The 43,782-nt window shown below is 40.6% G+C and carries 37 protein-coding genes (1 of these 37 only partly in view); 8 read left to right on the forward strand and 29 right to left on the reverse strand.

Features of this window, described 5'->3' with window-relative positions; genetic code table 11:
• The 13 genes from smc to rimO all read right to left on the reverse strand — a co-directional run.
• Nucleotides 1–3,087, reverse strand: the 5' portion of a protein-coding gene (gene smc, locus BUF11_RS05940; RefSeq protein ID WP_073587799.1) for a chromosome segregation protein SMC. 480 nt of this gene lie to the left of the window's left edge; 3,087 of the gene's 3,567 nt are visible here — the first part of the coding sequence; it begins with the start codon at nt 3,085–3,087; its stop codon lies beyond the left edge, outside the window.
• An 18-nt stretch (nt 3,088–3,105) separates the two neighbouring features.
• On the reverse strand, nt 3,106–3,837 hold the full coding sequence (gene rnc / locus BUF11_RS05945; RefSeq protein ID WP_242952321.1) for a ribonuclease III: 732 nt from the start codon (nt 3,835–3,837) through the stop codon (nt 3,106–3,108).
• Nucleotides 3,838–3,975: 138 nt separating this feature from the next.
• Entirely contained in the window at nt 3,976–4,209 is a 234-nt protein-coding gene (gene acpP, locus BUF11_RS05950) for an acyl carrier protein (protein ID WP_073587800.1), read from the reverse strand.
• Nucleotides 4,210–4,227: 18 nt separating this feature from the next.
• A complete protein-coding gene (gene plsX / locus BUF11_RS05955; RefSeq protein ID WP_073587801.1) occupies nt 4,228–5,235 on the reverse strand; it encodes a phosphate acyltransferase PlsX in 1,008 nt (335 codons plus the stop codon).
• A gap of 334 nt (nt 5,236–5,569) precedes the next feature.
• On the reverse strand, nt 5,570–6,349 hold the full coding sequence (locus tag BUF11_RS05960; protein ID WP_073587802.1) for a CheR family methyltransferase: 780 nt from the start codon (nt 6,347–6,349) through the stop codon (nt 5,570–5,572).
• A 38-nt stretch (nt 6,350–6,387) separates the two neighbouring features.
• The gene (gene rpsA, locus BUF11_RS05965; RefSeq protein ID WP_073587803.1) at nt 6,388–7,476 is read right to left on the reverse strand and encodes a 30S ribosomal protein S1; all 1,089 of its coding nucleotides are present in this window, start codon (nt 7,474–7,476) and stop codon (nt 6,388–6,390) included.
• Nucleotides 7,464–8,309, reverse strand: a complete 846-nt coding sequence (gene ispH / locus BUF11_RS05970) for a 4-hydroxy-3-methylbut-2-enyl diphosphate reductase (protein ID WP_073587804.1) — start codon at nt 8,307–8,309, stop codon at nt 7,464–7,466. Before ispH ends, rpsA begins: the two co-directional genes overlap by 13 nt.
• Nucleotides 8,310–8,339: 30 nt before the next feature.
• Nucleotides 8,340–9,023: a (d)CMP kinase gene (cmk, locus tag BUF11_RS05975; protein ID WP_242952322.1), complete on the reverse strand. Its 684-nt coding sequence runs from the start codon at nt 9,021–9,023 to the stop codon at nt 8,340–8,342.
• Between the two features lie 72 nt (nt 9,024–9,095).
• The gene (locus BUF11_RS05980; RefSeq protein WP_073587973.1) at nt 9,096–10,340 is read right to left on the reverse strand and encodes a BaiN/RdsA family NAD(P)/FAD-dependent oxidoreductase; all 1,245 of its coding nucleotides are present in this window, start codon (nt 10,338–10,340) and stop codon (nt 9,096–9,098) included.
• Between the two features lie 193 nt (nt 10,341–10,533).
• Complete coding sequence (locus BUF11_RS05985; RefSeq protein WP_073587805.1) at nt 10,534–11,097, reverse strand: GerMN domain-containing protein; 564 nt, start codon at nt 11,095–11,097, stop codon at nt 10,534–10,536.
• 175 nt (nt 11,098–11,272) lie between these two features.
• Nucleotides 11,273–12,532, reverse strand: coding sequence for a competence/damage-inducible protein A (locus BUF11_RS05990; RefSeq protein WP_073587806.1), 1,260 nt, complete (start codon nt 12,530–12,532; stop codon nt 11,273–11,275).
• 82 nt (nt 12,533–12,614) lie between these two features.
• Entirely contained in the window at nt 12,615–13,157 is a 543-nt protein-coding gene (gene pgsA, locus BUF11_RS05995) for a CDP-diacylglycerol--glycerol-3-phosphate 3-phosphatidyltransferase (RefSeq protein WP_073587807.1), read from the reverse strand.
• Between the two features lie 38 nt (nt 13,158–13,195).
• Nucleotides 13,196–14,554 carry a 30S ribosomal protein S12 methylthiotransferase RimO gene (rimO, locus tag BUF11_RS06000; RefSeq protein WP_073587808.1) on the reverse strand — a complete coding sequence of 453 codons (1,359 nt, stop codon included), beginning with the start codon at nt 14,552–14,554 and terminating at the stop codon, nt 13,196–13,198.
• A gap of 262 nt (nt 14,555–14,816) precedes the next feature.
• On the opposite strand from rimO, the gene BUF11_RS06005 reads away from it, so the two are divergent.
• Nucleotides 14,817–16,430 carry a hypothetical protein gene (locus BUF11_RS06005; protein WP_073587809.1) on the forward strand — a complete coding sequence of 538 codons (1,614 nt, stop codon included), beginning with the start codon at nt 14,817–14,819 and terminating at the stop codon, nt 16,428–16,430.
• A gap of 70 nt (nt 16,431–16,500) precedes the next feature.
• On the opposite strand, the gene BUF11_RS06010 is transcribed toward BUF11_RS06005, so the two are convergent.
• The 7 genes from BUF11_RS06010 to BUF11_RS06040 form a co-directional block, all read right to left on the reverse strand.
• The gene (locus BUF11_RS06010) at nt 16,501–17,670 is read right to left on the reverse strand and encodes a GTP-binding protein (RefSeq protein ID WP_073587810.1); all 1,170 of its coding nucleotides are present in this window, start codon (nt 17,668–17,670) and stop codon (nt 16,501–16,503) included.
• A gap of 50 nt (nt 17,671–17,720) precedes the next feature.
• Nucleotides 17,721–18,515 (reverse strand): tetratricopeptide repeat protein, encoded by a 795-nt coding sequence (locus BUF11_RS06015; RefSeq protein ID WP_139243286.1) that lies wholly within the window; start codon nt 18,513–18,515, stop codon nt 17,721–17,723.
• Nucleotides 18,487–19,650, reverse strand: a complete 1,164-nt coding sequence (locus tag BUF11_RS06020; protein ID WP_073587812.1) for a CobW family GTP-binding protein — start codon at nt 19,648–19,650, stop codon at nt 18,487–18,489. The genes BUF11_RS06015 and BUF11_RS06020 overlap by 29 nt, the downstream gene beginning before the upstream one ends.
• 168 nt (nt 19,651–19,818) lie before the next feature.
• Nucleotides 19,819–20,505 (reverse strand): hypothetical protein, encoded by a 687-nt coding sequence (locus tag BUF11_RS06025; RefSeq protein WP_139243288.1) that lies wholly within the window; start codon nt 20,503–20,505, stop codon nt 19,819–19,821.
• A complete protein-coding gene (gene folD, locus BUF11_RS06030) occupies nt 20,502–21,350 on the reverse strand; it encodes a bifunctional methylenetetrahydrofolate dehydrogenase/methenyltetrahydrofolate cyclohydrolase FolD (protein ID WP_073587814.1) in 849 nt (282 codons plus the stop codon). The genes BUF11_RS06025 and folD overlap by 4 nt, the downstream gene beginning before the upstream one ends.
• 62 nt (nt 21,351–21,412) lie before the next feature.
• Entirely contained in the window at nt 21,413–23,701 is a 2,289-nt protein-coding gene (locus BUF11_RS06035) for a hydratase (RefSeq protein ID WP_073587815.1), read from the reverse strand.
• Nucleotides 23,702–23,949: 248 nt separating this feature from the next.
• Nucleotides 23,950–24,972 (reverse strand): sugar kinase, encoded by a 1,023-nt coding sequence (locus tag BUF11_RS06040; RefSeq protein WP_073587816.1) that lies wholly within the window; start codon nt 24,970–24,972, stop codon nt 23,950–23,952.
• A gap of 396 nt (nt 24,973–25,368) precedes the next feature.
• Between BUF11_RS06040 and BUF11_RS06045 the strand changes: the two genes are divergently transcribed.
• From BUF11_RS06045 to BUF11_RS06060, 4 genes are all read left to right on the forward strand, one after another.
• Nucleotides 25,369–26,409 carry a LacI family DNA-binding transcriptional regulator gene (locus BUF11_RS06045; RefSeq protein ID WP_073587817.1) on the forward strand — a complete coding sequence of 347 codons (1,041 nt, stop codon included), beginning with the start codon at nt 25,369–25,371 and terminating at the stop codon, nt 26,407–26,409.
• Nucleotides 26,406–27,806, forward strand: coding sequence for a glucuronate isomerase (gene uxaC, locus BUF11_RS06050; protein WP_073587818.1), 1,401 nt, complete (start codon nt 26,406–26,408; stop codon nt 27,804–27,806). Before BUF11_RS06045 ends, uxaC begins: the two co-directional genes overlap by 4 nt.
• A 202-nt stretch (nt 27,807–28,008) precedes the next feature.
• Entirely contained in the window at nt 28,009–29,547 is a 1,539-nt protein-coding gene (locus BUF11_RS06055) for an alkaline phosphatase (protein ID WP_084558477.1), read from the forward strand.
• Between the two features lie 90 nt (nt 29,548–29,637).
• Complete coding sequence (locus BUF11_RS06060) at nt 29,638–30,789, forward strand: YibE/F family protein (RefSeq protein ID WP_073587819.1); 1,152 nt, start codon at nt 29,638–29,640, stop codon at nt 30,787–30,789.
• Nucleotides 30,790–30,884: 95 nt separating this feature from the next.
• Here the strand turns inward: BUF11_RS06060 and BUF11_RS06065 are convergent, their stop codons facing one another.
• From BUF11_RS06065 to BUF11_RS06075, 3 genes are all read right to left on the reverse strand, one after another.
• Nucleotides 30,885–31,085, reverse strand: coding sequence for a ferredoxin (locus BUF11_RS06065; RefSeq protein WP_330393855.1), 201 nt, complete (start codon nt 31,083–31,085; stop codon nt 30,885–30,887).
• Between the two features lie 127 nt (nt 31,086–31,212).
• Entirely contained in the window at nt 31,213–31,533 is a 321-nt protein-coding gene (locus BUF11_RS06070) for a DUF3892 domain-containing protein (RefSeq protein WP_073587820.1), read from the reverse strand.
• A gap of 78 nt (nt 31,534–31,611) precedes the next feature.
• Nucleotides 31,612–32,742, reverse strand: a complete 1,131-nt coding sequence (locus BUF11_RS06075) for a PQQ-dependent sugar dehydrogenase (protein WP_073587821.1) — start codon at nt 32,740–32,742, stop codon at nt 31,612–31,614.
• A 148-nt stretch (nt 32,743–32,890) separates the two neighbouring features.
• On the opposite strand from BUF11_RS06075, the gene pyrB reads away from it, so the two are divergent.
• Together pyrB and BUF11_RS06085 are read left to right on the forward strand one after the other, a co-directional pair.
• Entirely contained in the window at nt 32,891–33,805 is a 915-nt protein-coding gene (gene pyrB, locus BUF11_RS06080; RefSeq protein WP_073587822.1) for an aspartate carbamoyltransferase, read from the forward strand.
• On the forward strand, nt 33,805–34,230 hold the full coding sequence (locus BUF11_RS06085) for an aspartate carbamoyltransferase regulatory subunit (protein ID WP_073587823.1): 426 nt from the start codon (nt 33,805–33,807) through the stop codon (nt 34,228–34,230). The genes pyrB and BUF11_RS06085 overlap by 1 nt, the downstream gene beginning before the upstream one ends.
• Before the next feature lie 93 nt (nt 34,231–34,323).
• Here the strand turns inward: BUF11_RS06085 and recQ are convergent, their stop codons facing one another.
• The 5 genes from recQ to BUF11_RS06110 all read right to left on the reverse strand — a co-directional run bounded on the left by recQ (nt 34,324) and on the right by BUF11_RS06110 (nt 42,557).
• Nucleotides 34,324–36,636, reverse strand: coding sequence for a DNA helicase RecQ (gene recQ / locus BUF11_RS06090; RefSeq protein WP_242952323.1), 2,313 nt, complete (start codon nt 36,634–36,636; stop codon nt 34,324–34,326).
• Between the two features lie 86 nt (nt 36,637–36,722).
• Nucleotides 36,723–38,810, reverse strand: a complete 2,088-nt coding sequence (locus BUF11_RS06095; protein ID WP_073587824.1) for a class I SAM-dependent methyltransferase — start codon at nt 38,808–38,810, stop codon at nt 36,723–36,725.
• Between the two features lie 19 nt (nt 38,811–38,829).
• A complete protein-coding gene (locus tag BUF11_RS06100; RefSeq protein WP_073587825.1) occupies nt 38,830–39,741 on the reverse strand; it encodes an NUDIX hydrolase in 912 nt (303 codons plus the stop codon).
• 247 nt (nt 39,742–39,988) lie between these two features.
• Entirely contained in the window at nt 39,989–40,576 is a 588-nt protein-coding gene (locus BUF11_RS06105) for a superoxide dismutase (protein ID WP_073587826.1), read from the reverse strand.
• Between the two features lie 310 nt (nt 40,577–40,886).
• A complete protein-coding gene (locus tag BUF11_RS06110) occupies nt 40,887–42,557 on the reverse strand; it encodes a formate--tetrahydrofolate ligase (protein WP_073587827.1) in 1,671 nt (556 codons plus the stop codon).
• 161 nt (nt 42,558–42,718) lie between these two features.
• On the opposite strand from BUF11_RS06110, the gene BUF11_RS06115 reads away from it, so the two are divergent.
• Nucleotides 42,719–43,381: an HAD family hydrolase gene (locus BUF11_RS06115; protein ID WP_084558479.1), complete on the forward strand. Its 663-nt coding sequence runs from the start codon at nt 42,719–42,721 to the stop codon at nt 43,379–43,381.
• Between the two features lie 106 nt (nt 43,382–43,487).
• Here BUF11_RS06115 and BUF11_RS06120 read toward each other — a convergent pair.
• Nucleotides 43,488–43,782 (reverse strand): IS3 family transposase (locus BUF11_RS06120; RefSeq protein ID WP_139243290.1); only part of this gene is annotated, 295 nt, incomplete at its 5' end.

A 43,782-nucleotide genomic window follows, 5' to 3' on the forward strand; every position in this document is an offset into this window, starting at 1 on the left:
ATCCAGCTCCTGTATGATATGAACCAGTGTCCCTTCTGCTTTTTCAATGTCCTCTTTTTGTCCCTTTAAGAAAAGAAAACGTTCCGAAAGGTTCTTGTAATCCTCAATTGCATTGATATTTACATCTCCAAGGCCCTTCATACCAGCCTTGACTTCACCGATTCGCTTTTTCAGGCGGGAAGAATCAACCTCTTTTAATATTTGTGCATCCACAGTCTCTATAGCGGTATGTAAGGTGAGCTCGTATTCCTCCCACATATAATCCTTCTTCTCATTTAACTGTTCTTCCAGCCTCTCAAGCTGGCCATTTAAACGGTAAATTTCTTTATCCAGATTAATAATTTCCTTTGAAAGTTCTTCCCTGCGTTCAAAAAAGGATTTGTGGGTTATGGATACTTCTTCTTTTTTCTTTTGCAATTCCTTTATCTGTTCTTCTAGACTTTGTATTTCAGAGATGAAACTCCTGCACTTTTCTTCATCCGAAAGAATTGCATCCTGTTTTTCTTTGCATACCGTCAGAGATTCTTCCCTGCCTTTTCTTATGGTACTTTCTTCTTCGTAGAGCTTTTCAAGGTCACGTTTTACCCTTTTGATATTCTCAAGGAGATGCTGGTTGTTCTGTTCAAAAGCGGACATTTCCGCCTTTAACGAGGAAACCCTCTCACTTACCTCTTGCTCGGCAGCTTTTATTTCTTCCAGCTTCCTGCCCATCTCATCGATTTTCTGTTCATTCTCCCTGCTCCTGTTTTCATTTAGAACAAGGCTTCCCTTTAAGGTCTTTATATTCTTATTTAATTCTATACTTTGACTTTCAATTTGATTTATCTCATTTGTAATTTCTTCGTAAAGCTGGCCTAATTCCTGCTTCTTCTTTTCATTCTGTGATAAATGAAGCTTTGATGTATTTTCCTCCAGATAAATTCCCTGCAGTGCCTGCTTTTTCTCTTCCAGCTCCTTTAGGATTACCTGGACTTCCTGGTTTAGTGCCTCCCGTTCTTTGGTCAGCTCCATCCCTTCCTTCTTTAACCGGACTATCCTTTCCTCCAGGTCTTCTATCTCACGCCTTCTGCTTAGCAGATTGCTGGAATTCTTATAGGCTCCTCCGGAAAGGGAACCGCCGGGGCTTAATAATTCCCCGTCCAGTGTAATAATACGAAGGGTATGGTTATATTTTTTCGCAATAGCCAATGCGTTATCAATATGGTCAACCACCAGGCTTTTACCAAGAAGGAACTGCATCAGGCCTTTAAAGCGCTCCTCTGCTTTTACCAGTGTATGAGCCAAGCCTATTACCCCCTTCTCCTCTAAGTATTTTTGCTGGCCATAGCTTTCCTTGGCCGAAATACTTGTCAGAGGAAGAAAGGTTGCCCTTCCGAATTTATTTTTCTTTAGATACTCAATCAGTTCCTTTGCAGTTGCTTCCGTATCGGTTACAATGTTTTGAATACTTCCGCCCAGTGCAATTTCCACGGCCGTTTCATACTTAGGCTCTGTCTTTATGATATCCGCTACTACACCGATAATTCCCGGCGTATCCTTCTTCTCCATGATTTTCCGGATACTGTTGCCATAGCCCTCATAACGCTCTGTCAGATTCTTAAGTGCCTCAAGCTGTGAATTGCTGGTGTGGTAAGCCTGCTGCTTTTTCTGAATCTCTTCCTCTATGCCCTTTAATTTTTCCCGGAATCCTAAGACCTTTTCCTGGGATAATTTTGTTTCACTAAGATTTTCCTCTATTTGTGCACAAAGGTTATTTAATCCTTCTCTGGCACTTTGGATATCCAAATCTATTACGGCTTCTTCACTTTTATTCCGAAGAAGTTTCTGGGTCAGCTCTGTTTTCTTAATATTATTTTGCTCTAAGATGGTCTCATAACGTTCCAGATTGGTTTTGATACCGGAATTCTCACTTAAGAAATCGAAAATTTCTCCATGCAGACTTTCTGTCTGTTTGGTATCATCCTTTATCTTACTCCGGATTTCCTCTAAAAGCAGAATGTCTTTTGCCTGCTTTTCATCCAGCTCATCCATCCTTTTATCCAGCTCATTCTTTTCCCTGACATAACCTTCCTGCTCCAGGGATTTTGCCTTAATCTCCTCTGCAATCGTCTGCAGCCTGGTTTCATAATGGGTATCATTTTGCTTAATAGAAATAAGCTGTTCTTTTAGAACCTTTATTTCACCTTCCGTCTTTTCCTGTCCTAACCGGTTATTACTCTGTTCAGCTTTTAATTCCTCCAGGGAATGGTTATAGCCTTCTATTTCATTTTCCAGAAGCTCGAACTCTTCTTTCATATGCTCTGATTTTTCATTGGCAGTCTGAAAGGCGCCCGTTGCAATGGCAAGTTTTTGATCCGTCTGGTCTTTTAACTCTTTAATTTTTTCATTTTCTGATAAAAACAGCTGTATGTCAAGTCCTTTTAACTCATCCCTTAATTTCAGATATTCCTTGGCTACTGCAGACTGCTTTTCTAACGGACCTGTCTGCTTCTCAATTTCAGATAGGATATCCTGAATTCTGCTTAAATTCAGGCGCTCTTCTTCCAGGTTATGCTGCGCTGCCGCTTTTCTCTTCTTAAATTTTACAATCCCTGCCGCCTCATCAAATAACTCTCTGCGGTCCTCTGGTTTTCCGCTTAATATCTTTTCAATCTGACCCTGCCCGATAATGGAATAGCCTTCTTTACCAATACCCGTATCCAGGAACAATTCCTGCACATCTTTTAATCTGCAGCCGCTCCCATTTAAAAGGTATTCACTTTCCCCCGAACGGTAAACTCTTCGTGCAACTGTTACCTCGTCATACTCAATAGGAAGCTTATGGTCTTCATTATTAATAGTGAGGGAAACATAGGCAAAGCCTAAAGGTTTTCTTGTTTCCGTCCCTGAGAAAATAACATCCTCCATTTTAGCTCCACGCAGCTGCTTTGCACTTTGCTCTCCTAATACCCAGCGCACCGCATCTGCTACATTGCTCTTACCACTTCCGTTCGGACCTACGATTCCGGTAATGCCGTCATGAAACTCAAAGATAATTTTATTGGCAAAGGATTTAAACCCATATACTTCAATACTTTTTAAATACATAGTTACTCCCGTTGATTTTTATTTTGGTTGGGGAATGAGATTTTTTTTACGGTTTATCTTTAAGATAGAAGAATAGGCAGCCTCCTGCTCCGCAGCTTTTTTCGTTTTTCCAACCCCTGTTCCCAGTTCGATATCCTTCACCATGGCAACAACGGTAAACTGCTTATTATGATCAGGGCCTTCTTCTTTGATTAATTCATATGATAGCTGTTCTTTATATTCGCTTTGAACAATTTCCTGTAAGATAGTCTTGCTATCGAAAAAGAGCTTTTTATTTTCCATGTCCGATAAGATAAAACGGTTAATAAACTCTTTTGCATTAGTAAAACCACCATCTATATAAATCCCCCCTATTATAGCCTCTACGGTATCAGAAAGTATTGAAAATCTCTCTCTTCCTCCTGTTGCAGCCTCCCCTTTGCCAAGAAGCAGGTAATTACCCACATTCATATCAATTGCACAATTTGCAAGTGTCTGTTCACACACCAATCTTGCCCTTAATTTCGTAAGCTCGCCTTCCGGCATTTTGGGATTGTTTCCATAGAGAAACTCACTTGTAATAAGTTCTAAAACCGCATCTCCCAAGAACTCCAGCCGTTCGTTATTCTCAAGTTTACTAAGTCTTTTCTCGTTCGCATAGGAACTGTGCGTCAATGCCCGTTTTAATATCATTCGGTCTCGAAAGCGGTATTCGATTGCCTCTTCAAACTTTCGCAGTTTCTCTAAAATTAATTCTTCCGATCGATTCATTTCTTCCTCCGTTTCTATCAATATTTATACGCTGTTTTTATAGTTCTTCATAAAAAACACCCTTTAAAAAGGCAAAGCCCTTCAAGAAGGGCAAAGCCCTTTTAGAAGGGCTTAATATCATTGCAAATATTAAACTTTCTATTGATTCAGTGCGTTTTTAATTTGCTCTACCGCATCACTTACGGTTACAATATTCTCTGCCTCTTCATTGGCAATCTCAATGTCAAATTCTTCTTCAATTCCCATAATAATTTGGAAGATATCAAGGGAATCGGCACCTAAATCATCTACGAAAGTAGTTTCCATTGTAATTTCATCCTCATCCACGTTTAAAACTTCACTGATAATTTTTTGTAATTTTTCAAATTCCATAATACTCACCTTTCTTTTCTATTCTTCTTCCAGATGCATTCTTATCTTATCATTAATATTCTGCTCTGTAAAAGTAATACACTGAATAATTGAATTCTTGATTTCATTACTGCTGGAATTCCCGTGGGATTTCACCACCAGTCCATTCAAACCAAGCATGGGTGCACCGCCATATCTGGATGCATCAAATGACTTTAATGTTTCCTTTAAAGCCGGCTTACATAACAGGGCACCTATTTTGCTCTTTGTTGTGCTCATTAAACCTGCCTTTATCTTACCGATTAAAGTACTTCCAAGCCCTTCGTATAATTTCAGGATAACATTACCTACAAATGCTTCACATACGATAACATCTGCTCCGCCTCCCGGTATTTCTCTAGCTTCGATACTGCCGATAAAATTTATGTCATTACAATTCTTAAGCAAAGGAAATGTTTCCTTTACCAGCATATTACCTTTTTCTTCTTCAGCACCTATGTTAACAATGGCAACCCTGGGATTCTTAATTCCTAACACATTCTCCATGTATACAGAACCCATTTTGGCGAATTGCACCAAATGTGAAGGTCTCGCGTCTACATTGGCTCCACAGTCAATTAGCAGTGATACGCCGTTTCCTGTTGGAATTAATGGGGCTAATGGCGGCCGGTCAATGCCCTTGATTCTTCCCACAATAAGTTGTCCGCCAACCAAAACCGCACCTGTACTGCCAGCAGAGACAAAAGCATCTGCTTCACCACTCTTCACAAGATTCATCGCAACAACAATAGAAGAATTCTTTTTTCTTCGTATAGCCATCACAGGTGCTTCATCGTTGGTTATCACATCTTCTGCATGGACAATTGCTAACCGGTCCTTATCATAGCCGATACCGTTTAGTTCCGCATTAATAGCCTTTTCCTGACCTACCAGGATAATCTTAATATCCTTTCTTTCTTCCAAGGCTTCTAAGGCGCCCTTAACAGTCTGAGCCGGAGCATAATCACCACCCATTGCATCGACTGCAACTTTCACAACCTTATCCATATATACCTCTTTCGCGGATATCCAGTCTTTGATCGGATATTCCTTAATTCTTAGTTGAAAAAAATTTTTTCAACTTAACCCTCATACATACCGCAGGCTGACCAGTAGACTGCTTGCAATCTACACGATACTTCTTAAATAGAACGTAAAAACTTACCCAGCCGGTATCTATACACAATATACTAGATATCATTCTAAAAATCAACTATAAAATATGAAAAAAAAGTGATATTCCTAAGTCAGTCAAAGGTTCTAACAGAAGCACTGAAATCATCAGCATGCATACTGCCATAAACCGTTGACACAACTTGAAATATCACATATGTGATAAGTACTATATCTTTTTATAGAAAAATGATTTATAAGTGGCAAACTGTAAATTTTGAGGCTGTATAATCTGTTCTGTACTGCCTACAAATAAGATAGCTTCTTTTTTTAAGGCTTTATTAAAACCTTTATAGATTGTATCCTTTGCCTCTTCTGTAAAGTATATAAGTACATTGCGGCAAACAATTAAATCGCAGTTAGAAGGATATTCATCTTTTAACAGATTGTGCTGTTTAAATTCCACACACGCCTTTATGCTGTCTGCTATCTGATACGTAGTACTGTTAATCTCCGTAAAATACTTCTTTTGAAATTCTTCCGGCAGTCCTTTCAGACTCTTAATATTATATAATCCTACTCTCGCCTTCTCCAGTATCTGTCTGTCAATATCTGTAGCCAGAATTTTGATTCGGGATAAAGGTATGAATTTCGATAAAAGCATTACCAGAGAATAGGGTTCATCTCCAGTCGAACATGCCGCACTCCATATTTTTAAGGAATTTCCGAACTTGCTGAAAAGATACGGCAGAACTTCCTTTTCTAACAGTGCCCACTGTTCCGGATTACGGTAAAATTCCGATACATTAATCGTAAGATAATTTACAAACTCTTCGAACATCACCGGATTTTTCTTGATAAAACCCACATAAGAATCATAGGAATCAACCTTATGCTTTGCAATCAGAGCATCAATTCTTCGTTTCATCTGACGCTCTTTGTATAAATTCAGGTCTATCTTTGTCAGCTGATAAATCTGTGCCTTAAAGGATTCATAGTTATCCGTCAAACAGATACACTCCTATCTTTTGTATTGATCCACTTTCATTATTTCTGGGGCTGTTCTTCTTCTGATTCCTCTACAACGTTATCCAATGCTTTGATGCTTAAGCTGATTTTTTTCTCGTCACTGTTAAAATCAACTACTCTTGCAGTAATTTCTTCACCGATTTTTAAAACATCGGAAGGTTTCTCAACATGTTCTTTGGAAATCTGGGATACATGAAGAAGTGCATCAACACCAGGTTCCAGCTCAACAAAAGCACCGAAATCTGTCATCCTTGCTACCTTGCCAAGAACTACATTACCAACAGCATATTTTTCAGGAGCTTTAATCCAGGGATTTTCATCTTCAAACTTCAGGCTAAGGGCAATCTTCTCTCCCGCAATATCCTTGATGAGAACCTTGATGCTGTCTCCAACCTTGAATACCTTCTTAGGATTCTCAACTCTTCCCCATGACATTTCAGAAATGTGAAGAAGTCCGTCTGCACCGCCTAAATCAATGAATGCACCAAAGTCTGTAACATTCTTGATTACACCTTCTACTGTCATTCCAGGTTTGATTCTTTCAAACAGCTCTTTCTGTAAAGAACGCTTCTTAGCAACAATAAGCTGCTTACGGTCACCGATAATTCTTCTCTTCTTGGGATTGAATTCAGAAATAACAAATTCGATTTCCTGACCTGCGTATTTCTCAAGATTTTTCTCATATCCGTCGGATACAAGGCTTGCAGGAATAAAGATTCTCGTTTCATCAACGATTACGCTAAGTCCGCCTTCTAAAACGGTAGTAACTTTTGCTGTTAAAACCTCTTTGTTATTAAAGGCCTCTTCTAACTTTTTGCTTCCCTTTTCGGCTGCCAATCTCTTATAGGTCAAAAGAACTTGTCCTTCACCGTCATTTACCTTTAATACTTTAGCCTGTAAAGGATCGCCTTCCTTTACAATGGTTGTCAGGTCAACACCAGGTGTGTTGGTGAATTCACTTCTGGTTATGATTCCGTCAGCTTTGTAACCTATATTCAAGACGATTTCGTCTTCTTTTACACGTATTACAGTGCCCTCTACAACCTCTCCGTTTTGTATTGTTTTTAATGATTCCTCCAATAATTGCTCAAAACTCATTTCTGACATGCAGTATGAACCTCCTTGATAATATTGTTTGGGGTTGAAGCCCCTGCTGTAATACCTACGCTACGAAAAGATTTGAGTCTGTCCAAATCCAGGTCTTTCAGTGTCTGTATATAGTAAGTATTTTCACATTCAGCTTTTGATATATCGTACAGTTTTTGGGTATTGGAACTGTGCATATCTCCAATCACAATCATAGCGTCAGAAGCCTTAGCAAGCTCTCTTGCCTCGGTTTGGCGCTCTTTTGTAGCATTGCAAATTGTATTTATAACAATTATATCATAACCCTTTTTAGATATAATTTCAACTATATCTTGAAAATTATTGTAGTTAATTGTCGTCTGTGCCACTATACATATGTGAGTTTCAAGAGGCAGGTCAAAGTTTTTGGCCTCTTCCTTTGTTTCAAGGACTGTATAATTATTCACACACCAGCCGGTTATGCCCTGCACTTCAGGATGTTTTTTACTTCCTACAATAATAATATGCCTTCCATTTTCTGTCTGTTCTTTTACCGTTTTATGAATTTTCAGGACAAAGGGACAAGTAGCATCAACAAGATGCAGATTATTATTTTTTATAATATCGTAAATCCTCTCGGAAACGCCATGGGATCGTATAATTATTGTACCCTCCCTTAGAGCTTTTAATTCCTCTTCCGACTCAATCAGGCGGACTCCCTTTTCCTTAAGGTCCTTTATCACTTCTTCATTATGTATGATAGGTCCATAGGTATAAACCTCATCACCCTTCTTTATTTCATCATAAACGGCATCCACCGCACGTTTTACCCCAAAGCAAAATCCGGCGCTCTTAGCTAAAACTACTTTTCTCAAAGGAAACCTCTTTCTGTCAAGGGATACTTCTTAGGAAACGGCTTTCTGAAACAGCTGGATAATGGATGCAGCCACTTCCTCTATCGTCATAGACGAACAGTCCAGGGCAACAGCATCCTCCGCCTTTTTCAGAGGAGAAACTGCTCTGTTCATATCCTGATAATCCCTTGCTATAATATCTTTTTCAATTTCTTCTATATTACAGGATATTCCCTTCTCCGTCAATTCCTTAAATCGTCTTTCTGCTCTCACTTTTGCATCAGCGGTCAGATAGACTTTTAAGTCAGCAAAGGGAAGTACTACTGTTCCGATATCTCTGCCATCCATAATGACATCGGAGGATTCTGCAATTCCCTTTTGAATGTCAACCATTTTTTCACGGACCGCCTTTGCTTTTGCAACAGCTGAAGCCATCTTTCCGGCTTCCTCTGTACGGATATCGTCTGTGACATTTTCTCCGTTTAGATAAATCTGCTGCCTGCTGTCCTCATATTTTAAGCTGATATCTGCTTTTTTTACGGCAGCGCCAAGAAGTTCTTCCTCGTTACTGTCAATACCTTCTTTTACAGCTAACAGGCCTATCGCCCGGTACATGGCTCCGGTATCGACATAAATAAATTGCAATTCCTTTGCCACAAGCTTTGCAATGGTACTCTTTCCGGCTCCAGCCGGACCATCTATTGCTATGCTGTAATGCTTTTGTTCTTTCATCATGTTTTTTAATACTTCCTGTTTTTATTTTATCTTAAAACTTCCTGCTAATGCCCATGCATACTAAACTTGCTTTCAGACAGAATTCCCGGCAAGATAAGCCGTTGACCAGGCTATCTGCAGATTGAAGCCGCCTGTTAAAGCATCCAGATCCACCACTTCCCCGATATAGTATACCCCGGATACAAGCTTTGATTCCATGGTGGAAGGATTGATTTCCTTAACTGCAATTCCACCCTTGGTTATTACTGCTTCATTATAGTCTCTTAGTCTGTCTATATGAAATGTCATAGCCTTTAGCACATTAACTAACTGCATTCTCTCTTCTTTTGTAATCAGATTAACTTTTTTTTCAGGGTCAATTTTGCTTAATGCTATTATAACTTGAATCATCTTTCGTGGCAAGAGCCGATCAAGAGCATTCTTATATTGTTTATTTTTAAATTCATCAAAATCCCTTAATATTCTTGCATCCAGCTGCTCTTTTGTAAGGGCAGGCTTCAAATCTATGGTAAGGGTGAGGTCTTTTTGTCCCATATGCGGCACTAAATAGCTGCTGGCGCTTAGGATAACAGGCCCGCTTACCCCAAAATGCGTAAAAAGCAATTCTCCAAAATCAGAGTAAAGAACCTTATTCTGGCTTGTTACGGTAATCTCAATATTCTTAAGTGACAGGCCCTGCAGTTCCTTTACAAACTCGATTTCCTTAATGTTTATTGGTACCAGGGATGGACTAAGCTTCGTAACGGAATGCCCCATAGCTTTGGCAAAACGGTATCCGTCACCGGTTGAACCGGTAGAGGGATAAGATAACCCGCCTGTTGCAACTATCACCTTATCGGCTGCAATCTTCTCTCCGGTTTTCTTAATCAAAACCCCTTTCACCGCAACTCCTTCTGTCAGGATTTCCGCAACTTCACATTGGTACCTGATATCTACCTGCAGCCTCTTTAATTCTTTCAGTAAGACTCCAATTACATCGGAGGATTTATCCGATTCCGGAAAAACTCTTCCTCCTCTTTCGATTTTGGTCTTTAATCCCAACTGCTCAAAGAAGTCAATCACATCATAATTATTGTATCCATAAAAAGCACCATACAGGAATTTCGGATTACTCATTACATTTTTAAATAAGTCTTCCATGTCACAGGCATTGGTAATGTTGCAGCGCCCTTTTCCCGTAATAAATAACTTTTTTCCGACTTTATCATTTTTCTCTAAAAGCAGAACCTCATGTGAGTTTCTGGCTGCATAAATAGCCGCCATCATCCCTGCTGCTCCGGCTCCCACTATAATTACCCTTTTTCTATCCTTATTCATTGTAATCCCTTTCATGCCCAAATAGAAGAACCCCAAAGTTTCCTGCAACACTGTCCGAAAGGCACATTGCCGGTTTTGTGTGTATTATACAAACACATTTGCATGATTACCGCATACAAAACCAGTAGTATATCCCAGGTCCGGTGTGTGAAGGAACACTATGGGGCTTCTTCTGTCATCTAAAATAGTTTTCTTATTTCGACTTATTACCATCCAGATAAATATCATTCAGACCAAAGGAAAGGTTGGCTGATTTATATGCTTTGCCTTCTACACGGAAGATGACTTTCGGGTATTCCGGAAGGTTATCTACCAGGCTCTGTGCAATTGCATCCAAAATAGTTGTCTCAACAGACAGGTCCACTTGAACAACAGGCGGGGTGTCGGATTTAAAACTCACGATAACCTCATCCTCTTCTGTTGTCACACTGTCAATTCCAACATCAATCAGACGCTCTCCCAAAGAATCTGTTACCTTATCAACGATAAGTTCCGGTGTTATCTTGGTATCTTCGTTCACTACTGCTGATACAGCTTCCACATCCTGGGTATTCTCGTTCATGGTATAAATGGAGATTTCTTTCGTGGCAGCAGGTGTTACTGTGGCTTTCACAGCTTCTTTGTCTTGTACCACAGAAGGCGTTACTATAGTAACAGAGGAATCCTTCTTTGTCTCATCCTTTTTTGTACATGCCGATACAAATACAATCAAAAATAAAACCAGGATTATACTAAGTTTCCTTGTTGTATTTTTCATCCTAATCACTCCTACTGATTTACCAAACATAGGCATTACATTTATACTCACTCCACTTATTATAATAGGTGGCAAGTATGTCATTTTTATGTTAAAACCTTGTCTTTTATCCAGCAAAACCCGTTAGGAAAGCAATTTCCATCATGGTAATATCTTACAGAATATGCGATATATCTTATGCTTCTTTTTCAAAAGTACTTAATATTGTTGTACGCAGAAAATCAAGAGCACTGATTACGGTATACTCCCTGACTTTTTGCCTGTTTCCCTTAAAATGATATTCTCTTGTCTCCGTCTTGCCGTCTAAAAAGCATCCGATATATACAAGCCCTACCGGCTTCTTATCCGTACCGCCTTCCGGCCCTGCAATCCCTGTTACAGAAAGAGCGGCCAAACTTTGAGAGGCTTTTGCTGCTCCTCTTGCCATCTCTTCTGCTGTTTCCTTACTGACAGCTCCAAACTCCTTTAGAGTATCCTCCGATACATTCAGATATTTCATCTTGGCAGTATTGGAATAGGTAATAAAGCCTTCTTCAAATACCGCCGAAGCACCGGAGACATTCACAAGCCTTCCCGACAATAGTCCTCCCGAACAGGATTCCGCAGTTGAAAGGGTCAGCCCGTATTCTGCCAACAGCTTTACTACAGCTTCTTCGATCGTTACCTTTTCTTCGGTGGTGTAGATATGAACGCCAAAGCGTTTTTTTAATTCCGTAACAACAGGAGCAGTAATACATTTTCCTTCTTCTTCCGTAGCGGCAAGAGCCGTCACCCGAAGATGAACCTCACCGTTTTTTGCATAAGGTGCAATCGTAGGATTTGTCTGGGAATCTATCATATCTTTTATCATAGTTTCCACTTTACTTTCTCCGATACCGCATATCTTAACCATCTCGGAATATAAGACATTCCCTGATAAGCCTTTCAGATATGGCACAATGGATTCTTCAAACATAGGAACCATCTCTCCCGGAGGGCCCGGTAACAAGATAACAGATTTCCCATCCTCTGTTTTAGCAATCAGTCCCGGGGCTGTTCCATTGTTATTATCTACTACAAGGCAATCCTCTATGACAAGTGTCTGTTTCCAGTTGTTTTCAGTAATATCTTTTTTATCTCTGCCTTTAAAATACTCATTAAGCCGGCTTTTTGTCTTTTCATCTTCCACCAGCCGGCGGTTTAATACTTTCGCTGTAACTTCTTTTGTCAGGTCATCCTCTGTAGGACCCAGTCCGCCCGTTAAGATCACAACCTCACTGCGTGAAAGAGCCGTTTTTAAGACCTCTGAAAGCCTTTCTTCATTATCCCCCACTGAAACCTGGTAATAATTCGACATCCCAAGGGCCGCACATTTTTCCGCCAAAAAACTCGCATTGGTATTTACGATGTTTCCAAGCAGAATCTCTGTCCCTACGCTGATTAATTCAACTGTCATACTAATCCTCCATGCATAAATCAAAGTGTGAATTATGCTTTTCAACAATTCACATTAACTGCCATACCTTCCTTGGTAAGGCTTAAGCCTTTTTATCAGATAATACCTTCCTGTTTTTATACATATAGTCAATAAGAGATACCACAGTTAATACCAGTGACAGGTAGATAAATACCTGTTCCAGGACATGGTATGCTGTATTGTCTACATGAAAAATCAGCAGTATTGCCATTACCATCTGTGCGGTGGTTTTAAACTTTGCCAGATAACTTGCTGCAATCACCACTCCATTATCCGATGCTACCAAACGGAAGCCGCTTATGATAAATTCCCTGGAAATTATGACAATGATAATCCAGGCCGGTACCAGTCCCAATTCCACAAAACAGATAAGTGCTGCAGAAACCAAAAGCTTGTCAGCAAGAGGATCAGCAAACTTGCCAAAGTTCGTAACCAGATTATTTTTTCTGGCCAGATATCCATCCAGTGCGTCGGAAAGGGAAGCAACGATAAAGATAATGCCGGCAATGTATTTGCCTCCTGCTATCCCAGGCACCAGAAAGAATACCAGAAATACCGGTATCATACAGGCTCTTGCTATGGTTATTTTGTTAGGAAGATTCATTGTATCCGTCCTTTCTCCCCTTAAGGGAACTTTTCTTTCTAATTTATAAGTTCAGCAACCAGATCATATCCCCTTGCTTCTGTAACAACAACATCTGCAAACTCGCCGGACATTAGCATGGCTCTGGTGGGAATAAATATATAGCCGTCCACATTGGGAGCATCCATATAAGTCCTTCCGATATAGATATTTCCGCTTTCTAAGCCGTATTCATCCAGGGATTCTTCCGGAAGTTTTCCTTCTATTAAAACCTTCAGCCTTTCACCGATTTTTTCTTCTGATTTTTCAAAAGCAACCTTTTGCTGTAATTCCATGATTTCCTTTTGACGTTTTACTTTAACCGGTTTTCTTATCTGGGAAGGCATCTTAGCTGCCGGGGTATCTTCCTCCTTGGAATAGGTAAATACACCTAATCGTTCAAAGCCCATCTCTTTTACAAATTCCGTTAATTCTTCGTGGTTTTCCTCTGTTTCACCAGGGAATCCCGTAATCAGGGTGGTACGGAGCGCAATATCCGGTATCTCCCTTCTAAGCTTATTAACCATTTCTATCAGCTCGGCTTTTGTTGTTCTTCTTCCCATCCTCTTTAGAATCTCATCACTGGCATGTTGGATGGGAATGTCCAGATAATGGCATATCTTCTTTTCTGACTTCATTACCTTAATTAAATCATCCGTGATTTCTTCCGGGTAACAGTAAAGAATCCGAATCCATTCTATTCCTTCTATTTTACAAAGTTCTCTTAAAAGCTTATGCAGAGATTTCTCCCCATAGATATCTTTTCCGTAAAGAGTAGTCTCCTGGGCAACCAGAATTAATTCCTTTACCCCGTTATCCGCTAACTCTTTTGCTTCCTCCAAAAGTTCTTCCATGGGTCTGCTCTGATAATTCCCTCTTATCTTGGGAATAATACAATAGGTGCAGTGCTTGTCGCAGCCTTCTGCAATCTTTAGATAGGAAAAATAACCTCCTGTGGTATTAATCCTCTTATGCTTATCCGTATGAGGACGGCTTTCAAACTCCTCTATCTTAACGGGTTTGCTTCCCTTTAATACCTCATCGATGACGGAAGCGATCTCTTCATACCTTTTTGTACCGACAACAGCGTCCACTTCCGGGATTTCCTTTAAAATGTCCTCCCTGTAACGCTGAGCAAGACATCCGGTTACAATTAATCCTTTCAATCTGCCGTCTTTCTTATATTGCCCCATTTCTAAAATGGTATTAATGCTTTCTTCCTTGGCATCATTAATAAAGCAGCAGGTATTAACGATAATAATATCCGCCTGCCTTTCGTCATCTGTTATAGTAAAACCGTATTCTTTTATGATACCAAGCATTATCTCACTGTCCACCAGGTTTTTATCACAACCCAGCGAAACAAAAAATATATTCATCCAAACCTCCAACTATTCCTACACTAGCTCCCATTGCATGCCGCATTTGCTTGCAGATGTGGCACTGCCACCAATCAGGATGCGAATTATGCTTTTCAATAATTCACACTAAACTGTTACCCTTGACATTTTAACAGTTTTCTTCTAAAAAAGAAACTGTTTATTTTTTATTTAATCTTTTGGAAATTCTAATGCAAATTTAATTGACTTTTATCCTTTATTTGTTAAGATAAAAGAAATCAAATGAAAGGTTACGGATACGATGAAAAAAACCAGAAATATTATTATCAGCTTATTAGTTTTCTTCACGATTATATTTATTTATTACTATATCACTCTGCCGGCTATCAATATCCATTCCCACGGCTTCTGGCTGTTTATTATTACAGCCCTGATTGTACTTACCCTTATTATAGGCTTTGCTTTTAACAGAAACGGAAAAATCATAACCAGTCCCAAAGATTTCATAAACGGCCCGCTTATGAAGGCCTCCGTTATAGTAACCGTTGCTGTTATCCTGTTTTACATTGGCGGTTCCCTTTTATCTTCCCCAATTATCAATTCCGGTAAATATCAAAAGATGCTGCCTGTAAAAGAAGGTGATTTTAAAACAGACATTCAGGAAATCTCCTATTCCGAGATTCCGGTTCTCGATAAAGATTCTGCTACTTTACTGGGTTCCAGAAAAATGGGAAGCATCACCGAATATGTATCACAGTTTGAGGTGTCGGACAACTATACCCAGATAAACTACAAGAGCGTTCCTACCAGAGTCACTCCTCTTGAATACGGCAATGCTATCAAGTGGCTTACCAATAACAGTAAGGGTATTCCGGCCTATATCCGAATTGATATGACAACAGAAAATGTTGAACTGGTGAAATTATCAAAAGGCATAAAGTATTCCCAGTCCGACCATTTTGGCAGATACTTAAACCGTTACCTGCGCTTTCACTATCCGACTTATGTTTTCTCTTCTTATAACTTTGAAATTGATGAAGCCGGTGTGCCTTACTGGATATGCCCTGTTAAGAGCTATACCATAGGGCTGTTCGGCGGTGAGACCGTCGGAAGGGTTGTTCTTGTAAATGCTATAACAGGAGATCTTAGCAATTACAAGGTATCCGAGGTTCCCGAATGGGTGGACCGTGTTTATTCAGCCGATTTATTGGTACAGCAATTTAATTATTATGGCACCTTAAAACACGGGTATTTAAATTCCATCTTCAGCCAGAAAGACTCCCTGCAGACTACAAAAGGATACAATTATATCGCCCTGGAGGATGATGTGTGGGTATATACAGGCATTACTTCCGTCGGTCAGGACGAATCCAATGTAGGCTTTGTTCTTATGAATCAGAGAACAGCCGAAACAAGATATTATCCGATTTCAGGAGCCGAAGAATACTCTGCTATGGCCTCTGCCGAAGGACAGGTACAGCATTTAGGATATACGGCAACTTTCCCGCTGCTCCTTAATATCGGAGGAGAACCCACTTATTTTATAGCCCTTAAGGATGCCGCCGGGCTTGTAAAAAGCTATGCTATGGTAAATATCTCAAGATATCAGATTGTGGCAACTGCAGAAACCATCAAGGAGTGCGAAAGACAGTATTTGCAAAAACTTCAGGATGATAATATCATACAGCAAGATACGGATACCCTTCAATCAGCATCCGGCAGTATTGCCAAGCTGGCAGATGTGGTTATTGACGGTAACTCCCACTATTATATACTGCTTCAGGGAAATGACGGAATCTTTGATATCAATGTTTCAAAATTCCCCGAAATCATCCGGTATAATGTCGGTGATTTTATTAAAATCACCTATACCCCCGGTACTTCCTACAACACAGTAGAAGAAATCCAAAAATAAATCACAGCAAAAAAGAAAGCGGTTTTTGACCTGTACCAATGTCTTAGACCGCTTTCTTTTTTATTCAAAATCAGTTATCAAGGCATGCATCCAATTCTTTGCGAATTTTCTCCTTATCTATGTTTTTTCCTATAAAAACAAGCTTTGTCATTCTATCACCATACTTTTTATCCCAATTTTCCTTTATGGGAGGATATTTCCTCATTGCCTCCTCAAGCTGTTCCTTTGAAGCAGCTGCTGCCCAAAGCCCTGCCGGCGTAAGACTCATCTGTTTTCCTGCCTGTTCAAATATATGGGCTGTATCTCTTTCGTCAGAAAACCACGCCATACCTTTACTTCGTATAATGTTTGAAGGCCATCTGCTATTCAGCCAGTCCTCAAATTTCTCGTAGTGGAAGGGCCTTCTTGTATAGTAAAGGAAAGTACCTATACCGTATTCGTCTGTTTCACCGTCATGATGGTGATGATGGTGCCGGTGTTCATGGGAGTGCTCATATTCCTTGTCATCTTCTTCTTTCAAGAACACCTTTTTCCAACCGGAGGAATTCTCAACTTCATTCAAATCAAAATTCCCCGTATCCAGTACATCAGATACCGCCACTTTTGCATAATCTGTTTCAATTATATCAGCCTCCGGCTGAAGTTGCCGGATCACCGAAAGAATCTCTGCCTTCTCACTCTCTTTTATATCTGATATCTTATTTAAAATAATAGTATTGCAGAACTCTATCTGCTGGATGATAAGACTCTCGATATCATCTTCCTCAATGTCTTCCTTTACAAGACTTTTTCCGCTAATGAATTCATCCACCAGACGTCTGGCATCCACTACCGTAACTACATTATCCAACCTGCATATATTGGGAAGGCGGTCATCCTCTACTGTTCCATCCAGCATGGCAATTGTCTGAACAATTGGCAAGGGTTCGCAGATTCCGCTGGCTTCAATCAGTATATAATCAAAACGTCCCTGCTTAACCAGGTGCACAATCTGCTTCATCAGATCCGTTTTCAGACTACAGCAGATACATCCGTTTGATAAAGCCACAAGGTTATCATCTGCCAGGGTTACTTCTCCGCCTCTTTCAATAAGTTCTGCATCGATATTGACTTCACCGATGTCATTTACGATAACCGCTACCTTATATCCTTCCTGATTTTCAAGCACATGGTTTAGCAGCGTGGTTTTACCAGAGCCCAAATAGCCCGTTATCAATGTAATTGGTATTCTTTTATCCATATATTACCTCATTTCTGCGCAATGTTTGCAGCTGCAGTGTTTGTGAAAAATCACAGATTGTTGAGTATCCGTTCTGTTTCTTCATCTCCTGTTAACTGATATAAAAATAAGAAGAGATACCTGGCGTAATCAAGGTTGTTTCTGTCAAGCTCCATTTTAGCGGCCTTATATAAAAGCCCTAAGGTCTCCTGTCTGGGAACGGATGGAATCCCCTTCTCCTCTAGTATTTCCTGTAACTTGGAGAATTCCCTGACCTGCCTTTTTCTCTTTAATGCCTTCTCAAAAAATTCCATCTCTTTTGATGCAGCTTCATTCGGATAATAATAATTACTGTACTCATAAACCGCCTCCGAGATATCCGGCTGATAAGTTTCCAGATAATACAGGCCAAGCAGCCGGTAATATTTACTCATATCACTCCTTGTATAACAATACGGATACATCCTTTCTGCTGTTTTATAAAGCATATCCCAGTTGCCGGTGTCCCGGTATAAGCGAGCCAGCCCATACAGTATCTCTACATCCAAAGGATTGCAGACAAGGGCCTTCTCATAAAAAGAAAGTGCTCTTTCCCCGTCATCTTTTTTTCTATATCTTTCTGCCAGCTCCCTGTATAAAAGGTGAAGCTTCCAGTCCAGGATATCATATTCCCTTCCTTTAAAATCATATTCATACAGATAAATCTCAAAGAAATGGTTGGGGCAGAAAAATACTGCCTTATCCCTCTGTTCCTCCTTCTCCCACAGGTTCAGGAAATCTTTCAATTCCTTAATCGTTATCTTCTCCAGGTTCTCATACAGGTAATGATATTGCTTCTCAATTTCTTCCATTTGCCGTACTTTCACCGCCTTTCTCCAGACAATCCGATAGCCTTTGAATAAATATTTCTCTGTTATAATCTTTTCCGATAAATACCAGTTGATTCATTCTGTCCCCATACACCATGTCCCAATCCAAAAGCACTTCGGGATATTGCTTAAAAATAATTTCCTGTTCTTCTTTTGGCAAGGCAGCCGTCCAGTTAGAGACCTCTGAAAGGGAAGAATTTCTTCCTGCCTGCTCAAATAACTGAACATGCATATCATCCTCCGAAAACCAGATATAGCCCTTTGCTCTTATGATTTCTTCCGGATAATCCTTTTCCAGAAAAGCAATAAACCTGTCATAATCAAAGGGATGCCTGTCCTCAAATACAAAGGAGGAGATACCAAACTCCTCATGTACCCCTCTTTTTTCTGCTCCATCCTGATGCAGTACCGACAAGGTATGCCCCAAAGGAGAGGACCTTTCCACTGCTTTATAGTCAAATTCCCTTTCTCTGAAAATATATTCTGAATCTATTCTGCCATATTCTGTTTCAATAATTTCAGCAAAGGGCTGGAATTTTCTTATAACAGCCTTAACTTCCTCAAGCTGTTTTCTGCTTAACAGGTCACATTTATTTAACAGAATTATATTACAGAATTCCACTTGCTCTATTATCAGATTAATAATATCGGGATCCTCCTCTGTCTTCTCTTCTGTGATATCTTCAAGCTCCTCTAAAAATTCCGCATAGATTCTATCTGCATCAACCACAGTGACAATGGTACTTAGATGCGCCTTTAATTCCCGGTTCTCCTCCTCATATAATAAAAAAACTTCTGCAATAGAAGCCGGATTACTGATACCGGAAGCTTCTACCAGTATGGTATCAATCTCCTCCATGTCCGCTATTCTTTCAATCTGTGCCATAAATTCATCACGCAAGGTGCAGCAGATGCAGCCATTCTTCAACTCGACCACACTGTAATCCAAAACAGTATTCTTATTTTCAAGCCTTATCAAAGAGGCATCTATATTCACAGCTCCCATATCATTAACAACAAGAGCCACTTTTCTCCCTGATGCATCCTTAAGCAGCCCGTTCATCAATGTTGTTTTACCCGATCCCAGATACCCTGTTATTAATATAACGTTTTTCTCTGTCTTTATATCCATGCTGATAGTCCTTCCTAAAGCAGTTGCTTGTTAATGCAAATCATTTGCATTAACAATTATACCTCTGATCCTTTGGCTTGTCAATCAAACTGCAACTGGTTTACACCATATGGAGCAAACGGGCTGCTGCCGGAAGATCTTCCCCCGGCAGCAGCCCGTTTTAAAATTCTATTCTGTAGTTTCTGAAATTTCTTTTTTTGAATTGCGCAGCTTTTTGATATAACTGTTAATGCGAAAGAGCTTCTTTTTCTTGTTCTTTCCCGGATGCTCATAATCTCCGATAAAGGAGGTCATGACAAAATGGCGGATACATTTTGCATCTCTTTCCTTTTCCAGGGAACGAAGTTCCAAATCCAGATTCTTTCGTATTCTCCGCATGGCCTTACTGTGGTCTATCTCCGTAACCAGGCGGCCATCCTGAAAAATCAGTTCCAAAAGGGTTTCATAGCAATACACCGGCTCATAATAACGTCCGGAGCAAATCATGCCTTTATCATACTCTTTCAGATATCCCTTCCCAACAATCATACCGCCTGTATAAATTAAGGATAAATGAATGTCCTCATAACAGGCATTCGTTATACCATAACTGATTTCAGAAATCTTAGGCTCCACATTCCCAATCTCCGGAAAACCGCGGTCAGAAAAGACAGACAAATCTTTCAGATAAAGCTTATAGTCCTCTATTTCCATATTTCCGTTATATTGGAACTGCTTATCTTTTTCCCATGTGGGATTAATGTTTAAATCGGCAGGTAAATATGGACTGTCCTCACATTTTAAAACCACATAGCTGATTCCATCTTTAATAATATGATTGCTGCCAGCCATTATCACTCTTACCTTTCTTTTCATTCGTTTTTCAACTTAGCACTTTCCACGCAGTTTTTCATTAACATGGCGATGGTCATAGGGCCAACACCTCCGGGAACCGGAGTGATTGCACTAACCAAATCAAAGACATCATCATAATCCACATCGCCGCAAAGCTTCTTTCCCTCCAGACGGTGGATGCCGACATCTATTACAACAGCTCCTTCTTTGATAAATTCACTGTTAATAAACTTAGGCTTTCCAATCGCAGCTACCAGAATATCTGCCCTTTTTGCGACCTTTTTTAAATCCACTGTCTTGGAATGGCAAATTGTTACCGTTGCGTCCTCCCTTATTAAAAGTGCCGCCATGGGTTTTCCAACGATATTACTTCTTCCGATAACAACACATTCCTTACCGCTGATGGTGATGCCCGAACGTTTCAAAAGCTCAATTACGCCTGCCGGAGTACAGGATACAAAACCTTTTTGTCCGGTGCTTAAAAGTCCTACATTTTCAGGATGGAAGCCGTCCACATCTTTCTCCGGTGAAATTGCTTTTATAATAACATCTTCCTTAATATGCTTTGGCAAAGGAAGCTGAACCAAAATACCGTTTACATCTTTTCTTTCATTGAGTTCCTTAATAAGAGAAAGCAGCTCTTCCTGCGTTGTCTCCTCTTTTAACTCATAGGACAGGGAGCCAATACCGATATATTCACAGGCCTTCTTTTTATTCCCGACATATACGGTGGAAGCAGAATCGTTTCCTACCTGTACCACTGCTAAAGTAACAGAAATTCCTTTTTCCGTTAACTGCCTTACTTCCTCTTTTAATTCCTCTTTAATATCAGAGGATATTTTCTTTCCGTCAATTATCTTGTCCATAAGAACCCTTCCTTTCGTCCAGGAAATATTTTACCATACACCCATGCATATCGCAAGTCTGCTTAATTTTCTTCACGATAATAATTGATCAGACAGCCTTTGTCTATAATATCTCTTTCGTCCTCTGTTAATTCTCCAAGCCTTAAGGTGAATTCCTTCATAGCTTTTCCAACTACATAGGCTTTTATTTCATTACTCTTTTCTGCTACGGCTCTTTTTACATCCTTAATAAAAAGATAATCTCCCTTTTCAAAAGGAATCTCTTCGCTTAATATAAAGGGAAGCATACCCCAGTTAATTAAATTGGAGCGGTATCTCTTGGTGGCATATTCTTTTGCAATATTGGCAAGACCACCAAGCACTTTCTGGCAGCTGGCAGCCTGTTCCCTCGCCGAACCGTCACCTGGTTTTACGGCATAGATTACACTTCCGATTTCCATATTTTTAGGATCTATTGTAAATACCTTTTGTATTTCTTCATAAACCTCTTTCAGCTCTTGGTTAGCGGCTAAAATATCCTCTCCGCTAATACGCGCTTTTTCTGCCTTATGCACCTCTTTGGCACGTCCTACATAAGCCGGGTCTTTTCTCGAAAGTGTAAATTCCGCAAGCCCTAAGGGATTGGAACGGTAAGAAGAAGTTTCACCGGAAGGAATAAGTTCATCTGTTGTGGTAACCGGATCTTTGATTACTGATACCACCTTTAATACCATATGGTCTGTAAGACCTGGCATAGCAGGCCAATCCACAATTCCCGGTCCGAATTTGATTTCCGTTTCAGGAAGCGGATTCGAGGTGCCATTATAAACGCGGTTGTCATAAATCTTACTGTCAAAGAAATATTTCGGCTTTAAGAAGTCCGTATCAATATTTTCGGCCGAAGTTAAGTAACCCTTGTTAGCCGCTGTAGCCGCAATGGATCTGGCATCCATTAATGCAACGGAAGCAACCTGTCCGCTTGTAATCTTGGAACCTTCTCTGTTGGGGAAGTTTCTGGTGGTATGCCTTATGCTGAAGCTATTATTAGAAGGAACATCTCCCGCTCCAAAGCAAGGACCGCAGAAGGCTGTTCTTATGGTAGCACCGGTTTCCATTAGGCTTGCTACAGAACCGTTCTTTACAAGCTCCATAAATATGGGCTGGCTTGCCGGATATACGCTTAAAGAAAAGTCGTCTGCTCCGATATACTTGCCCTTTAAAATATCCGCAGCATCACAGATATTCTCAAAACCGCCTCCGGCGCAGCCTGCAATAACGCCCTGGTCTACATAAAGCCTGTTATTCTTAACTTTATCCTGTAAACTGTACCTTATCTTATTATTGTCAAGGCTGATGGCAGCCTTCTTTTCCACTTCTGAAAGAATGTCATACAAATTCTTATTCAGTTCATCAATGGTATAGACATTGCTTGGATGAAAAGGCATGGCAATCATTGGCTTAATTTCTGATAAATCCACATGAATCAGCCCGTCATAATATACAACACTTTCTAATGTAAGTTCTTTATAATCTTCTGCCCTGTTATGTATTTCATAGAATTCCTTTACTTTGGAATCTGTAATCCAGATGGAGGATAAACAGGTGGTTTCTGTGGTCATAACGTCAATACCGATACGGTAGTCAACTGATAACTTACCGACACCATCTCCAAAGAACTCCATTACTTTATTATTTACATAGCCCTTTTCAAATACAGCACCGATAATGGCTAAGGCAATGTCCTGAGGCCCCACGCCTTTTCTTGGTTCTCCGGTTAAGTAAACACCGATTACCCCCGGCATATTGACATCATAGGTCTTGTTAAGAAGCTGCTTAACAAGTTCCGGTCCGCCTTCCCCCATTGCCATGGTACCAAGGGCACCATAACGGGTGTGGCTGTCAGAACCTAAAATCATCTTGCCGCCTCCGGCTAACATTTCTCTTGCAAATTGATGGATTACTGCCTGGTGAGGCGGTACATAAACACCGCCGTACTTTTTGGCACAGGATAGTCCGAACATATGATCATCTTCATTTATAGTACCTCCGACTGCACAAAGACTGTTATGGCAGTTCGTTAAGACATAGGGTACGGGGAACTTTTCAAGGCCGCTGGCCCTGGCAGTCTGGATGATTCCTACAAAGGTAATATCATGGGAAGCCAGCTTATCGAACTTAATCTTTAGCTTTTCCATATTCCCGGAGGTATTATGAGCCTTGAGAATACCGTATGCCAGTGTATTCTTAGCGGCCTCTTCCTTTGAACAGGCTCCCTTCGTTTTGCTTTGAAGCACTTCTGCTGTTGCTTCTCTTTCATCGATTACCTCTGTGCCGTTTAACACATAGGCACCCTTTTCATAAAGCTTAATCATAGTATCGTCTCCTTTATATGGCAGTACTTTTGTCTAACCGTACATTCTTACTGTACAGTACTTTTGATGTTGAATTTATACATTTTTATCTATAATTAATTCTATCTTTTTCTATAAAAAAATGAGGTACAAAAATAAGTACCTCATTATCATAATAGTTATAGCGAGAATAATCAAGATTAATTTTAAAGTTTTGTATTACTTTATTCAATAAATGTATATATATACAATACTGTTTTTGTAAATCATTACCTCTGCACCCTTCCGGAAGCATCTCCTCCCATCAATCCTTCGACTTCACTGCGGGATGCCAGATTTACATCTCCGGGAATCGTATGCTTTAGGGCAGAGGCCGCTACTGCAAATTCCAATGCTTCCTTTATACCTCTTTCTTCTATCAGTCCGCAGATAAGGCCTGCGGCAAAAGAGTCCCCTCCGCCTACACGGTCTACAATGCGCAATTCATATTTCCTGGAACGGTAAAATTCCTTTCCGTCATAAATGCAGGCGGACCAGCCATTATCAGAAGCAGAATAGCTTTCCCTCAAAGAGCTTGCAATACATTGAAAGCCAAATCTATCCATCATTCGCTGAAAGATGTCCTTATTTATATAATTTTCTGCTTCAATACCTGTCTTGTCCGTATCACTTAGATTCATCCCCAGAATATACTTTGCATCCTCCTTGCTGCCAATGCATACATCCACATACTGCAAAAGGTTTGTCATAACCTTCCCTGCCTTTTCATAGGACCAGAGTTTTTTGCGGTAATTAAAGTCCAGGGATACGGTAATTCCCTTTGCCCTGGCAGCCTTTAGGGCAAGCTCTGTTACAGCAGCAGCTCCGTCACTAATGGCCGGAGTAATTCCGCTGACATGAAACCAGTCTGCTCCTTCGAAAATGGCATCAAAATCAAAATCCTCTGCTGCGGCTTCTGCCATAGAGGAATGGGCTCTGTCATATACAACATTGGAGGCACGCATGGAAGCACCGGTTTCCAGATAGTAAATTCCCAGTCTTTCTCCTCCTCTGGCAATAAAATCGCAATTTACATTATATTTTCTTAAAGCAGCTACCGCACAGTCTCCGATTGGATTATCAGGAACCTTGGAAACAAAATGAGTTTTATGTCCAAAGTTGGCAAGGGATACTGCTACATTCGCTTCACCGCCTCCATAATTCACATCAAAATTATCTGCCTGGATAAATTTCTGATAGCCGGGTGGGGATAAGCGAAGCATAATCTCACCCATTGTAACTATTTTTGCCATTCTAACCTCTTTCCTTTCGTAAATATCCGGTTGTTTTCTATCTCTCAAACTCTGATTTTACCTTTTTTTTGCATACAAAGCAAGGAGAATACTGAATTATTTCTAGAATATATTGTCTTTTTTCTTTTGATAACCCCTACTGCTTTCTGACCAACCGCTTATTTTAAAATCTCCCGCCGCATCCTCCTGTAATTAAACCTTTCTTGTAAGTGCTTACATCTATGCAGCTTTATATTACTTGAATCTCCCATGGGAGAGTTCCTAAAAGCTTAGTTGGAAATAGAGCAATATAACTTATTCTTACGAAAGATTATACTTGTACTGTTTCTGATGCAATAGTATAATTAAGCTTAGATTCAGATTTACAATGTAAGCGCTTACATAGAAAGGGGATTTATGAATATATATGATATTTCCAAAAGGGCAGGTGTTTCTATTGCTACCGTTTCAAGGGTTCTTAACGGAAACTCTTTCGTAAGTGAAACGACCAGAGAAAAAGTCTTAAAGGTGATGGAAGAATCTGATTATATCCCCAATGCCTTTGCCAGAGGTCTTGGACTTGATACCATGAAGACTATCGGAATCATGTGCACTGACTCTTCTGACCTTTTTCATGCCAACGCTATCAATTATCTGGAAAGAGAACTTCGGAAAAACGGATATGATTCGCTTCTTTGCTGTACCGGTCATGAATCTGCGAATAAAAAGAATTATTTAAAACTCCTGCTGTCAAAAAGAGTGGATTCCATTATTGTAATTGGTTCCAATTTTCTGGAATGCGACAGCAAGTATAATGCTTATCTTAAAACAGCCGCCAGACAACTGCCGCTAATCATTATCAACGGTTATATTAACGCTCCAAATATCTATGGGATATTATGTGATGAGAAACAGGCTGTCTGTCAGGCAGCCACCCTGTTATTGGAACAGGGGAAAAAGGACATTCTCTTTCTTTATTCTAACAAAACTTTAAGCAGCTTAAATAAGATTCAGGGCTATGAGGAAGCATATAGGACCTTTGGACTTCCATTTAAAGAAGAACTGATTAATCAATGTCCCTTGACCATATCTGCTGCCAGAGATTTTCTGCTCTCTCTTAAAAGGGATGGAGCAGGCTTTCAGGCCGTCATGGCTGCAGAGGATATATTAGCCGTCGGAGCCCTTAAATATGCCAGAGCAGCCGGACTTTTGGTACCCGATGATTTATCCGTGATAGGTTACAACAATTCTCTTCTGACAGAGAGCTGTGACCCGGAGTTAACCTCCATTGATAACCATGTGGAATCCCTATGTCTTACAGCCGTAACAAATCTTATGAGAATTCTGAAAAAAGAAAGAGTCCCCGCAACCACCCTGCTTTCCTGTGAAATCATCCACCGGAAAACAACAATGACAGAATCAGTAATACACGAAAACAATACAGGAGGTAAACAATGAAAAATTTTATGGATCAGGATTTTCTTTTAACAACAGATACTGCAAGAACACTCTACCACGATTACGCAAAGGGACTTCCCATTATTGATTACCATTGCCATATAAACCCCAGAGAAATCGCAGAAGACAAGCTTTTTGACAACATTACACAGGTGTGGCTTGGCGGTGACCATTATAAATGGAGGCTGATGCGTGCCAACGGAATAGATGAAAAATACATAACCGGAGATGCTTCTGATTATGATAAATTCCTCCATTGGGCCAGGACCCTTCAAAAGGCTATCGGAAATCCCGTTTACCACTTCAGCCATCTGGAGCTGCAAAGGTACTTTGGCTATTACGGTGTGTTAAAGGAATCCACAGTGGATGAAGTATGGAAATTATGCAATAAGAAGCTCTCTTCCAATGAATTCAGTGCCAAAAATATCATGAAGCTTTCCCATGTGGAAACTATCTGTACTACAGATGACCCGGTGGATTCTCTTTGCTGGCATGAGCAGATACAAAAAGATTCCGGCTTCTCCGTAAAGGTTTATCCTGCCTTTCGTCCGGATAAGGCATTAAACATTGAAAAGCCCGATTTCTCCGGTTATCTGAAGACTCTTTCCGAAGTCAGCGGTGTTCTTATCACAAGCTTTGACTCTCTTTGCAGGGCACTAAAAAAACGCATAGCTTACTTTTCCTCAAAAGGCTGCCGTATCTCCGATCATTCTCTCTCCTACGTTATGTATTATCCGGCAGATGAAAAGGAAATTGAGGAAATCTTCTGCCGGAAGCTAAGAGGAGAAATACTGACCGAACAGGAAATCCTGAAATACAAGACTGCCTTTATGCTGTTTGCAGGCAAATGCTACAGTGAAGCCGGCTGGGTAATGCAATTGCATTACGGACCTAAAAGAGATAACAACCAGAAACTATATAAACTCCTTGGTCCCGATACCGGCTTTGATTGTATAAATAACTTAAGTTTCTCCTCCCAGCTGGCAGATTACCTGAATGCTTTAAATGAAACTGACAGTCTGCCAAAGACAGTTATATATTCCTTAAATCCCGTTGATAATGCTGCTATTGATTCCGTTATCGGCTGCTTTCAGGAAGGCAGTGTAAAGGGTAAGCTCCAGCATGGCAGTGCCTGGTGGCTTAATGACCATAAGCAGGGCATTACCGAGCAAATGACTTCCCTTGCCAATACAGGCCTATTGGCTAATTTTATTGGTATGTTAACCGATTCCAGAAGCTTTCTTTCCTATCCAAGGCATGAGTATTTCAGAAGGATTCTCTGTGATTTATTCGGACAATGGGTTGAAAAGGGAGAATATCCTTTTGACTTACCTCTTCTTGGAGAGATGATCCAGGATATTTCCTACTACAATACCAAAAATTATTTTGGATTTTAGCCTGCCTGTATTTGTAAATATTTTAATACCTCGTAAACCTTATGTTAAATGTTCCCATTTCATATTGCTTCTTTTTACTCCTTATGCTATTTATAAAATAACAATTCTTCTTATGTTGGCATCCGGATATGCATGCAGGCCGATATTAGGACAGGATTTGCTTGGTTACTTAAAACCCAAATAATAGAAGGAGTATGAAAGTATGATAAATAAAACCTTTAAGAGGGCAATTGCCTGTATAATAGCAGGTATATTCCTCTTAACCTTTATGTTCACCAATGATTTTACCAGCGTAAAGAGCAATGCTTCCGGAAGCCAAAAGGAAACCCAGGCGGTTTCCCTAAAAGCTCCCAAATATGTCTTTATGTTTATTGGCGACGGCATGAGCTTTCCGCAGATTCAGGCAGCCAGCGATTACCTTGGTGCTATCTCCCAGGATAAATCTTCCAAAGTCCTTACCGGTAATAAATACTTAGACTTTACAAAGTTCCCCGTAGCAGGCTCTGCTGTTACATATGACTCCACTTCTTTTTGTCCTGATTCCGCTTCTACGGCAACTTCCCTTTCTACAGGACACAAAACCTACAGCGGAACGATTAACATGGATGAAACCATGACCATCTCTTATGAAACAATTTCCGAAAAATTAAAGAAGCAGCTTGGTTATAAAATAGGAATTATCTCAACAGTTAACTTAAACCATGCAACTCCTGCTGCTTACTATGCTCATCAGGCCTCCAGAAACAATTACTATGCTATCGGACTTGAGATGATTCACAGCGGCTTTGACTATTTTGCAGGCGGTGCACTGATAAATCCCGATGGAGATAAGAAGGACACCCCCCAGACAAACCTTTATAAACTTGCAAAAGACAGCGGGTATAAGGTTCTTACTGCACAAAAAGACGCAGAAGCACTCACTGCTGCTGACGGAAAATCAATTGTAATCGGTGAAACTTTAGCTGACAGTAATTCCCTTTCTTATTCCAATGATACCAAAACCGGTGAATGGGCATTAAAGGATTATGTAAAGAAGGGTATTGATGTTCTTTATAACAAAAAAGGCTTCTTTATGATGGTAGAAGGCGGAAAAATCGACTGGGCATGCCATGCAAATGATGCAGGCTCCACAATATCCGATACTCTTGCCTTAGATGATGCTGTCAAAGAAGCAATAAACTTCTATAAGAAGTATCCTTCTGAAACCCTTATTATTGTAACCGGAGATCATGAAACCGGAGGGTTAACCATTGGTTATGCCGGTACGGAATACTCTACTTTCCTTGACAATCTTTCCAACCAGAAGCTTTCCTATGCTAAATTCGATTCGGCTTATGTAAAGAAATACAAGGAAAATAAAACTTCTTTTACTGACGTTCTTACCGATATCAAGAAGAATTTCGGTTTGATAACAGATACCGATCCCAGTTCAGCTGCATATCCCAACCTGGTTCTGACACCTTATGAATACAATAAGCTAAAAGCAGCTTACGATATGACCATAACCGGAAAAGCCGCCAAGAGTCAGGAAGAATATCTCCTCTATGGCAGCTACGAACCCTTGACCGTAACAATCACTCATATTCTGAATAACAAATCCGGTATAGCATTTACTTCCTATTCCCATACCGGACTTCCGGTAGGTGTTTTTGCCCAGGGACAGGGCGCCGATCTTTTCGGAGGATATTATGACAACACCCAGATATATTTCAATCTTGCCAGCCTTTTAAAGGTAAAATAAAGTCCCACGGCAACTTTAAAAGAAGGATTGCTTAAAAGGCAACAGGCAATCCTTCTTTCCATATGAAACAGAAAGAAAGAAGGAACTTACATGAACCTTTTTCATAATAGACGAAAATTCAACCTTTCCTATCATCTTCCCGTACTGGTTTCTTTGGCTGTATTACTGCTTCTTTTGCTGATTCCCACCGGATATGAGGATGCGGTTATTTACAAGGGAACTGACCGCACCGCCGCCAGAGTAATTTCAGTGGATAACAAGAACATTATTGACACCGGTCTTATCCGTTCCGGTGAGCAAACCTGCATAGTAAAGCTGCTTGGAGGTAAATTTAAGGGACAAGAGACAGAAGGGTTTAATCTGCTGAACGGTTCCCTGGAAAATGACAAAATATTCCATGAGGGTGATAAAGTTTTAGTAGTTATCAGTTATCAGGATTCCAAAATCTTATCCGTCAACCTTATTGACCATTACCGTATTAAAAAGGAAGCCATTCTTGCCGCAGCCTTTGCCCTGCTGCTTATCATAGTAGCCGGAGAAACAGGCTTTCGTTCACTTATTTCCTTTGTAACCAGCATATTGATGATATGGAAGGTCTTAGTCCCTGCTTATTTAAACGGCTATAATCCCATATACTTTGGACTTCTTATCAACGTTTCTCTTATAATACTGATTCTTTCACTGGTATTTGGTTTTAACAAAAAGGCTCTGGCTGCCATATCGGGGGCATCCCTTGGTATCCTTGTCACCTGTCTTCTTGGTATGGTTTTTACAACCAGCTATAAGATACATGGAGCTATTATGCCCAATTCCGAAAGCCTTCTTTACAGCGGCTATGCCAATCTGAATCTGACCAAAATCTTTATGGCAAGTATTTTTATCGGTTCTTCCGGCGCTGTAATGGATCTTGCCGTTGATATCACCTCTGCCATCAACGAAGTCATCTCAAAAAAGCCTGAAATGAAATGGAAAGAGGCTTTTCTGTCAGGTATGAATGTGGGAAAGGCTGCCATGGGCACCATGACTACCACCCTCCTGTTAGCATATTCCGGCGGATATATTGCCCTTCTTATGGTATTTATGGCACAGGGTACACCGGTGTTTAATATTCTGAATTACAAATATGTATCTGCAGAGATTCTGGATACCTTTATCGGAAGCATCGGCCTGGTGTTAGTTGCTCCCTTTATTGCCTTCACCTGCAGTCTTCTCTTAACCGGCAAAAAGAATACCTTAACATAAGAGAATCTCCATGCTTTTCTTCTTTAACCGGCTTTCTGATATAGAAACGATGTAAGAAGAAAGGCATGGAGTTTAAGGCAAATCCAAATTAATTACTAGTCAATATCAATTGCACTGGTCGGACAGCTGTCTCTGGCATTTTCAGCATCTGAAACCTTATCGGAAGGAATATCCCCATCAATTCCATGGGCAAAACCATCCTCTCCCATACTGTAAACTTCCGGACATAGATTTGTACATAATTCACAGCTAATACAAAGATCCGGGCTGACACTTGCTTTCATATTGTTTACCATTCACCATTCTTTTCAATGGTTCCTTTCTTTATATAGTAATTAAATTTTACTCTTGCTCCCTTACAGATTCAATTCTGTACATGGATATTATCGTTAAAAAAAGAAATTTTATACATATTTGTATTTATTAGCTTTCATGCAATCCGGTAACTGACGGCAGACTTGACAGATTATTATCCTCTCTGCCATCGGGTAAGGATTTCAGATATTCACTTCCATTTCTCGTGGCTACGCCAACTCCTTTGATATCACCCTGTTTTGCGGCCTCAACGCCCTCTTCCTTATTTAAAATATGTCCGTCGGAAAGCTTATAGCCGGTAACCTTTCCGCTTTCCTTTACAAGTGCTACAATTTCCTTCGCATCCGGCTTGCTTTCAGGAATATCCGATAACGCCATCATCGGTAATACCGATGAAATGTTTGCCTGATTTGTATTTATATTTTCCATGCATAAACCTCCCATTCTTTCCTGTGACAGTACGTCTTTAGTTTATGCAAATGTAAAAAGTATATTCATCAAAATATTTTAACGGGGCACAAGCCGTATGATCTTATCATCTCCTTCATTCGGAAGCCCTCTGCCATCCAGATTACTGGTCGTAAGATAGATTGAACCGTCGACATCCCTGTAACTTTCTCTTAATCTTCCGAATTCATCTTTTAAATAGCTTTCAACTTCTACTGCCTGTCTGCCGGCATCATTTAAGGTCATTAATAACAACTGCTGCGCCTTAAGAGCTGCCACAAACAATTTTCCATTAAAAGGCCCTTCCTTTACAAAGGCAATGCCGGAAGGCGCATATGTGTCATCTCCGCTGTCAAAAACAGGTATAATAAAATCTCCTTCTGACAACGGCCACCCATAATTTCCTCCCGGTACTATAAGATTGATTTTATCATGTGCCACATTTCCATGCTCTGAAGCATACAATATCCCATCTTCATTCCAGTCAAGTCCCTGGGGATTGCGGAGTCCCAAAGCATAAACATAGGAGTCCCCAAAAGGATTATCCGAAGGTACCCTGCCGTCTAATTCCATTCTTAAAATCTTTCCTGCCAGACTGTTAATATCCTGGGAAAGCTCTCCCTGTCCGGCATCCCCTGTCGTAGCATAGAGCTTGCCGTCCGGTCCTATCTTAAGTCTGCCTCCATTATGAACCCTGTCTCCGGGAATCCTCTCCAAGAGTACTCTATCTTCCATGGTATTCTCTCTCTCATAGTGCATCCGTACCACTTTGTTAAAGAATTCTCCCTCTTCCACATAAGTATACATAACATAAAAATATCCATTCTCCTCAAAATCCGGATCCAATACCAATCCCATCAATCCCCCTTCTCCCTGGGCTTCAAAGGGCGGGATAAAGGTGAATAGGGGACTCGTCTGTAAAACGCCATTTTCAATCAGTCGTATATTCCCGCTTCGTTCTGTAAAGAAAATTCTCCCATCCTTTGTAATATCCAGCGCCCATGGAACAAAAAGCTCCTCCGCTACAATCTCAATGTTGTATGGAAATTCTGCTTTTTCTTCCATTCCGTCCGGATTTCCCTGGGGTTCTTCCTGAATGCTTGCTCTTATTTCCTCTAAAATTACCGGCTGACGGTCTCTCTCATACCAATTTCGCAATTTATAAATATTTTCTGCTTTATAATAATACATAATAAGGCTTTCCAGTCATCTCTCATAATATTTATTCTATGGAAAGCCGGGCAAATGGTTCTTTCGTTTTACGAAATTTTATATTGTATTACAGGAGGCTTTATAGTATAATAATCAGTTGAAAAAACAACAGTATATGGAGGTAGTCATGAAACATCTTATTAGTCCCCTAGACTTATCTGTTTCAGAATTGGAGGATATCCTGAATCTTGCAAGCGAAATATTCAATGACAAAAAGAAATATTCAGATATCTGTCATGGAAAAAAGCTGGCAACCCTGTTCTATGAACCAAGTACCAGAACAAGACTTAGTTTTGAAGCCGCTATGTTAAATCTCGGTGGCAGTGTTTTAGGTTTTTCATCTGCAGATTCTTCATCTGCCGCCAAAGGTGAAAGTGTTGCCGACACCATACGTGTTATCTCCAGTTACGCTGATATCTGTGCCATGCGTCATCCCAAAGAGGGTGCTCCCCTAGTTGCTTCTATTTATTCTTCTATTCCTGTAATCAATGCCGGTGACGGCGGCCATAACCATCCCACTCAAACCTTAACAGACTTATTTACAATTTCAAAATTAAAGGGCAGATTAGATAACCTGACTGTTGGCTTTTGTGGTGATTTAAAGTTCGGAAGAACCGTCCACTCTTTAATCAATGCTCTTGTACGTTATAAAAATGTCCATTTTGTTTTAGTTTCTCCCGATGAACTTAAGATACCTGCTTATCTTCGTGAAGAAGTATTGGATGCCAATCATATTTCCTACGAAGAAGTTAAGAACCTGGAAGCTGTTCTTCCTGACCTTGATTTGTTGTATATGACAAGGGTCCAGAAGGAACGCTTTTTTAATGAAGAGGATTATATCCGCCTGAAAGATTCTTTTATTCTGGATGCAAAGAAAATGTCTCTTGCCAAAGAAGACATGCTGGTACTTCACCCCCTGCCCAGAGTAAATGAGATTTCAACCGAAGTAGATAATGACAAACGTGCCGTTTACTTTAAGCAGGCAGAATTTGGTGTCTATGTACGAATGGCTTTGATTATGAAATTATTGGAGGTGGCTTAATGTTAAATATCGGCGGATTAAATCAGGGAATCGTTATTGACCACATAGAAGCCGGCGGGGCTATGAAGATTTATTCTTACTTAAATCTGGAAAAGCTGGATTGCAGCGTTGCTATCATTAAAAACGCCAAAAGCAATAAGATGGGTAAAAAGGACATTATTAAAATCGATGGGACACTGGATATGGATTTAGATATCCTGGGGGTTCTTGACAGAAACATTACCATCAACATTATAGAAAACGGTAAAATCAAATTAAAACGGAATTTAAACCTGCCTGAAAAGGTTACCAATATTATCAAATGCAAGAATCCCAGATGCATTACCTCCATCGAACAGGAACTTCCCCATATGTTCCGGCTTACCGACAAGCCAAACGGTGTATACCGCTGTGTATATTGTGAGCAGGCCTTTAAAAGGAATTAGACTACGCCCATACTGGGCGTATATATAGGAAAAGCGTAGGACCCTATGCTTTTCCTTTTATTATACTGCTGCGGTTTTACCCCATCCTGCCTGTTACTGTCTGATTCTTCCTATCACATCAAGCAGCAGCACCTGTGCCTTCTCATCATACATTATCACCGCGTATTCATTCCCTTTCCCGCTGATGCGGCTGTCTGTTGTAATGCCCGCAGACTGTCCCTTTTCTGTTGGATAGGTTTCATTTCTTCCCAATAAGGGATTATACCGATCAATGAGATAACCCTCCTCCTTTAAGACCGATGTAATGTGAACAGAGGCCAGCCTCTTCATAACCGCTTCATCCCTCACATCATTAAGCTTATCCACAAACTGGCTGACTGTCACCTTATCTTCCGGCTTAAAACCAGTCCGCATTTCTTCTGTGAGCCGGAATTCTTCTTTGGTCTTTCTAGTCCTAAGGGTCTTCTCTGCTTTTTGCTGGTCCGCTGCCTGTTCATAGGAGAGAGATTCCTTACTGCCACCGGTAAATTTAAGAATAGCCTCAAGAAATTCATTTCCGTATTTTTTGAATTTATTCTCTCCCACTCCGGTTACCGTAAGCATCTCATTCTGGTTTAGCGGAAGCTTTACGCACATATCCGTAAGGGTCTTATCTGAAAAGATGATATAAGGCGGTACCCCTTCTTCTTTTGCAATGTCTGTCCGAAGCTGCCGCAGCAGTTCGAAAAGATCTAAGCCTTTTGAAGTTAATATCTCGGATCTTCTTAAGCCTTTCTGTTTACCGGACAGATTACCTTCTCCCTTTTCGCTGTTGTTTACCCTGGAGGCTTTTATTATGACAAGAGCCTGTCCCTCTGAAATCTCAAGGGAAGAACGGTTTAACTTCACCACGGCATATTTATCATTGGTAACATAGAGGTATTCCTCAAGTATTAGCTTATTCATAATCTGTTTTAGAAAACTTTCATTGGCAGAAGAATATTTTCCGTAAAGGCTTGAGTTCACCATATTATTGGCAGTAAGCTTAGCTGTCCGCCTTCCGAGTAAAGTTGCTATGATTACATTCACGCCGTACCGCTGCCCGCTTTCTCTTATGCAGTTAAGGATATCCCTGCTGTCCTCCGTAACATCCGTTTCCTCAAATTCTGTCAGGCAGTTAGAGCAATTCCCGCAGGTACCTTCCCCATATTGCCCAAAATAATTCAGGACATATTCTCTTAAGCAGTCTCTGGTGAAGCAGTAATAGGTCATCTTTTTAAGACGTTCCATATCCCGTTCCTGAATCAGTTCCCTGTCTGCTGCGCTTAGTTCCTCATTGATATTTCCTTTCTCTATCAGAAACTTATTTATTTCCACATCCTTACCGCTGTACATTAGAATACATTCCGAAGCCTCCCCGTCACGTCCGGCTCTTCCTGCCTCCTGATAATAACTCTCCATATTCTTTGGCATATTGTAGTGAATGACGTAACGTACATTGGATTTGTCAATTCCCATACCAAAGGCATTGGTTGCTACCATTACAGGCTTTCTGTCATAGATAAAATCTTCCTGGTTCTGATTTCTATCCGCATCCGGCATTCCTGCATGGTATTTCGCTGCCGAGGTCCCCTGCTTATTAATAAGCTCCCACAGTTCCTCTACATTATTTCTTGTATTGCAATAAATAATCCCGCATTTATCCAGGTGTTCTTTCACATAGGCCAGAACCTCTTCCTCTTTCTTCTTTGGTGTTCGTACTTCAAAATAAAGATTCTCCCTGTCAAAGCCTGTTACCACCACTTCAGGCGACCGAAGCTTTAGGATACAGCCGATATCTTCCATAACCTCCTTTGTAGCAGTGGCAGTAAAAGCACTGATAACCGGACGCGCCGGAAGCCCTTCAATAAATCTTACAATCTTTCGATAGCTCGGTCTGAAATCCTGTCCCCACTGGGAGATACAATGGGCCTCGTCCACTGCTACCATTGCAATAGGCGTATTTAATGCAAAGTGCAGGAATTCCTCTGTTTCCAGCCGTTCCGGCGCCACATAAATCAGTTGGTACTTTCCTTCTCTGGCATACTCTAAAGCAAGGCTGACCTGCCTGGCTGACAGAGAACTGTTTATAAAGGCTGCATGGATACCCGCTTCATTGAGTGCCGCCACCTGATCCTTCATAAGGGATATAAGCGGTGAAATAACAATAGTAATGCCCTCCATTATAATCCCGGGGATCTGATAACATATGGATTTTCCGGCTCCTGTGGGCATAATTCCAAGTGCATCCCTTCCCTGCAATATGCTGTATACCAGTTTGTCCTGCCCATTACGGAAGCTTTCATAGCCAAAATACTTCTTTAAGACGCCTACAGCCTGTTCTCTCTTGTTAATGTTCTGAATCATTTCTCCTCCTGTAATTTTCATACTAACTCCCATTGCATGCCGCATCTGCTTGCAGATGCGGCACTGCCACCAATCAGGGTGTGAATTATGCTTTTCAATAATTCACACTACCGTACCTTCTCAACAACCACCAGGCAGGTACTGTCCGGAAGCCTTGCAGGCTTTCTCTCTTCATCAAAAAGCTCTATTTTCTGCGACAGGGCAACTGTATATCCCTCTTGAAGAAAATGTTTTATGGTAATAATCTTTGCACGTTCTCCCAGAACCTTTTTTATAAAATCGAGGTATTCCCCGGGCGTAAAATACCCAAACTGTTCATTTACCTCATGTACATAGGACTTCTCGCCCCAGGTATAGGTATATAGAAATTCCATGGCATCATTGACAGGAAGCTTTACTTCATTCTGTCCGATAACTTCGTACCCAATCTCCCTGCCTTTAAAATCTGCTGTATACCGTTTTAAAAATTCCATTCCATCGTGGGACAGAAACCTGATAATACGTTTTTCTTCCTTTTCTTCTGTCATAATTCCATCCCGGATAATAATTCTCCCTCCTGGCTTTAGTACCTCAAAAGCACTGACAAAGGCTGCTGCCAAGGTGTCATAGTTGAATTTCCTTCCCTCGTATTCAATATAGGAGAAGAGTTCATGAAGGATGGAGCAGAATATGATGGTATCTATACTATCCTTTGGCAAATAGGAGCTTAAGTTTAAAGCATCTCCGTACATAACCTCCCATTTCTTATCTTCGACTTGCTTTTTGCGCTTTAAGCTGTCCAGTACATTCTGGGCAATATCAATACCTGTAACCAGCTTCCCTGGGGCATTTTCCTCAATCAGGTCCATCAAAGCACCGCCTCCGGGACCGATATCAATAACCTTTTCCCCCTTTATGTAATCCAGAATAATCTTCTTATAATCAATACTCTGGTTCATGGTCTTTAAATAGGTCTCCTCCTCATAGAATCTGTCATACTTATCCTTTCTTAATCCGAACAGGTCAAAGAGAAGAACAACGGCACTTTCATATAATACATCTGCCTTTTCCGCTTCTACACAGAATTCTATGAGTTTTTCACCGGCCGGTGAATACTCAAAGTTAAAGAAAAGCGTCCCGTCAAGCTCCTTGTAAATGCTGATACTGTGCGACACATGAAGACTGTTTCTGTAATTGCCTGACAGTATCTCTTTCATGGGCATGGCAGAAAGGTAATTCTCTATAATACGCTTTTTATAGATATTAATTCGCTTTTGTCCCTCATGCTGGTAATAAATATCCTTCATAAGCTGCTCAAAACTGATATGCTTTACATCCTCTTTTGCCTGGTTTCCAATAAGAAGCAATATCTTTACAAATTCCTCCAGAGTGAAATCATACAGGGCACTTTCCACGAACCACAAATCTCTTCCCCGTAAAAGGGCAGTGAGCCTGTCTGTTATTTCATTATTGTTTACAACCAGGTCATAGCCGGTATCAAAGTCCTCGCCATTTTCTATGGAAACCTTTCTAAGGCGTCTTAACCTCTCTTTTAAATCATAATCAGCCAGGAGGTCTTCATTAACGATACTTTCAATTACCCCTTCTGCTTCACACCGGACCCTTTCCCATAGTCTGGTATCGACCCCTGAAATGATACAGCTGTTAAGGGCCTTAAGAACCTCGGTCAATCTTTCTTTTGTAAGGAAGCCTTCACTTACCAGCTTTATAAGGGGCAGGTTTTCTCTGACCGACACCTCTCCTCTTAAGTACTGTCCAATTAATCCATGAGTGCTAATAAGCGTATGGATAATATGCTTCCTTCTCTCCGCCTCTTTAGAAGCTTCTCTTAAGTAGATTTCGGCAGAACCCCTGTTATGGACAAACAAATTGATTCCATCCCGCAGCCAGCGCTTTCTGAAATAATCCGTTCCGCCTTTTGCCACCTCCGACCATATAAGGGTTTCCTCCACCAAGGAGGAGGCTTCTTCCGTTATTTCCAGGCATTCCAGGATGCGAAGGGTACGTTCCACATACTCCAGAAGATAACTGCTTCTTTTCTCTTCCATGGAATGCAGCCTCTCCAAATTAATATTTTCCTGTGAGGTTACCGCCAGATACATAAGCCATCTTGCTTCTTTTAATACCTGCTTATCTCCCTTTCTAAGACGCTCTATACAGGTAATCGAATATAAATTTCTTCTTTTGTTCTCCATACATTCCTTCCTCCCCATGCTAAATTTCAATATTAAACCGGTAGAGCTTCGACGGTCTGTGCCCTGCATCTGTCCGGTATTCTTTGGTTTCTGCTACCATACGGGCAACTTTTCTGCGGAAATTGGCTTTTAAAAGCTCTTTACCAAGTATCACCTCATACACCTGCTGGAGCTCTGTCAGTGTAAATAACTCCGGCATCAGGTGAAAGGCGATATCCGTATACATGATCTTGCTGCGAAGCCTTTCCATGGCATAGGCAATTATTCTGCCATGGTCAAAGGCGATACCCTCTGATTCTTTCAGCTTTCTATCAATAAGGACCGTGCCTTTATTTACCGTTTTAGTAACCTCTAAAACAGCCGTAAGCTTCTCTTCATCCCCTGTAAGTATCAACTGGTAGGTTTGCCTTAAGATATATCCGTCTTTGGTATCTTCTCTGCTTTCCTTAAGCAGATTATACCCAACGCTAAACCAGGCAGCCTCTGCAGCATCATCGGCTGCTTTTGGGGACAGCACCCGGCTGTCTGCCAGGGCCATGTAGGACGTACTTATCACTCTGGTTCTTGGGTCCCTTTTCACATCTCCCCAGGTATACAACTGCTCTAGATAAACATCCCGAAGTCCGGTTTCTTCTTCTAATTCCCGGTAAGCTGCTTCTTCAAGGCTTTCATCCATATTAACAAAGCCGCCCGGAAGAGCCCATTTTCCAAGAAAGGGGTGTTCTCCTCTCTTTATCAGGAGGATATTTAACATATTTTCGGGAAGCTTCCTGTAGTTCTTCTCCTTCCTCTTCTTTACGGTAAATATCAGCATATCCACTGTTACCGAAGGCCGTTCATATCTGGCCGGATTATAATCCACAAGAAATTCTGCCTCCGTAAGCCCCTTTTTGTTTCTTATTCCATCACTTGCCGATTCCTGTTTTTTCATCCTGTCCCCTTTCGTGAATATCAAATCTTGAATTTGATATTCCTGTACCTTTCTACCATTGCCTGCATGTATCTGTAATAATTTCTGATTAATGTCTTACATTGTCTTGATATTATCTCATTGATAATATGATTATTGTACAAATAATTCTCTTTGTCAACTATTAACTTGCCTGTCCTCCTATCCGACATAAAAAGTGATGGCATACTCCTTCCGGAGAACCATCACTTTGCTTTCTATAAAAATATTACTGCAGCATTGACATTCTCTCACCCACAACCTGCCAGTCAATGTTATCCATAAAGCGGTTAATATACTCTACCTTATTATCTGCATATTGCAGAAAATATGCGTGTTCATATACATCCAGAACTAATAGAGGAATAGACATTGCCATGTATCCTTCATCATGGCTGTCCAGACTGTCATTGCGGAAAGAATCAGACCTTGGATCATAGCACAGTATTGCCCAGCCCCTGCTGGCTTTGGCGGTAGCAACAAAATGATCTTTCCAGTTATCAAAGCTTCCATAATCCCTCGATAATATCTGCCTGATCCGTTCACCGGGCGTATTATTGACAGAACCTATATTTTCAAAATAAAGTTCATGGAGAATCACTCCGTTTAAAGCATAGGTTTCGCCCCGTTTAATGCCTCTGAATACACTGTAGGTAGCATTGGCATCCTTTACACCGGTATTATCCTTTAAAAGTGCATCAATCTCATTCATCTTATTAATGTAACCTTCATATAGTCTCATATGTACATCGAATTGTTCTCTGTTTATTACGGTAACATCATCGGAATATTCAAAGTTTAATTTTACAAATTGCATTTATTCTGCACCATCCTTCCTCTTATTTCTTTCCCCAATAATTATACCAATAGTTAAATATACGCTGGATAATTCCAATTAATATCATATTTTCTATTTTATTCTTTAAATTTATAGCTCGGGGCCCTTTACCATTCCCTTTGGCTATTTTCTTCTCGTTTTGGGAAAGCAGGCAAGCAGGAAGGAAACAGGAAAAAATAATAACAACGAACAGGTATACTTATCTTATTGCCAAAAAGTACTCTTAACTAAAAATACTATGGGAATTTTACCTTCCCATAGTATTTTTTATCGCGAAAATATTTACATTCTAGAATAATCCGGTAATAAAACCGTCCTTATCAACATCAATCTTTTCTGCCGCAGGTACAAGTGGAAGTCCCGGCATTGTTACGACCGTACCGGTAATAGCCACCACAAATCCTGCACCCGCTGATATATAAACCTCTCTGATATGAATGGAAAAGCCCTCCGGCCTTCCAAGCTTTGTCGGATCATCGGATAGGGAATACTGGTTCTTTGCCATGCAGACAGGAACCTCACCATATCCCATCTCCTCGATTTTCTGAAGCATCTTTTCTGCCTGGGAATCATAGGTAACAGAATCTGCTCCGTAGATTCTCTTTGCAACTGTTTCGATTTTTCCTTTTAAGGAAAGTGAAAGAGGATAAAGGGGCGCAAAGCTGCTCTTTTTTGTATCCAACATCTCTATTACCTTATCCGCCAGGGCAAGTCCGCCTTCGCCGCCCTTTTCCCAAACCTCGGAAATTGCAAAGTCACATTCTCTCTCCTCGCAGAATTCCTTAACGAATGCCAGCTCTTCCTCTGTATCCGTTGAGAAGCGGTTTAAGGTCACTACAACAGGAACGTTATAGTTCTTAAGATTTTCTATATGCTTTTCAAGATTTACGATACCTTTTTTCAGAGCTTCAAGGTCAGGCTGTCCAAGGTTTTTCTTTGTGGCGCCACCGTTGTATTTCAATGCACGTATTGTTGCCACTAACACAACACCGTCAGGCTTAAGTCCTGCACTTACGCACTTGATATCAAAGAACTTTTCAGCTCCCAGATCAGCACCAAAACCAGCCTCTGTTACTACAATATCTGCTAATTTAAGAGCCGTTTTGGTTGCCCTTACACTGTTGCAGCCATGGGCGATATTGGCAAAGGGTCCGCCATGCACAATAGCAGGAGTATTTTCAAGGGTCTGGATAATATTCGGCTTAATGGCATCCTTTAAAAGCGCCGCCATGGAACCTACTGCGTTTATTTCATTTGCCGTAACCGGCTTACCGTCATAGGTATAGGCAACAATAATTCTGGAAAGTCTTCTTTTCAAGTCTTCCATATCATCTGCCAGGCAAAGAATTGCCATGATTTCCGAAGCCACTGTTATGATAAAGTGGTCCTCTCTTACCACTCCGTCTGCCTTTCTGCCAAGCCCTACCACGATATTACGCAGTACACGGTCATTCATATCAAGACATCTCTTCCATACTATCTGGTTCGGGTCAATATTTAACCGGTTTCCCTGGTGGATATGGTTGTCTAACATAGCTGCCAGTAAATTATTGGCCGAAGTAATAGCGTGAAAATCTCCGGTAAAATGAAGGTTTAAATCCTCCATGGGTACTACCTGGGCGTAACCGCCGCCGGAAGCTCCGCCCTTTAGGCCAAAGCAGGGTCCAAGGGAAGGCTCTCTTAATGCAATAACTGCTTTCTTATCCCGCAGAGCCAGGGCCTGTCCAAGACCGACCGTTGTAGTAGTCTTTCCTTCCCCTGCCGGAGTCGGATTAATTGCTGTGACTAATACCAGCTTTCCATCCTTGTTATCCTTAACCCTATCCCATAATTCATCCGACAGTTTTGCTTTATATTTTCCGTAATAATCCAGCTCATCTTCTACTATGTCAAGTTTTTCAGCAACTTCTCTGATATGTTTAAGAGTTGCTTTTTGTGCAATTTCTATATCTGTTAACATTCTTTTACAGCCTCCTGTTAGCTTTTGCATCTATTATATACCAATTTCCCCTTGGAATGAAAGAGGCTAATTCATTATAATTACGATTGCCTTTTATTAATAATTTTGTTTTGACCATTAACATAATAAGGGGTATAATATTTAGCCAAGGAGGAATACAAATGACTGACACAATTTTATTCGACTTAGACGGTACTCTGTTAAATACCTTGGAGGATATTGCGGACGGCGTTAACCATGCCTTAAGAAAAATGAACTTCCCGGAAAGAACCTTAGAAGAAGTCAGGCAGTTTGTGGGAAATGGAGTTGTTATGCTGATAAAACGTGCCGTTCCTGACGGAACCAGCGAAGAGCTTACCAATACCTGCTTAACATACAACAAGGAATATTATTCCACCCATGTAAATGCAAAGACCCGCCCCTATGAAGGCATTATGCCATTACTGAAAGAACTGAAAGAAAAAGGGTATAAAGTAGGCGTTGTTTCTAATAAGTACGATAGTGCCGTAAAGGATTTAAGCCGCCTTTATTTTTCGGATTATATAGGGATTGCAGTCGGCAACCGGACAGGCGTTCCCACCAAACCGGCTCCTGATTGTGTATATTCTGCTATGGAAGAATTGGGTTCTTCACCGGAGGCAACTGTATTTGTGGGAGATTCCGATGTGGATGTACGTACTGCCCATAATGCAGGTCTAACCTGTATTGGTGTTTCCTGGGGCTTTCGAGGCAGAGCCTTTTTGGAAAAGGCAGGTGCTGATATCGTAATTGACAGCCCCGGTGAACTGCTTACCCTCTTAGAATCAGGGATAAATTCCAAATAACTTTCATTGATAAGAAACTCCAAACGGCTATTGAACCGACCCCCAAATGTTAGACTTAAATGATATGTACCCAGTTTTCTGGACACATCATTATTCAACTGGATGATTAGGCACTCTTGATGGATGTCTTCCTGTATATTACAGGAGGCATCCATTTTGTTTTTGATTGAATTCTCCTGTTATTATAATAATCTATATATTCATCTATTGCTTTCTTAAATTCATCGAAGGATCCAAAATCCTTTTCATGACCATAAAACATTTCGGTCTTTAGTCTTCCGAAAAAAGTCTCCATAATGCAATTATCGTAACAGTTTCCTTTACGAGACATAGATTGAATTATTCCATATTTCTTTAATTCATTACGATAGTACGCATGTTGGTACTGCCAACCTTGATCG

Source organism: Anaerocolumna xylanovorans DSM 12503, from assembly GCF_900143645.1.
GTDB lineage: Bacteria > Bacillota > Clostridia > Lachnospirales > Lachnospiraceae > Anaerocolumna > Anaerocolumna xylanovorans.

Bases quoted from the DNA above. Each gene is read 5' to 3' on its own strand.
- rnc (WP_242952321.1), bottom strand. From the start codon at position 3,837: ATGAATCGATCGGAAGAATTAATTTTAGAGAAACTGCGAAAGTTTGAA.
- acpP (WP_073587800.1), bottom strand. From the start codon at position 4,209: ATGGAATTTGAAAAATTACAAAAAATTATCAGTGAAGTTTTAAACGTG.
- plsX (WP_073587801.1), bottom strand. From the start codon at position 5,235: ATGGATAAGGTTGTGAAAGTTGCAGTCGATGCAATGGGTGGTGATTAT.
- rpsA (WP_073587803.1), bottom strand. From the start codon at position 7,476: ATGTCAGAAATGAGTTTTGAGCAATTATTGGAGGAATCATTAAAAACA.
- cmk (WP_242952322.1), bottom strand. From the start codon at position 9,023: ATGATGAAAGAACAAAAGCATTACAGCATAGCAATAGATGGTCCGGCT.
- BUF11_RS05980 (WP_073587973.1), bottom strand. From the start codon at position 10,340: ATGAATAAGGATAGAAAAAGGGTAATTATAGTGGGAGCCGGAGCAGCA.
- BUF11_RS05985 (WP_073587805.1), bottom strand. From the start codon at position 11,097: ATGAAAAATACAACAAGGAAACTTAGTATAATCCTGGTTTTATTTTTG.
- BUF11_RS05990 (WP_073587806.1), bottom strand. From the start codon at position 12,532: ATGACAGTTGAATTAATCAGCGTAGGGACAGAGATTCTGCTTGGAAAC.
- pgsA (WP_073587807.1), bottom strand. From the start codon at position 13,157: ATGAATCTTCCTAACAAAATAACCATAGCAAGAGCCTGTATGATACCG.
- rimO (WP_073587808.1), bottom strand. From the start codon at position 14,554: ATGAATATATTTTTTGTTTCGCTGGGTTGTGATAAAAACCTGGTGGAC.
- BUF11_RS06005 (WP_073587809.1), top strand. From the start codon at position 14,817: ATGAAAAAAACCAGAAATATTATTATCAGCTTATTAGTTTTCTTCACG.
- BUF11_RS06010 (WP_073587810.1), bottom strand. From the start codon at position 17,670: ATGGATAAAAGAATACCAATTACATTGATAACGGGCTATTTGGGCTCT.
- BUF11_RS06020 (WP_073587812.1), bottom strand. From the start codon at position 19,650: ATGGATATAAAGACAGAGAAAAACGTTATATTAATAACAGGGTATCTG.
- BUF11_RS06025 (WP_139243288.1), bottom strand. From the start codon at position 20,505: ATGAAAAGAAAGGTAAGAGTGATAATGGCTGGCAGCAATCATATTATT.
- folD (WP_073587814.1), bottom strand. From the start codon at position 21,350: ATGGACAAGATAATTGACGGAAAGAAAATATCCTCTGATATTAAAGAG.
- BUF11_RS06035 (WP_073587815.1), bottom strand. From the start codon at position 23,701: ATGATTAAGCTTTATGAAAAGGGTGCCTATGTGTTAAACGGCACAGAG.
- BUF11_RS06040 (WP_073587816.1), bottom strand. From the start codon at position 24,972: ATGGCAAAAATAGTTACAATGGGTGAGATTATGCTTCGCTTATCCCCA.
- BUF11_RS06045 (WP_073587817.1), top strand. From the start codon at position 25,369: ATGAATATATATGATATTTCCAAAAGGGCAGGTGTTTCTATTGCTACC.
- uxaC (WP_073587818.1), top strand. From the start codon at position 26,406: ATGAAAAATTTTATGGATCAGGATTTTCTTTTAACAACAGATACTGCA.
- BUF11_RS06055 (WP_084558477.1), top strand. From the start codon at position 28,009: ATGATAAATAAAACCTTTAAGAGGGCAATTGCCTGTATAATAGCAGGT.
- BUF11_RS06060 (WP_073587819.1), top strand. From the start codon at position 29,638: ATGAACCTTTTTCATAATAGACGAAAATTCAACCTTTCCTATCATCTT.
- BUF11_RS06065 (WP_330393855.1), bottom strand. From the start codon at position 31,085: ATGGTAAACAATATGAAAGCAAGTGTCAGCCCGGATCTTTGTATTAGC.
- BUF11_RS06070 (WP_073587820.1), bottom strand. From the start codon at position 31,533: ATGGAAAATATAAATACAAATCAGGCAAACATTTCATCGGTATTACCG.
- BUF11_RS06075 (WP_073587821.1), bottom strand. From the start codon at position 32,742: ATGTATTATTATAAAGCAGAAAATATTTATAAATTGCGAAATTGGTAT.
- pyrB (WP_073587822.1), top strand. From the start codon at position 32,891: ATGAAACATCTTATTAGTCCCCTAGACTTATCTGTTTCAGAATTGGAG.
- BUF11_RS06085 (WP_073587823.1), top strand. From the start codon at position 33,805: ATGTTAAATATCGGCGGATTAAATCAGGGAATCGTTATTGACCACATA.
- recQ (WP_242952323.1), bottom strand. From the start codon at position 36,636: ATGAAAATTACAGGAGGAGAAATGATTCAGAACATTAACAAGAGAGAA.
- BUF11_RS06095 (WP_073587824.1), bottom strand. From the start codon at position 38,810: ATGGAGAACAAAAGAAGAAATTTATATTCGATTACCTGTATAGAGCGT.
- BUF11_RS06100 (WP_073587825.1), bottom strand. From the start codon at position 39,741: ATGAAAAAACAGGAATCGGCAAGTGATGGAATAAGAAACAAAAAGGGG.
- BUF11_RS06105 (WP_073587826.1), bottom strand. From the start codon at position 40,576: ATGCAATTTGTAAAATTAAACTTTGAATATTCCGATGATGTTACCGTA.
- BUF11_RS06110 (WP_073587827.1), bottom strand. From the start codon at position 42,557: ATGTTAACAGATATAGAAATTGCACAAAAAGCAACTCTTAAACATATC.
- BUF11_RS06115 (WP_084558479.1), top strand. From the start codon at position 42,719: ATGACTGACACAATTTTATTCGACTTAGACGGTACTCTGTTAAATACC.